42 protein-coding genes, 2 tRNA genes and 1 pseudogene are annotated in these 49,430 nt (G+C 31.9%); 18 read left to right on the top strand and 27 right to left on the bottom strand.

What is annotated here, in order from left to right; all coding sequences use genetic code 11:
• On the bottom strand, window positions 1–144 hold a 144-nt coding region (locus tag ACH2BP_RS03040), incomplete at its 3' end, for a transposase (protein WP_395056884.1).
• A 271-nt stretch (window positions 145–415) separates the two neighbouring features.
• Here ACH2BP_RS03040 and ACH2BP_RS03035 point away from each other — a divergent pair.
• Window positions 416–1,081 (top strand): hypothetical protein, encoded by a 666-nt coding sequence (locus tag ACH2BP_RS03035; protein WP_395056880.1) that lies wholly within the window; start codon window positions 416–418, stop codon window positions 1,079–1,081.
• Window positions 1,082–1,301: 220 nt separating this feature from the next.
• Here the strand turns inward: ACH2BP_RS03035 and ACH2BP_RS03030 are convergent, their stop codons facing one another.
• From ACH2BP_RS03030 to ACH2BP_RS03020, 3 genes are all read right to left on the bottom strand, one after another.
• Window positions 1,302–2,009, bottom strand: coding sequence for a tRNA1(Val) (adenine(37)-N6)-methyltransferase (locus tag ACH2BP_RS03030; protein ID WP_395056878.1), 708 nt, complete (start codon window positions 2,007–2,009; stop codon window positions 1,302–1,304).
• Between the two features lie 102 nt (window positions 2,010–2,111).
• Window positions 2,112–2,636 carry a ribosome maturation factor RimM gene (rimM, locus tag ACH2BP_RS03025; RefSeq protein WP_395056876.1) on the bottom strand — a complete coding sequence of 175 codons (525 nt, stop codon included), beginning with the start codon at window positions 2,634–2,636 and terminating at the stop codon, window positions 2,112–2,114.
• Window positions 2,637–2,653: 17 nt separating this feature from the next.
• Complete coding sequence (locus ACH2BP_RS03020) at window positions 2,654–3,217, bottom strand: 30S ribosomal protein S16 (RefSeq protein ID WP_395056874.1); 564 nt, start codon at window positions 3,215–3,217, stop codon at window positions 2,654–2,656.
• 189 nt (window positions 3,218–3,406) lie between these two features.
• Between ACH2BP_RS03020 and ACH2BP_RS03015 the strand changes: the two genes are divergently transcribed.
• The 9 genes from ACH2BP_RS03015 (at window position 3,407) to ACH2BP_RS02975 (ending at window position 14,165) form a co-directional block, all read left to right on the top strand.
• Complete coding sequence (locus ACH2BP_RS03015; RefSeq protein WP_395056872.1) at window positions 3,407–4,081, top strand: DUF6252 family protein; 675 nt, start codon at window positions 3,407–3,409, stop codon at window positions 4,079–4,081.
• 119 nt (window positions 4,082–4,200) lie between these two features.
• A complete protein-coding gene (locus ACH2BP_RS03010; RefSeq protein WP_395056870.1) occupies window positions 4,201–4,602 on the top strand; it encodes an RNA recognition motif domain-containing protein in 402 nt (133 codons plus the stop codon).
• A 320-nt stretch (window positions 4,603–4,922) separates the two neighbouring features.
• Complete coding sequence (gene dnaE / locus ACH2BP_RS03005; protein ID WP_395056868.1) at window positions 4,923–9,449, top strand: DNA polymerase III subunit alpha; 4,527 nt, start codon at window positions 4,923–4,925, stop codon at window positions 9,447–9,449.
• Between the two features lie 50 nt (window positions 9,450–9,499).
• Window positions 9,500–10,198: a hypothetical protein gene (locus tag ACH2BP_RS03000; protein WP_395056866.1), complete on the top strand. Its 699-nt coding sequence runs from the start codon at window positions 9,500–9,502 to the stop codon at window positions 10,196–10,198.
• Window positions 10,199–10,385: 187 nt separating this feature from the next.
• Entirely contained in the window at window positions 10,386–11,846 is a 1,461-nt protein-coding gene (locus ACH2BP_RS02995) for an FAD-dependent oxidoreductase (RefSeq protein ID WP_395056864.1), read from the top strand.
• Window positions 11,847–12,203: 357 nt separating this feature from the next.
• Complete coding sequence (gene trxA, locus ACH2BP_RS02990) at window positions 12,204–12,521, top strand: thioredoxin (RefSeq protein ID WP_395056862.1); 318 nt, start codon at window positions 12,204–12,206, stop codon at window positions 12,519–12,521.
• A gap of 89 nt (window positions 12,522–12,610) precedes the next feature.
• Window positions 12,611–13,537 carry a DUF58 domain-containing protein gene (locus ACH2BP_RS02985; RefSeq protein WP_395056860.1) on the top strand — a complete coding sequence of 309 codons (927 nt, stop codon included), beginning with the start codon at window positions 12,611–12,613 and terminating at the stop codon, window positions 13,535–13,537.
• Between the two features lie 86 nt (window positions 13,538–13,623).
• Window positions 13,624–13,697, top strand: a tRNA-Asp gene (locus ACH2BP_RS02980).
• 219 nt (window positions 13,698–13,916) lie between these two features.
• Entirely contained in the window at window positions 13,917–14,165 is a 249-nt protein-coding gene (locus ACH2BP_RS02975; RefSeq protein WP_395056858.1) for a GIY-YIG nuclease family protein, read from the top strand.
• 122 nt (window positions 14,166–14,287) lie between these two features.
• Here the strand turns inward: ACH2BP_RS02975 and ACH2BP_RS02970 are convergent, their stop codons facing one another.
• Window positions 14,288–14,794: a DUF456 domain-containing protein gene (locus ACH2BP_RS02970; RefSeq protein WP_395056856.1), complete on the bottom strand. Its 507-nt coding sequence runs from the start codon at window positions 14,792–14,794 to the stop codon at window positions 14,288–14,290.
• A 69-nt stretch (window positions 14,795–14,863) separates the two neighbouring features.
• Between ACH2BP_RS02970 and ACH2BP_RS02965 the strand changes: the two genes are divergently transcribed.
• On the top strand, window positions 14,864–15,337 hold the full coding sequence (locus ACH2BP_RS02965) for a hypothetical protein (RefSeq protein ID WP_395056854.1): 474 nt from the start codon (window positions 14,864–14,866) through the stop codon (window positions 15,335–15,337).
• A gap of 108 nt (window positions 15,338–15,445) precedes the next feature.
• Here the strand turns inward: ACH2BP_RS02965 and ACH2BP_RS02960 are convergent, their stop codons facing one another.
• Both ACH2BP_RS02960 and ACH2BP_RS02955 read right to left on the bottom strand, forming a co-directional pair.
• Complete coding sequence (locus ACH2BP_RS02960) at window positions 15,446–16,555, bottom strand: glycosyltransferase (RefSeq protein WP_395056852.1); 1,110 nt, start codon at window positions 16,553–16,555, stop codon at window positions 15,446–15,448.
• Window positions 16,543–17,487, bottom strand: coding sequence for a hypothetical protein (locus ACH2BP_RS02955; protein ID WP_395056882.1), 945 nt, complete (start codon window positions 17,485–17,487; stop codon window positions 16,543–16,545). Before ACH2BP_RS02955 ends, ACH2BP_RS02960 begins: the two co-directional genes overlap by 13 nt.
• A 69-nt stretch (window positions 17,488–17,556) precedes the next feature.
• Here ACH2BP_RS02955 and ruvC point away from each other — a divergent pair, with 69 nt between their 5' ends.
• From ruvC to ACH2BP_RS02930, 5 genes are read left to right on the top strand one after another with little or no spacing between them, the layout of a single operon-like run.
• The gene (ruvC, locus tag ACH2BP_RS02950) at window positions 17,557–18,111 is read left to right on the top strand and encodes a crossover junction endodeoxyribonuclease RuvC (protein WP_395056850.1); all 555 of its coding nucleotides are present in this window, start codon (window positions 17,557–17,559) and stop codon (window positions 18,109–18,111) included.
• Window positions 18,112–18,113: 2 nt separating this feature from the next.
• The gene (gene hemW, locus ACH2BP_RS02945; RefSeq protein ID WP_395056848.1) at window positions 18,114–19,295 is read left to right on the top strand and encodes a radical SAM family heme chaperone HemW; all 1,182 of its coding nucleotides are present in this window, start codon (window positions 18,114–18,116) and stop codon (window positions 19,293–19,295) included.
• Window positions 19,296–19,343: 48 nt separating this feature from the next.
• Complete coding sequence (locus tag ACH2BP_RS02940; RefSeq protein WP_395056846.1) at window positions 19,344–20,111, top strand: cyclase family protein; 768 nt, start codon at window positions 19,344–19,346, stop codon at window positions 20,109–20,111.
• Window positions 20,112–20,165: 54 nt separating this feature from the next.
• Window positions 20,166–20,567, top strand: coding sequence for a GNAT family N-acetyltransferase (locus ACH2BP_RS02935; RefSeq protein ID WP_395056844.1), 402 nt, complete (start codon window positions 20,166–20,168; stop codon window positions 20,565–20,567).
• A 4-nt stretch (window positions 20,568–20,571) separates the two neighbouring features.
• Window positions 20,572–20,943 (top strand): MmcQ/YjbR family DNA-binding protein, encoded by a 372-nt coding sequence (locus ACH2BP_RS02930; RefSeq protein ID WP_395056842.1) that lies wholly within the window; start codon window positions 20,572–20,574, stop codon window positions 20,941–20,943.
• 308 nt (window positions 20,944–21,251) lie between these two features.
• Here the strand turns inward: ACH2BP_RS02930 and ACH2BP_RS02925 are convergent, their stop codons facing one another.
• From ACH2BP_RS02925 to ACH2BP_RS02860, 14 genes are all read right to left on the bottom strand, one after another.
• Window positions 21,252–22,331, bottom strand: coding sequence for an MraY family glycosyltransferase (locus ACH2BP_RS02925; protein ID WP_395056840.1), 1,080 nt, complete (start codon window positions 22,329–22,331; stop codon window positions 21,252–21,254).
• Window positions 22,332–22,336: 5 nt separating this feature from the next.
• Window positions 22,337–23,548: a DUF1972 domain-containing protein gene (locus ACH2BP_RS02920; protein ID WP_395056838.1), complete on the bottom strand. Its 1,212-nt coding sequence runs from the start codon at window positions 23,546–23,548 to the stop codon at window positions 22,337–22,339.
• 113 nt (window positions 23,549–23,661) lie between these two features.
• Window positions 23,662–24,732, bottom strand: a complete 1,071-nt coding sequence (locus ACH2BP_RS02915; RefSeq protein ID WP_395056836.1) for a glycosyltransferase family 4 protein — start codon at window positions 24,730–24,732, stop codon at window positions 23,662–23,664.
• Window positions 24,733–24,734: 2 nt separating this feature from the next.
• Window positions 24,735–25,961 carry a glycosyltransferase family 4 protein gene (locus ACH2BP_RS02910; RefSeq protein ID WP_395056834.1) on the bottom strand — a complete coding sequence of 409 codons (1,227 nt, stop codon included), beginning with the start codon at window positions 25,959–25,961 and terminating at the stop codon, window positions 24,735–24,737.
• Window positions 25,951–26,649: an acyltransferase gene (locus ACH2BP_RS02905; RefSeq protein WP_395056832.1), complete on the bottom strand. Its 699-nt coding sequence runs from the start codon at window positions 26,647–26,649 to the stop codon at window positions 25,951–25,953. The genes ACH2BP_RS02910 and ACH2BP_RS02905 overlap by 11 nt, the downstream gene beginning before the upstream one ends.
• A 1-nt stretch (window position 26,650) precedes the next feature.
• A complete protein-coding gene (locus ACH2BP_RS02900) occupies window positions 26,651–29,029 on the bottom strand; it encodes a hypothetical protein (protein ID WP_395056830.1) in 2,379 nt (792 codons plus the stop codon).
• Window positions 29,030–29,164: 135 nt separating this feature from the next.
• Window positions 29,165–30,457, bottom strand: a complete 1,293-nt coding sequence (locus ACH2BP_RS02895) for an O-antigen ligase family protein (RefSeq protein WP_395056828.1) — start codon at window positions 30,455–30,457, stop codon at window positions 29,165–29,167.
• The gene (locus ACH2BP_RS02890) at window positions 30,454–31,572 is read right to left on the bottom strand and encodes a glycosyltransferase family 4 protein (RefSeq protein WP_395056826.1); all 1,119 of its coding nucleotides are present in this window, start codon (window positions 31,570–31,572) and stop codon (window positions 30,454–30,456) included. Before ACH2BP_RS02890 ends, ACH2BP_RS02895 begins: the two co-directional genes overlap by 4 nt.
• Window positions 31,563–32,795: a lipopolysaccharide biosynthesis protein gene (locus ACH2BP_RS02885; RefSeq protein WP_395056824.1), complete on the bottom strand. Its 1,233-nt coding sequence runs from the start codon at window positions 32,793–32,795 to the stop codon at window positions 31,563–31,565. Before ACH2BP_RS02885 ends, ACH2BP_RS02890 begins: the two co-directional genes overlap by 10 nt.
• A 12-nt stretch (window positions 32,796–32,807) precedes the next feature.
• The gene (locus ACH2BP_RS02880) at window positions 32,808–34,946 is read right to left on the bottom strand and encodes a Wzz/FepE/Etk N-terminal domain-containing protein (RefSeq protein WP_395056822.1); all 2,139 of its coding nucleotides are present in this window, start codon (window positions 34,944–34,946) and stop codon (window positions 32,808–32,810) included.
• 14 nt (window positions 34,947–34,960) lie between these two features.
• Window positions 34,961–35,686, bottom strand: coding sequence for a polysaccharide biosynthesis/export family protein (locus tag ACH2BP_RS02875; RefSeq protein ID WP_395056820.1), 726 nt, complete (start codon window positions 35,684–35,686; stop codon window positions 34,961–34,963).
• A 30-nt stretch (window positions 35,687–35,716) separates the two neighbouring features.
• Window positions 35,717–36,151, bottom strand: coding sequence for a response regulator (locus ACH2BP_RS02870; protein WP_395056818.1), 435 nt, complete (start codon window positions 36,149–36,151; stop codon window positions 35,717–35,719).
• Window positions 36,152–36,290: 139 nt separating this feature from the next.
• On the bottom strand, window positions 36,291–39,788 hold the full coding sequence (locus ACH2BP_RS02865) for a PAS domain S-box protein (protein WP_395056816.1): 3,498 nt from the start codon (window positions 39,786–39,788) through the stop codon (window positions 36,291–36,293).
• Between the two features lie 29 nt (window positions 39,789–39,817).
• Entirely contained in the window at window positions 39,818–41,167 is a 1,350-nt protein-coding gene (locus ACH2BP_RS02860) for a sigma-54-dependent transcriptional regulator (RefSeq protein ID WP_395056814.1), read from the bottom strand.
• A 267-nt stretch (window positions 41,168–41,434) separates the two neighbouring features.
• Here ACH2BP_RS02860 and ACH2BP_RS02855 point away from each other — a divergent pair, with 267 nt between their 5' ends.
• Window positions 41,435–42,160: a PH domain-containing protein gene (locus ACH2BP_RS02855; protein ID WP_395056812.1), complete on the top strand. Its 726-nt coding sequence runs from the start codon at window positions 41,435–41,437 to the stop codon at window positions 42,158–42,160.
• Window positions 42,161–42,219: 59 nt separating this feature from the next.
• On the opposite strand, the gene ACH2BP_RS02850 is transcribed toward ACH2BP_RS02855, so the two are convergent.
• The 4 genes from ACH2BP_RS02850 to ACH2BP_RS02835 all read right to left on the bottom strand — a co-directional run bounded on the left by ACH2BP_RS02850 (window position 42,220) and on the right by ACH2BP_RS02835 (window position 47,058).
• A complete protein-coding gene (locus tag ACH2BP_RS02850; protein WP_395056810.1) occupies window positions 42,220–43,320 on the bottom strand; it encodes a DUF4407 domain-containing protein in 1,101 nt (366 codons plus the stop codon).
• Window positions 43,321–43,467: 147 nt separating this feature from the next.
• Window positions 43,468–45,036: a flavin monoamine oxidase family protein gene (locus ACH2BP_RS02845; protein WP_395056808.1), complete on the bottom strand. Its 1,569-nt coding sequence runs from the start codon at window positions 45,034–45,036 to the stop codon at window positions 43,468–43,470.
• 69 nt (window positions 45,037–45,105) lie between these two features.
• The gene (locus ACH2BP_RS02840; RefSeq protein WP_395056806.1) at window positions 45,106–45,657 is read right to left on the bottom strand and encodes a class I SAM-dependent methyltransferase; all 552 of its coding nucleotides are present in this window, start codon (window positions 45,655–45,657) and stop codon (window positions 45,106–45,108) included.
• A 12-nt stretch (window positions 45,658–45,669) separates the two neighbouring features.
• Complete coding sequence (locus ACH2BP_RS02835; RefSeq protein WP_395056804.1) at window positions 45,670–47,058, bottom strand: dipeptidase; 1,389 nt, start codon at window positions 47,056–47,058, stop codon at window positions 45,670–45,672.
• 177 nt (window positions 47,059–47,235) lie between these two features.
• Between ACH2BP_RS02835 and ACH2BP_RS02830 the strand changes: the two genes are divergently transcribed.
• Window positions 47,236–47,317: transfer RNA gene (locus ACH2BP_RS02830), tRNA-Leu, on the top strand.
• A gap of 103 nt (window positions 47,318–47,420) precedes the next feature.
• Here ACH2BP_RS02830 and ACH2BP_RS02825 read toward each other — a convergent pair.
• Window positions 47,421–48,035 carry a transposase gene (locus tag ACH2BP_RS02825; protein WP_395056802.1) on the bottom strand — a complete coding sequence of 205 codons (615 nt, stop codon included), beginning with the start codon at window positions 48,033–48,035 and terminating at the stop codon, window positions 47,421–47,423.
• A gap of 156 nt (window positions 48,036–48,191) precedes the next feature.
• A pseudogene (locus tag ACH2BP_RS02820) lies at window positions 48,192–49,430 on the bottom strand (hypothetical protein); the annotation flags it as partial.

Below are 49,430 nucleotides of genomic sequence, written 5' to 3'. Positions count from 1 at the left end.
TCTATAAAACCCAACCCACTTACGAATGTTAGATTCATTTAGACCTTTCTCAAGACTAACATAGTTACAAGAATAATGCTTCTCTAATACTAATTTTACACATTCGAGTTTAAATGTATAATCATATTTGACTTTTCTTTCCATAAAAATACCCCCAAATAGTATCTAAACTTTTGGGGGCAGTCTACAATGTGAGGGTTTTTATTTTGAGGGAAATGGAAATATAATTTCTATTCTTTTTTGGTTGCTTGAGTTTACTTATAACGTGTTTTAATATTTGCTAAATGCTTATTTATCTAGCATTTTTTTAACTTTATTTTTAGTTATTAATAATTAATTTAATAAAAATATTAAATTTTTAATATTTTATATAATTAATATTTAGTAGCTTTGTTGTGTCCTAAATAAAAGTACTATGAAAAAAACATTATTAATTTTATTGTCTTTTATAGCATGCGGAGTATTTGCTCAGGTTGGTATTGGGACTACAAGCCCAACCGCTCAATTAGATATTAATGGAACATTCAGGGTAAGGTCATCTGCTTTAACTAACAATATTACTGCGGCTAAAGATTCAATCTTAGTAGTCGATAATATTGGAAATGTAAGTAGAGTTTCTTCTAAAACGGTATTGGAAAGTAATTTGAAAACTTGTGTAAAAGGGAGCTTCGCTAGTTCAGGTGATGTGACTCTGACTTTATTAGCGGGTACTAGTAAGATTGGGTTTGATTTTGTAGAATTCGACTTAAATAATGAGTTTAATACTGTGACATCTGATTTTACTGCTAAACAAAATGGGATTTATCAAGTTTCTGTTCAAATCAAAGCTACTTCAGCTATTGCGATCGCTACAAATTTTGGAGTTGCTATTTTGAAAAATGGAACGGTAATTAATAGGACTTCGTTTGCTAATGTCGGAGTAGCATTGGTAAATGTTACCCCTCCTATTAGAACAGTATCAACACTAGTGAGTTTAAATACTGGCGATACTATTAGTTTTAATGTATTAAGTACTTTGTTGAGTTTGAACCTGCTTGGAACAAGGGAGGATTGTAATTTCACAATCAATCAAATTAGATAATAATTGCTCTTGTTTTTAATGAATTTAATTTTAGTTTGAAGTTTACCTATCAAATTTACATCATAACATAATGCTAAAATAAATTAAACTGGCTAAGCTTATTGGTTGTTCAGCAGAAACCAAACCATAATAGGCTTTTATTTACAAAAATAGTTCAGAATTGTTTGTGATATTCAATCATTCAATTGATGATTTTTTTGTTGAGAATAATGAGAGTAACTTACATTTTCAAATAAAAATCCTTTGTCAAGGCAATATAATCTTCAGTGTAAATATGTCGAGCAGTTTCGATAATTAATTCATCGATAAGAAAATCACCTTGTTTGGTTCGGCTAAAAGCCAATAAACTACGTTTTATTTCAGATGTTGGCGTTCCTTTTACAAGAGTTGTTTTTACAGGATACAACTCAAAAGCATTAGCTAAAGCAATAAATTTTCCTTCTTCTTTATATGGAATTATAACAGAAAAAATCCCGTTTTCAGATAGTAATAAATCAGCAGCTTCGATTATTTCCTCAAAAGGCATAGCGTCTGAGAAACGAGCCAAATCCCTTTGCTCACTATCAGTTTTGTAATCTTCGGTGTAAAATGGCGGATTGCAAACGATTAAATCATACTCATCTTCGGGCTCTTCAATAAATTCGTCTAAACCTGCGTGGTAACAAAACAAACGGTCGCTCCAAGGTGAGCTTTCAAAATTATCAGTGGCTTGTTCGTAAGCGTCCTCATCAATTTCTAAAGCATCTATTTGTTGGGCAGATGTCCTTTGTGCCAACATTAATGCAATAATTCCAGTACCAGCACCAATATGTAAAATAGAGTTTGGATTATGGTTTATAGGAGTCCAAGCGCCAAGTAAAACTCCGTCAGTTCCGACTTTCATTGCTGTTTTATCTTGTTGTACAGAAAATTGTTTGAATGAAAACATGAGATTAATGATTAACGATTTTCGAATGTTGATTGCAGATTTTTCGAATTAACGATAATCAAATCTAATAAGTCTAACAATCTAAGAGGTCTAAAAATCTGACTAAAGATACATTTCTACCAAACCTTCTGGTAAATCCATGATGACTTTTTTGTTTTCTCTATCTATTTTTACAATAAAATGATCAATCATTGGTATTAGCATTTCTACTTCTCCGTTTAGAACTTCAAAAAGAGGTTGAGCAGTAGTGTCGTTTATAGAAACAATTTTTCCAAAAACGCCAACACGCTTGTCTTCAATTTCAAAACCAATTACTTCGTGAAAATAGAATTTGTTACCTGTAAGTTTTGGCAACATTTTTAGCGGAAGATATACTTCGCAATTCATAATAGCATCGGCTTCTTCTTCGTTGTCTACGTCTTCAAAACGAACACGAAGAAAATCAGCTTTGTGTAGGTTGCTACTTTCAATAAAAAACGGAACCAGATTTTTGTTTACTTCAACAAAAACTGATTCCAAATCTTCATACATTTCAGGTTCGTCCGTATCTAAATAGATAAGAACTTCCCCTTTGAAACTAAATTTTTTTGCAATTTTACCTAAGTAGAAACAATCTTCTTTACGCATCTTGCAAAAATTAAATATTAAGCTTCTTTTTCTTCGCTAGCTTCTTCAGCAGCTGGAGCTTCTTCAGTAGCAGCTTCAACAGCATCTTCAGTAGCAACTTCTTCTTCAACTACAGCTTCTGGAGCTTTGGCAGCTTCAGTTTGTGCAGCAATACGTTTTTCGTTTGCAACTGTTTCAGCTTTAAACGCTTTAGCTTTAGCATCAGATTGTGCTTTAGTTAAACCATCTTTTTTAGCGTCCACTTTTCCAGATTTAGCTTCAATCCAAGCAGCTAATTTTGCATCAGCTTGATCTTGTGTTAATGCTCCTTTACGAACTCCTCCATCAAGGTGGTGTTTTAGTAAAGCTCCTTTGTAAGAAAGAATTGCTCTAGCAGTATCAGTTGGTTGAGCCCCATTGTGCAACCATTGTACGGCAGCATCAAGGTTCAAATCTACTGTTGCAGGATTTGTGTTTGGGTTGTAAGTACCAATTTTTTCTAGGTATTTACCATCTCTTTTTGAGCGTGCATCTGCAGCTACTACCCAGTAAAAAGGTTTTCCTTTTTTACCGTGTCTTTGTAATCTAATTTTTACTGACATAATCTTATGATTAATTTTGAGGTACTCGACCTCGATTATTTAAGGGTGCAAATATACATATTTTTCTGATACATAAAGTTAAAGTGTTCATTTTTTGTTTTTTACTTTAAATATTCATGCTGTTTGTTAGTTTTTTAATTGTAATCGGTTATTTTTGTAGCTATTAATTAAGGTTTTAAACTAAATAAAATGAAAAAATTCCTATTTCTATTTCTTTCTGCTATTGTATTTACATCATGTGAAAAAAGTGTCGAATTTAATAACCCAGCTTTTCAAGGGCTAATTGATAATTCGGTATGGAAAGCAACCAGTTCTTCGGCTACAAAAAGTGCGTCGGGAGCAATAACAATAAAAGGGATTGCCACTGGAAATGTAGAATTAAATATAAATTCCACCGCATTAGGAACACGTGTTTTGGGAACTACTAATACATCAAACTTTGCTTCTTATGTATTGAATGCTTTCAATTATACTACAGGAATAACTTCATCATCAGTAAATAAAATAGCGCTTTCAGCAGGAGGAACGGGCTATACGACTTCAAGTCTTGTTCTTACATCAGGTGGCTTGGGTTCTGGATTAAAAGTAGATATAGTTGCAAATACAAACGGAGTAGTTACAAGTGTTTTAGTAAATGCGCCAGGGAATAATTACAGAGCAGGTGATATAGTAACCATTGCTACCGGAAATGCAAATGCAAAATTTATCGTGCAAAATGTAACCAATAGTAATGGAGAAATAACAATTACTCAATATGATGGAGCAACAATTTCTGGTAATTTTAAGTTTACAGCATATGACGCAGTAAACAAAAAAACAGCGGGTTGTCAAAATGGTATTTTTTATAAGATTCCAGTAAATTAATTTTAAATATTGATGCTTCTAAAGTATTGAAAAAGAGGTTATTTTAAAATAAAACAGTAACATCGTGTAATTTAGAATATTAATAACTTACCTTTGTCCTAATATAATAAATATAATATATGAACATTTTTGTTGGAAGTCTTCCTTGGAGTATAGAGGAAGCAGATTTAAGAGAGTCTTTCGAGGCTTACGGTGCTGTAGAATCAGTAAAAATTATTACTGATAAATTTACAGGAAGAAGTAAAGGATTTGGTTTTGTTGAGATGCCAAATGACGAAGAAGGTCAAAAAGCTATTGATGAGTTAAATGGTGCAACTGTTGACGGACGTGCTATTGTAGTAAACAAATCAGAGCCAAAACCAGAAGGTGAAAGAAAAAGCTTCAATAACAGTCGCCCAAGCGGTGGTGGTTATGGTGGTGGAAACAGCCGTGGTGGTGATTCTCGTGGAGGTTACAGTGGTGGTGGAAACAGCCGTGGTGGTGGTTCTAACGACCGTGGTGGAAACAGAGGCGGATACTAATCTAACTTATTTTCAAAATATATTAAACCATCTCAATCGAGATGGTTTTTTGTTTTTGATAACTGAAATTTTAAAACAACAAATTAAAATAATCAAGATTTTGGCGTTACCACAAGGGTCGGGCTTTTCGTTGCAATCTTTTTTGAGACAAAAAAAGCCTCAAAAAAGGATTTTCACTACAATCCCTAACGCAAACCGTAGTAAATATAAATCAGCCTTTGTTAATAACTAAAATTGACAAACAACCACATAAAATGTATTTTTGTAATTGTCTAAAATGCTTACGGCTTATTGCCTAAAGCCTAAAGCTTTAAGAAAATATGTATTTAATCTTCGATACCGAAACCACAGGATTACCACGCAGTTGGTCAGCGCCAATAACAGATACTGACAACTGGCCACGTTGTATCCAAATCGCATGGCAATTGCATGACGAAATGGGAAATCTTATCGAGCATCAAGATTATTTGGTAAAACCTGAAGGATTTAATATTCCTTATGATGCAGAGCGTATTCACGGGATTTCTACCGAATTGGTTACAGAACAAGGAATTCCTTTGCAGGAAGTTTTAGAAAAATTTAATATTGCATTATCAAAAACTAAATTTATAGTTGGTCAAAACGTAGGATTCGATGTCAATATTATGGGTTGCGAATTTCATCGTGCCAATATTGGTTCAGATATGGTCAAAATGCCAGTTCTGGACACTTGTACCGAAGTTACCGCATCACTATTAAAATTACCTGGAGGACGTGGTGGAAGATTCAAATTACCAACATTAACAGAACTTCATCAATATTTGTTTAAAGTCCCATTTTCGGAAGCACACAATGCTACTGCCGATGTTGAAGCAACGACTCGTTGTTTTTTAGAATTAATAAAAAGAGAAGTTTTTACCAAAGAAGAACTTGATGTTGAAGCCAATTATTTTCACGAATTTCAGAGTAAAAATCAAGGAGAAATTCAGCTTATAGGTCTAAAACACATAAATCTTAAAGTAGCTTCTGCCGAAATAGCCAAACGTTTTCAACAAGCTGAAAAAGCGGAGGCGAAAACGCCAGTTTCAACCGAAATTACTCAGGATTTAGCAAATGCAAAGTTTGCGCATTTGCACAATCACACTCAGTTTTCGGTTTTGCAATCTACCATTTCAGTGGCTAAACTTGTTGCTGCTGCTGCAAAAAACAAAATGTCGGCCGTAGCCATGACCGATCATGCCAACTTAATGGGGGCTTTTCATTTTGTTCGTGATGTATTGAATCAAAATAAAATAGCTTCCGCCAAAAATGCGACTGCAATAGAAAACGGAGAAGAAGCAACTGAGGTTGAAATGAAACCCATAGTAGGTTGCGAATTTTTTGTTTGTGACAATCACAAAGACAAAACCAAAAAAGACAACGGTTATCAAGTTGTTTTCTTAGCAAAAAATAAAAAAGGCTATCATAATTTAGCTAAAATGTCTTCTATAGCTTATACGGAAGGCTTTTATTATGTGCCCAGAATCGATAGAAATATTATCGAACAATATAAGGAAGATATTATAGTTTTATCAGGGAATTTGTATGGAGAAATCCCAAGTAAAGTTCTAAATCTTGGAGAAAACCAAGCAGAAGACGCTCTGTTGTGGTGGAAATCACAATTTGGAGATGATTTTTATCTCGAATTAATGCGTCACAATCAAGAAGACGAAAACCGTGTCAATCAAACCTTAATCTCCTTTGCAAAAAAGCATGCAGTAAAACTCATTGCGACTAACAATACTTTTTATATTTCTAAAGATGATGCTAATGCGCATGATATTTTATTATGTGTCAAAGAAGGTGAAAAACAAGCTACACCAATAGGTCGCGGTCGCGGATATCGTTTCGGTTTGCCCAATCAGGAATATTATTTCAAATCGGGAGAAGAAATGAAACAATTATTTTCCGATTTGCCCGAAGCCATTGTCAATATTCAAGAAATTGTAGATAAAATAGAAATTTACTCCTTATATCGAGATGTCTTATTGCCAAAATTTGAAATTCCATCTGAGTTTTTAGTTTCAGAAGACGAGACAGATGGTGGCGTTCGAGGGGAAAATGCCTATTTGCATCATCTTACTTATGAAGGTGCCAAAAGAAGATATCCAGAAATTACACCAGAAATACAAGAGCGAATTGATTTCGAATTATTAACCATACAAAATTCTGGTTATCCGGGTTATTTCTTAATCGTGCAAGATTTTATTGCCGAAGCTAGAAAAATGGACGTTTCTGTTGGTCCAGGCCGTGGTTCTGCAGCGGGCTCAGTTGTGGCTTATTGCTTGGGAATTACCAATATCGATCCGCTTTTGTATAATTTGCTTTTCGAAAGATTTCTAAATCCTGATCGTGTGTCACTTCCCGATATCGATATCGATTTTGATGACGAAGGACGTAGTAAAGTCATGGATTATGTGATTGAAAAATATGGTAAAAAACAAGTAGCACAAATTATTACTTACGGAACTATGGCTGCCAAATCAGCTATTCGTGATACCGCCAGAGTATTAGATTTACCTCTTTTTGAAGCCGATAAAATTGCCAAATTATTACCTGGAATGCTACCTGGAAAATGGAATCTGGCTCGTTTTATGAACGATACCGAAGCCGAAATCCGAAAAGTTTTGCGTCCAGAGGATTTCGACCGAATGAAAGAATTAATATTACTTTCTAAAGAAGAAGATTTGGGTGGAGAAACCATTCAACAAGCACAAATTCTCGAAGGTAACATTCGTAACACAGGGATTCATGCTTGTGGTGTGATTATTACTCCAAGCGATATTACTAATTTTGTTCCTGTAACCACTGCAAAAGATTCCGATTTATATGTAACACAATTTGACAACTCCGTTGCAGAAAGTGCAGGATTGTTAAAAATGGATTTCTTGGGACTAAAAACCCTGACCTTAATAAAAGATACGGTAAAACTCGTAAAATATAGAACTGGAAAAGTACTTGATCCAGACACGTTTCCTATTGATGATGTAAAGACCTATGAGCTTTTTCAACGTGGCGAAACGGTTGGAATTTTTCAGTATGAAAGTGCTGGAATGCAAAAATACATGAAGGAACTAAAGCCTACAGTTTTTAACGATTTAATTGCCATGAACGCCTTATATCGTCCAGGACCAATTGCTTATATCCCAAGTTTTATTAAACGAAAAAACGGTGAGGAACCTATAGAATATGACCTAGAAGCTTGCGAAGAACTGCTAAAAGACACTTACGGAATCACCGTTTACCAAGAACAAGTAATGCTTTTGTCACAAAGACTTGCCGATTTTTCTAAAGGTGATGCCGATGTTTTGCGTAAAGCGATGGGAAAAAAACAACGTGATGTCCTAGACAAAATGAAACCTAAATTCGTGAGTCAGGCTGTTGCCAAAGGTCATGCCGAAGACAAACTAGAAAAAATCTGGAAAGACTGGGAAGCCTTTGCAGAATACGCTTTTAACAAATCGCATTCTACATGTTACGCTTGGATTGCGTATCAAACGGCTTACTTAAAAGCCAATTATCCAGCGGAATATATGGCGGCAGTTTTGTCTAATAACATGAGCGATATCAAGCAAGTTTCTTTCTTTATGGAAGAGTGCAAACGCATGGGATTAGCCGTTTTGGGTCCAGATGTAAATGAATCGTTTTATAAATTTACGGTAAATGATGATTATGCCGTTCGTTTCGGAATAGGTGCTGTAAAAGGTGTCGGAATGGGCGCTGTAAACACCATTGTAGAAAATAGAAAAGATGGAAACTACAAATCTATTTTCGATTTAGCCAAACGTGTCGATCAACGTGCTGCAAACAAAAAAGCCATCGAAAACTTGATTCTAGCTGGTGGTTTCGATTGTTTTGAAAATACACATAGAGCGCAATATTTTCATACTGATGGTGATGGAATTACATTTTATGAAAAAGCCATACGATTTGGGGCCAAGTTTCAAGAAAACGAAAATTCATCGCAAGTAAGTTTGTTTGGCGATACGAGTGATGTGCAAATTTCGGAACCTGTAATTCCGCCTTGTGAAGAGTGGAATACGATGGAAAAACTAGCCAAAGAAAAAGAAGTTGTTGGGATTTATATTTCAGGTCATCCGCTAGATGATTATCGATTCGAGATGAAATATTTTTGTAACAACAAACTCGAATCTCTAAAAAGTTTAGAACAATTTGTGGGCAAAAATCTTTCTTTTGGAGGAATCGTTACCAATGTGCAACATAGAACCGCCAAGAACGGAAAAGGTTGGGCAACATTTGTTTTAGAAGGTTATGATGAGACTAATGAGTTCAGGATTTTTAATGAAGAATACCTAAAATTCAGACATTTTCTGGTTCAAAATCAGTTTGTGTATATTAGAGTTAATATAAAAGATGGTTGGGTAAACCGTGAAACGGGAAAAAAATCAGATCCGCAAATTAACTTTTTGCAAGTAGAATCGATACAAGATGTTTTGCGAATTTTTGCGAAAAAACTAGTCATTCATTTAGATATAAAAGAGTTGCATGAAGAATTAGTCTCTAAATTGATTGCAGTTTTTGCTGCGAACAAAGGCGACAATACGGTTTCTTTTGATATTTTGGAATTAGAAAAAACAAAAAAACAAATTGAAGTTGCGCCTGTCGAAGCTGATGATATAGAAATTGTTTTAGACGAAAATGGCGATATTATAGAAGATGAAAATCCAGAAACAGTAGCTCCTACTGAAGTCGAAGAAACCAAAATAATTAATAAAATTTCGATGAATAGCCGCAAGTTGAAAATTAACATCTCAACCGAATTGCTTAATGAATTGGAAAAATTACAAGTAAATTTTAAGTTGAATTAATTCTGTTCAGAATAAATAATTAGGTAAATACTAAAATGGGCATTCATATTATGGAGAAACTTCAGAAAATAACATTTGTCTTAATTATTCTTCTTTTTGCGAGTTGTAAAAAGAATGAGAATGATATTGAATTTAACAGAAATGTATTGGCAGAAATTTTGCCAAGTATAATAGACTCAACTTGTATTGATGCAAGAATATTTTCAAATCCTCCGCCTAGATATGGGAAACCAATATTCAATAAAGATGGTCATTATGTTAAAACTGATTCAACGAAAGCAACTCCTGAAGAAGTTAAAAATTTAAAAGAATGGAAACAACAAGTTTCTGATGTCGAAAAAGACACTTTTAAAGTAATTATTGCTTTTGACCCAAAAATTTTGCCATATGAAAAAGAGTATGAAAAAATAATAGACAAAAATTTTCCGAAAGTTACTTTACAAAAAATAAAAACAGACAAAGTAAAAGAATACATTCTTAATTTTAAGAACATTAAATTGAATCGTAAATTCAAATTAAAAAACATAAATGAATTTGATAAAAAAAATATTTTTGAAAGAAAATACGAATTTAACTTTTCAGGAATATTAAGAGTCTCAGGAATAAAATTTGACAAAAAACGAGAAAACGGAATTCTTGATGTTGGATTTACTTGTGGAAGATTATGTGGTTATGGAAATAAAGTCTTTATAAAGAAAGTAAGGAATAAGTGGAAAATAATTAAAATGAAAGAAACTTGGATTTCTTAGAAATACATCTGCCAACAGACGTTTAAATCGATTTTCGGATTTAGGTGAATTACCGTTTTATTTTATATTTTCGTTTAGCAGAAAACACTCTGCTTCAGAGCCCGAAAACCGCTTGATACGTGGAAATGTTAGCAGTAATGCTTCCAATATTGTGAAAAAGGATGCCATCTTATGAAAAAATGAGGAAGTGAAAAAAACAGAAAATAAAGAAGCAAGCTGGACTATTTGTCAAGAATGTCAAGGACGCGGAAAAAAAAGTCGTGGGCTCAGCAAGAAAACACTACGCCAGTACCAAATAGCATTCGAACAATTTGAAAAAACAAAAAGCGAAGGAACAGCTCCCGTTCGTCCCAAAGGTCACTTATACTCCTGCAAAAACTGTTCTGGTTCTGGGTTGGTTGGTTCTGCTAACGCTCCTGTCGCAGATAAAGAAAACTTCCCACACGTTGCTATTATTGGTGCAGGTATAGGAGGAGTGGCTTTGGCAGTGGCTTGTTTGCATCGCGGAATCCCTTTTACTCTTTATGAGCGCGATACCGATTTTGCTGCTCGATCTCAGGGTTATGGACTCACTTTACAACAGGCTAGTAAAGCAATCGAGGGATTTGGTATTTTCTCGTTAGATGAAGGAGTGATTTCAACAAAACACGTAGTTCATACTACAGAAGGAAATGTCATTGGGGAATGGGGAATCAGAAAGTGGATGCCTTCAGAAGTAAAAACGTCTCCGAAACGTTTCAATATACATATCGCACGACAATCTTTGCGTCTAGCCTTGCTTGAACAACTCTGTGGACATGATGCGGTACAATGGGGACATCAATTAATAGATTTTAAAGAAAGTATAAATAAAGAAGTAGATATTACCTTTGAAGTAAACGGTGAAATTAAAAAGGCAAAAGCAGATCTTGTAGTTGGCGCCGATGGTATTCGTAGTTCGGTGCGAAATTTACTGATTGGTGAAGATATTACCCCTTTACGTTACCTAGATTGTATTGTTATATTAGGTATTTGTCCTTTGAGTGCTCTTGAAGGTGTTAATAGTTCTTTACTCGACTCTGCAACTGTATTTCAAACCGCCAATGGCAATGAGCGAATTTACATCATGCCATATACAAAAGACTCAGTGATGTGGCAACTTAGTTTTCCAATGTCAGAAAAAGAGGCTAAAGCTTTAAGTGCGCAAGGACGCCAAGCTCTTAAGGAAGAAGCGTGTCAAAGAACAAAGTGGCACAGTCCAATTCCTCAAATTGTAGCAGCAACCTTAGAGGCTCAAATTTCTGGATATCCTGTGTATGACCGAGAATTACTCACATCAGAATTGTTAGATAAAAGTGGTCCTGTAACTGTGATTGGTGATGCCGCTCACCCAATGAGTCCATTTAAAGGGCAGGGTGCGAATCAAGCGCTGTTAGATGCACTCACGCTGGCTCGGAGCATCTCAAAAGAATGTAATTCATTCTCTCAATGGAGAAAAAATGGAGTAAGAGAAAGTGTGTTAACTGAGTTTGAAGCAGAAATGTTAGAGCGTTGCGCTATCAAAGTGAAAGATTCAGCTGAAGCTGCGCAGTTCTTACATTCCGAAATTGTGCTCCAAGAAGGGGATGAGCCGAGAGGAGGGAGTTTACGGGGTATTCGTGCGGTTTAGATAAATTTTAAATTTTGTTTTGTACTTGCAATATTTTTAACTTCAATATTCAAAACTCGTTATTGAATATTCCAACTTATTTAATTTTGAACTTTAGACCTGACAGGTTTTTGAAACCTTTGAGGTCTTGGAATATTGAATAAAGAATTTAGGACATTGTTTTTACGATAATGCCCTAGCCCAGACAGTAGCGGCATCCTTTTGCTTTTTTCTTTAGAAAGCAAAAGATATAGCGAATGGCTGGATTAGCTTCAGATAAAAAATACCAATAGGTTTATAGTTAAAACTGATTTTTAAAAGGCAAACAATCCAAAATAAAATTCTACTTTTGTCTAACAATTAATAAAGAAAGAAAAAATGGCATTAACAATAACCGATGCAACTTTTGAGGAAGTTGTATTAAAATCATCACAACCAGTATTAGTAGATTTTTGGGCAGCTTGGTGCGGTCCTTGTAGAATGGTTGGTCCAGTTATCGAAGAAATCGCAGTTGAATTTGAAGGAAAAGCAGTAGTTGGTAAAGTAGATGTTGACGCAAACCAAGAATTTGCTGCAAAATATGGCGTTAGAAATATCCCTACAGTTTTAGTTTTCCAAAATGGAGAAGTTGTAGGTAGACAAGTAGGTGTTGCGCCTAAGCAAACTTATGCTGATAGTTTGACAGCTTTGTTGTAAGAAACAAATGCAATTGCAAAAAAATAAAAATCTAGGTCTAACGAAAGTTAGGCCTTTTTTGTTGAGTGAATTCTTATTATATTTGAGGTATGAATATAGATAGTCAAATAGCAAAAATATCGAGTTTTCAGCATTTAGAATTGCTCGCCAATCAGATTGTAGAAGGATTTATTTCTGGAATGCACAAAAGTCCGTTTCATGGTTTTTCGGCAGAGTTTGCAGAGCATAAAGTCTATAATTCTGGCGAAAGCACCAAACATATCGATTGGAAATTATTTGCAAAAACGGATAGACTTTATACTAAAAAGTACGAAGAAGAAACCAATTTGCGTTGCCATCTAATTATAGACAATTCATCATCGATGCACTATCCTAAGCTTAAAGAAAATCAATTTTTTTATGAAAATAAGATTGGGTTTTCGGTTTTGGCATCGGCAGTTTTAATGAAATTACTCAAAAAACAACGCGATGCTGTTGGATTAAGCATCTTTTCTGATACTTACGAATATTACGCTCCCGAGAAAGGAAGTGAGCGCCACCATCGCATGTTGCTAAATAGGCTAGAAAACGCGTTGCAAACGCCAAAAGAGACCAAACAGACGGATACGATTACTTTCTTGCATCAAATTGCCGAAAAAATGCACCGTCGTTCTATGATTGTCCTTTTTACCGATATGTTTCAACCAGAAGAAGACGAACGCTTGTTTAAAGCCTTACAACATCTAAAACATAACAAACACAAAGTGGTTTTGTTTCACGTTATTGATAAAAAAACAGAGTTAAATCTTGATTATGACAACGCACCACGCAAGTTTATCGACCTAGAAACGGGTGATGAGGTAAACCTTTTTGCCGAAAACATAAAATATGACTATGAAAAATCGGTAAATGATTACTTCGAAAAAGTAGCAAACACCTGTTCTTTGTACAAAATAAAGTATGTTCCTGTTTCTGTTGATGAAAATTTTGAAAAAATAATGACAACGTATCTAGTTGAAAAACAAAAATTTGGCTAATAAGTGAAAAAAAATTTCAAAAAAATTTAAAAAAACATTTGTGTAAGTTAAAAAACATTGTATCTTTGCAACCGCAATTAAGCAGAGGTTTGGTAGTTCAGTTGGTTAGAATACGTGCCTGTCACGCACGGGGTCGCGGGTTCGAGTCCCGTCCAGACCGCTAATTGGGAAAGGTTTCTAGAAATAGAAACCTTTTTTGCCCAATAAAGGTTTCTAAAATTAGTTGTGTTGTTTAAGCTATGGCTTTGTAACCCATAGCAAGTTTAGTAATTTCGTCCTTAAAGAGGAGATGAAAAACAGGTTTAGTAGTTAGACCAATGAAAAGCTTTTCACTTTATAGTGAATGGCTTTTTTGTTTTTATATTAGCATATGTTTTACGTGTATATTTTATATTCAAAGTTTCTAGATGTTTATTACAAAGGATTTACAACCAATCTTGAGAATAGATTAGAATATCATATTTCAGGAAAAAGTACATACACTTCAAAAACGGATGATTGGAAAATAGTGTATTCAAATACTTTTGAAACAAAAAAAGAAGCTTTGATAGAAGAAAAGAGATTGAAAAAATTGAATCGACTATCAATCGAGAAATTAATTTATATTCATATCGAAAAACGGGTTTAGTAGTCTCGTCTTTTGGGACGAGATGAAAAGCTTTTCACTTTATAGTGAATGGCTTTTTTGTTTTTATAACAGTTTATACTTCTGCAAATACTTTTTGTTTACTTCTTATTTTGAATGTTTTTTTATCCAAATAATTTATCTGCATTTTGCCATGTCACATATATAAATGTTCCTAAAAACAACATACAAACCATAAACTTCATAAAAGTAGAAGCCAGAAAGCCAAGCAATGAACCTGTAGCAGCTTTTAATGCTCTTTTTTTGTCCTGAGAATTATAAATAATTTCACCCAAAAAAGCACCCAAAAAAGCACCAACAACAAATCCAAATGGAATAGGAATAAATAGTAAACCTAAAATGAGTCCAATATTTGTTCCCCAAATGCCATAGGAACTGCCACCAAACTTTTTCGTCCCTTTCGACGGGATTATATAGTCTAAAATCGAAATGACAATGGTTAATGCCAATGTAAATCCAAGTGTCCAGTAATTGTTCGGTACGGCATCAGTCAGATACAAAAGTAACAATCCAACCCAACTAACGCTTGGTCCAGGTAAAACAGGTAAAAAGCTACCAAAAACGCCTGTAATAACACAAATAAAACCTGTAAGGAATAAAAAAGTATCCATAAATTAAATTTCACTATTTTTGAGAAATAAAATTACACAATAAACCCTAACGATTTACACCGTTTGTAGATGAAAAAAATAATAATATTGCTTTTTTTGGTTTCCATTTTTCAAGGTTGTCAGTATTTTGAGAAAAATGTGCCAGCCAAAGAAGATTTGCTTCAGCAGGAATTAAAAAAAATAAATTGGGACGAGGTCGATGATTTTCCAAGTACCGTTCAATGCGATTCTATCAATGATAAAATCTCTAGAAAACAATGTTTTTTCGATTTTGTAACTAACAACATTCAAGAAAAATTAATTCAGGATTCTATCAAAATTTTATTCCCAAAAATAGATACCATTCCAATGAAAATAACTATATTTTCTGATGCTAAAATGCAATTCGAACCTAATCTTACAAAATACAATATGGTTTATGATGCAATAAAATTAGATAGCATTTTACAAGTAAAATTGTTATATTTTCCTGCTGTCGAACCGGCTATAAAACGAGGAATAAAAGTAAAATCGCAGTTCGTATTGCCAATAATTTTAAAATAAATCTCAGAAGCTTTTCCTGCTGTACACTATATCTTTTCTCCCGCAAAAAAGCGGGAAAAAAGGATGCCGTTTCCATCAGGGCTAGGGCATTACGATTTTTAGGAATGTTTATTTTTTAAAAATTCGTCCTTTCCAACTGTAACTTCCAAAAAAAGAATAAATCCCAACTGTAACACAAAACAGAGGATATAGCAAACTACCAAATAAAAGGAAATTTAAACGTGTTTTAAAAAAAGAACTGGTTTTATAAAGAAGAACGAAATCAATAAGAAATTTAGAGAATAAGAGTAAAATAAAATAATTTGGGTTCATCATTTCAAAAACTAAAAGCCAAAAACCCAGAATCCAAAAAAGATTCATCATTAAAACAGAAATCCCAAGTTGTTTGCTATAAAAACTATTATAATTTCCTGTTTTACTTGCCCAACGAACCCTTTGATTAAACAAATCTCTCCAATTTTTTTCTGTTTTTGTTTGCACAATTACTGACTCAGATTTTAGGAAATACACCTTATTTTTATCTTTTTGAATTGCTTTTTGCAACAAAAAAACATCGTCGCCACTTGCGATTTTATCGTTTCCATCAAAACCATTTAGTTCGTAGAAAAATGTTTTTTGGTAACAAAAATTAGCACCATTGCACATGAAAGCTTGGTTGTTACCAAAACTGCCTATCGTTGTGCCTTGCAAACTCAAAAAATCCAATTGCTGAAAAGCATCTAAAAAACCACTGTTCATTTTATAACAAATACCAGCTGCAATCATTTTAGGGTTGTTTTTTTGGATAAATACATCAAAAGTTGTGAGCCAGTTGGCTTGCACCAAACAATCAGCATCAGTCGTAATAATCCAGTCACTTTTAGCAATTGCAATAGCGGTATTTATAGCATCTTTTTTTGGAGAATTAGAAACTCTATTATTATCTATTAGAGCTATCTGAAATCTGAAATCTAAAATCTGAAATCTAAAATCTGATGCGTCATCAACTAAAATCACTTCAAACAAATCATTCGGATAATTTATTTTTTCAATTGAAGACAAAAGTTTTGGCAAATTGTCTGCTTCATTTCTAAACGGAACAATAATAGAAAATTTTGTTTTGGGTTGTAAACTTTCACTTTCAAAAGGTTGTACTTTCGAAAATCCATAAATTAACCAAATGATATTCAGTAAATACCAAATGCCAATACAAGCAAAAATATAAATTACGATTTCCATTGTGATTTAAAATTTAAAACAAAGTAACTTCCAATAGTCACAGGAATTACCACATTCAAGAACCACATTAGTGTGCTAATAAAAACAACAATCCATTCATTTACACCAAGCAATCCGAAGAAAAAAACGGCCACACTTCCTTTTACAGCAAAATCAAGAAACTGAAAAGTTGGCAAAGAAGAAGCTAGAAAATAAACACTAGAAATAGTTGCCATCAGAATTAAATAAGGCAAATCGACACCAAAAATTAAAAATAAAAAATAGTATTGATGCGAAAAAACCAAATAGCGACCAAAAGCCAATAAAATATTTTTTTGATGAATTCGTTTTGGGATTTCGTTTGTTTTATGAATTAATTTTTCGACAGAATATCCTTTTATATTTATCTTTTTCGAAAAAAAGACAATCCCAAATAACAAAATACAAATCCCAAAAAGAATAGCAACTGTTCTTGAAGTAATTACGTTAAATTGTGAATTGAAATACAACAATCCAAAAACCCCAAAAACAATTGTCAAAATCATTTGAATTCCGTTGCAAATTAAATTCAAGAAAATAATTTTTTTAGTTTTTATCTTTTCAAAAAATAGTGCTTTTCCAGCATATTCTCCTATTCCGTTTGGCGTAAATAAACCAGCGGTAAGTGCTCCAAGAACTTGTTTAGAGGCTTCGCCAATAGAAATTTGTTTAATAAACAAGACTAAATTTTGCCATTTCAAAATCTCCAGAAAACGATTTAAAAAAGACAAAAATAGAATTAGCAAAACACTCCAAATAGTTATTTTAGAATTAAATAAATCTACAAATTTTTGCCATTCTAGCTTTTCATTATGAGCTAATTGGTCATAAATAAAATAAAAAGAACCACCTACAATCAAAAGTTTGACTACAAGAACAAGGAATTGTTTAGCTTTGTGAGAAATTAAAAACATCATTGCAAATAACGGAAAAATTCTTTGTGAATCTCTGTGTTTTCTCTGTGAATCTCTGTGTAATAACAAATGGCAAACGAACGTATCATATTAGGAATCGATCCAGGAACAACCATTATGGGTTTCGGTCTCATAAAAGTCATCAATAAAAAGATGGAGTTTCTGCAACTCAACGAATTAATTCTAAGCAAATACGACAACCATTATCAGAAACTAAAAGTGATTTTTGAACGTACGATTGAACTTATTGATACGCACAATCCTGATGAAATTGCGATTGAAGCACCGTTTTTTGGTAAAAATGTACAATCGATGCTCAAGCTAGGAAGAGCGCAAAGTGTTGCTATGGCAGCAGGACTTTCGAGAGATATTCCCATTACCGAATACGAGCCAAAAAAAATAAAAATGGCAATTACTGGAAACGGAAATGCAAGCAAAGAGCAAGTAGCAAAAATGCTACAACAATTATTAGGACTAAAAGAATTACCAAAAAACCTCGATAGTACCGATGGTTTAGCAGCCGCAGTTTGTCATTTTTTTAATTCTGGAAAAGTAGTTGGTACGACAAATTATACTGGTTGGGACGCATTTGTAAAACAGAATGAAGAACGCGTAAAAAAATAATTTTGGCAGGAATTTACATACATATTCCTTTTTGCAAGCAAGCGTGTCACTACTGCGATTTTCATTTTTCGACTTCGTTGAAGAAGAAAGACGAGATGGTTTTGGCTATTGCCAAAGAAATTGCGATGCGTAAAAATGAGTTTGAAGATGAGGTTATAGAAACTATTTATTTTGGTGGAGGAACACCAAGTATTCTAGAAGTTTCAGATTTAAAGTTTTTGATTGATGAAGTTTATAAAAACTATAAAGTTTCCGAAAACCCTGAAATTACAATCGAAGCCAATCCTGATGATTTATCTGAAGAACGAATTATTGAATTATCAAAAACACCTATAAACAGATTAAGCATAGGAATTCAGTCTTTTTTTGAAGAAGATTTGCAATTGATGAATCGCGCTCACAATTCGGCAGAAGCCAAAAAATGTTTGGAAATAGCTACGCAGTATTTTGATAATATTTCGGTCGATTTAATATACGGAACGCCAGACCCGAGCCAGAATGGCGAACAGGCGCAGCAAATGAGCAACGAACGTTGGTTGCAAAACATTCAAACTGTCTTAGATTTGAATATTCCACACATTTCGAGTTACGCCTTAACAGTCGAACCTAAAACAGCTTTGCACAAATTTATCAAAGACGGAATTATTTCGCAACCTGATGATGCGGTGGCTCACGAGCAATTTTTAATACTGGTTGATACGTTGGAAAAAAACAAATTCATACATTATGAGTTGTCTAATTTCGGGAAAGAAAATTATTTTTCCAGAAATAATTCGGCATATTGGTTAGGTAAAAAATATATAGGAATAGGTCCTTCAGCCCACAGTTATGATGGGAAAAACCGCAGCTGGAATGTGTCTAATAATGGGAGTTATTTGAAATCACTTTCCGAAAATACATTGCCATCAGAAACCGAAACTTTATCAGAAACCGACAGATACAACGAATATGTAATGACTGGTTTACGTACTATTTGGGGTGTTTCTTTAGATAAAATTGAAGCCGAATTTGGAGAAAGATATCATAAATATCTCATCCAAAATGCACAAAAATACTTAGATAATGGAAAGCTTATTTTGGAAAATAATGTTTTACGAACAACCAGAAAAGGAAAATTCTTTTGCGACGGAATTGCGTCCGATTTATTTTACTTAAATTTGGAAAAGAATTCGAATGCAGATTAAAAATCCGTAAAATCCGCGCTAGAATATCCTTAAAATCCGCGTTCAATTATGCTAGCACTCATCAATAATCAAGAAATAAACTTATCAAAACCAATCGATATTTCCATTCCGTTAACTAATACGGAGGAAAATCCTATCGCTTGGTATCTCGAAAAACCAGAAATAGAACCTGTAAAAGTAGGTGATTGGATAGGAAAAGTTTCGGAAGGGAAATCATCGACAAATTTTAATAATATCTTTTTCAATCCGCACGGACACGGAACGCACACCGAATGTTTAGGGCATATTACGAGAGATTTTTATAGCATTAACCAATGTTTAAAAAAGTTTTTTTTTACTGCCGAATTGATATCGGTCGAACCAAAAAATAGCAATGGTGATTTAGTTATTTCCAAAGAACAAATCGAAAATGGGTTAAATGGCAAAACGCCCGAAGCCATTGTCATTAGAACCTTACCCAATATAGAAGGAAAAAAACACAAAAAATATTCAAACTCTAATCCGCCATATTTGGCTGAAGACGCAGCGATATTTATTCGGGAAAGTGGAATACAACATTTGCTAATCGATTTGCCAAGTGTAGATAGGGAAGAAGATGAAGGAAAATTATTGGCACACAAAGCTTTTTGGAATGTGAAAGATATCAGTAATCTAAATGAAGACGCAAGGCTAGATTGCACAATTACCGAACTAATTTTTGTTGACAATATGATACTTGACGGAAGTTATATACTAAATCTGCAAATTGCTTCGTTTGAGAATGATGCAACCCCAAGTAAACCCGTTTTATATACTATTTTGAATGTTGAATTATAAATTTTGAATGATTTTAATTTAAAATTCAACATTTATATTTTAAAATAATTTTTTATGATAACCGTTTCTACCGATAAAAACAAACTCAATCTTCCGTTCATTCAATATTTTTTGAAAGATGTGTATTGGGCGGCAGGAAGAACAATCGAAGAAGTTCAAAAAACAATAGATAGTTCTTTTTGTTTTGGAATTTATCTAGATGATGAACAAATAGGTTTCTGTCGAGTAATTACCGATTATGTTGTTTTTGCTTATGTTATGGATGTTTTTATAACCGAAGCACATCGAGGAAAAGGTTATTCGTCGATTCTTATCGAAAACATGATGAATGAACCAAAATTGGAAGAAGTCAAAATTTGGCGATTAGCAACTTCCGATGCGCATTTTTTGTATAAAAAATTTGGATTCAATGCTTTGGCAACGCCAGAAAAAATGATGGAGAAAATTATAAAATAGAAACATGAACATTCAACAATTATACGAGTTTTGTCAAACCAAAAAAGGTGTTACTGAACATTTCCCTTTCGATGAAGATACTTTAGTGTTTAAAGTTGGTGGAAAAATGTTTTGCTTAGCTTCATTAAAAGGATTTGAAAACGGAAATCCTTCGTTGAATTTGAAATGCGATCCCGAAAAAGCACTCGAACTTCGTTCGGAGTATGAAGCGATTAGGCCAGGTTATCACATGAGCAAAGTACACTGGAACACTATTGATTTGAATAAAGACGTTTCTGATGAAACATTATTCGAATTAATAAACCATTCTTATGATTTGGTTTTTGCTAGTTTGCCTAAAAGAATGCAGAGCGAAATACATTTTATTAAGTTCTAAAAAGAAATTAGGAGCAATTTGATTATACACTTACCATTTAATTCATCGAATCAAGGAAGTAAATTTAGGTTTCTAATTCTCTATAACTTCTGTATTTGAGAATTGTTGTTTCATCATGATCGTTTTTAGGGGCGTTAACTTATAAATATAATTAACATCTTAAAACTGTATACACTAAGTATATTATTTGTTTTTTAATCTAGAAAACACAAAATACGTAATGCATATTTGTAAAGTGTTGTATCTAAATGCACTTTATATTTTATAGTAAGCAAATATTATGAAATTGGAGGGTATTATTAGTGGGTTTATTGTTGTTCTAAATCGGAAATTTTTTTTCTCCAATCTTTGAGGTTACTAATCATCAGGAGTATTTTTACAATAGTCCAAAACAAAATCGTGATAGCTAAAATAATTAAAGTGGTCGAGAAAAAAGTTATGAGCCCAAATCCTAAAAAAAATATAGTCATGCAAAATAGAGTAACAAAAAGAGAGATTTTTTTGTGGGTTAGTCCTGCGGTTAGTAGCAAATGGTGCAAGTGAGATTTGTCTGCCATAAACGGTGAATTACCTTGTTTTATTCTTCCTAAATAGACTCTTATAGAATCTAGAACCGGAATAGAAAAAAAAGCAACCAGTAGTAGAAATCCGTATGCGTAAACATAATTATTGGTGTGGTTTACTTTTTCCATAAAATGGATTCCAAAAGTTACAAGAATAAATCCTAAAAATAACGAACCTGCATCTCCCATAAATATTTTATTCTTAGAGAGGTTAAATTTTAGAAATCCAATAATGGATCCCATAAAAATAATGCTAATTTTTCCTAAAAAGTAGTCGTTAAAATAAACGGAAGAGATAAAAAACATCGTAAATCCAAGAAGCGACAATCCGCCAACAAGTCCGTCTACACCATCCATTAGATTAAATGCATTTACAACGCCTGTTATAACGATGATAGTTAGCAAGTATTGTGCCCAAACAGCAATTTCGTAAATACCTAAAAAACCATAAAAAGTGGTGATTCTGGTTCCTGAAAAAGCAACTACAAAAGCTAATAGGAGTTGGATTCCCAGTTTGTATTTTGCTCTTATATCCGATTTGTCATCGATAACGCCTACTATTAGTAAAATACAGGCAGAAGCGAGTATGGGCAGATATTCTTTTAGAAGAGCAAAGAAGTTTCCTGAAACTATTAAAATGGCTAATGTTGTGGTTGTTATTGCTATTCCTCCTATGAGTGGCGTTGCAGTGGTATGCACTTTTCGGTAATTGGGTTTGTCTACCAGATTAATTTTTAGCGCCACTTTTTTTATAAAAGGAATACAAACTAAGGCTAACAATAGTGATAGTAAACCAAGGGTTCCAAATTCTGAGAGTGTTTTCATATTGATCATCTTTTTTCGTAAAACATCGTATTATTTTGCAAATGCTCTAAATTGTATTTTGTCAAAAATCGAGAGTCTAGTTCTTGAATTTCAGATAAAACACGTCTCTTTTTATCTATAGCTATCACTTCTTTTATTAATAAATGGTATTGATTTGCAATTTTCTCCCAAGTGTATCTTCTCAAGGCAATCGATTTCATTTCTTTACTTATTGTATTCATTTCTGCTTCGGTAATAGTTTGCAATTGCTGTATTAACTGTGCTGTATTAGAGAAATACAAGGCTTTATTTTCGGTAGTAGTTTTGTTATACGACACATTGAACGATATGATGGGTAGTCCAAGATACATCGCTTCTACAAGTGAGGGATTAGTTCCTCCTGCAGAATGTCCGTGAATGTAAATGGCAGCATTTCCTCGTATTAAATCTATTTCTCGTTGGTTGTAAACGGGGTCGAAAATAGTTATGTTAGGAATTTTGTTGAAGGTTTCTTTAAGTTTTTTGCCATAAGTGCTATTGTCCCAGTTGCCTACAATAACAAGATTTGAGTGGGGTAATTTTTTGAACGCTTCTAGTACAATATGCACATTGTTTTCGGGTTCTATTCGGCAAACTTTTACAGCATAATCAAGTTTTAGAAAAGGATATTTCATAAAATCTTCATATTTTGGTCGGACTTGTAAAGTATGATCGGCGCCATATTCTATCACTCTGCTCAATGTTTCGTAACGCAAGGCAGTATAATCCTGAATAGATTCATTGTCGGAGATATCAATATGGGAAAAACGAATAGCCATTTTTTCTGCCCAACATAAATAAAGTTTTGCAAATAGCGACCATTTGTCTCTTTTCCATTCAATACCATCAATAGAAATTATGATTTTTTTATTGGTGAAAAACTTTACAAAAGGCAAGATCCAAGCGCCAGCAACTCCTAAAATTAATAAAACATCGTTTTTTCGTAATGCTTTTATGATAGAAATGGTGTCGTAAGGTATACTTTGTATTCCATTTGCTTCCAGATTAATGTATTCTAATTTTGCACCTTTATAAGTAGTTATTTGTTCTTTCTTAGAATATTTCTTTTTAGAACAATATACGGTAAAGTCATATTTAACAGAAAGATGGGTTACTAGATGATCCGCTAGTGTTTCGAATCCCCCATATTTTGCAGGTAAACCTACAGTTCCTATAATGGCGATACTTTGCTTTTTCATGTTAATAGTATTTATAATTGAAATAGTATAGACTAAAATAAAGCCAAAATATTAAAATACTGAAAATCAATAAGTTACATTTTTATTATTTTCCAAAATATGGAAGTTGTATATTAATTGGAAAGAATTTTAATCGATTCATTTTCAAAGTATTCTTCATTAAAATGATTGCTTTTTTCAATTGACTCCAAACACATTTTTTGATATAAAGAATCATCGTTGAGGATGAGGTTTAATTTTTCTGAAATGGCATTGGTATTTTTGCTGTTTATCATATAGCCATTTACGCCTTCTTCTACTAATTCTACAACTCCTCCAACAGGAGGAACAATTACGGGAAGCCCATAGGCCATGCCTTCTAATATGGTTAGTCCGAAAGTTTCTACCCATAAATTCACATCAGATAAATTGAGTAGAACCGAAGCTTCTTTGTAAAAAGGATGTGTATTTTTTTGAACAGGATATAGGAATAAATTAGAAGGAATGGTTTCGTTTGAAAAATATGCATCAATTTCAGCTTGATTTGCATTTACAATCAGTTTGAATGTTAATTGAGGATTTATTCGGGCTAATGTTACGAATTCATGTACGCCTTTATAAGCTTTTAAAGAACAAATCATCAAAACTATTTTTGTTGTTTTTTGAATGCTTCTATTTTGAGTAGCTTCTTTTACAAAATTATTTTCGAGCACATTATAAAGCACATTTTTTTTCTTTTTCATAGGTTCTTGCTGTGCTAAAAAGTTTGAGACATACACTACTTCTGAAGCCGACCAACGTACAATTCCGAAAAGAAATTTTTTTAAAAGTAAAGGTTTTATAGACGTTTCATGAATGTGATAAACGACTTTGCAACCTCTAATTTTACCCACAATTCCAGCACCAAAAGGCAAAACAGTATTTACATACAAAATGTCTGTTTTTTTCAAGAAAAAAAGCAGTTTGAAGCCCAAAGCCATTTGACTAAAAGTTAAAAAAAACAATCTAATGAATGGGTTTTTGGCAAATTGATACCAATAAAAATGTTCCTGAATTCCTACAATATCTGATAAGAATCCTTCTCTTTTTCCAGAAGTGTACAAATGGGTATCCAAATCATTTTTGACCCAACCTTTTAGTAATTGCATCAAAACTTTCGGGCTTCCGCTATAATCGTTTAATAAATGTACTGCTATAACTCTCATAATTAAAGTTGGTCGTAAATATTTTTTAATTTTTCGCCACGACTATTCCACGTGAATTTTTCCTCATATTGTTTTCTAGCGGCAACGCTCATTTTGAGTAATAATTCCTTGTCATAGTATAGCGCTTGAATTGCTTTTTCTAATTTGCAAATGGTTTTAGTATAATCTGAATGAGGGATTGCAAAACCACAATCGGCATTGATAAACTCTCCTGGACCTTCATTGTCTAAACAGATTACAGGTAATCCAAAAGACAATGCTTCAGCAACCACCATTCCAGCACCTTCGTGTGAAGGAAAAAGAAAAACAGATGATGTTTCGTAGATTTTCATGAGTTCTAATCTATCAATCCATTCTATAATTTCGACGCAATCATCGGCTTGATTTTCTGCTATAATTTTTTGATAAAAAGATTTTTCAGGCCCTGTGCCTATTAATTTTAACTGACAATTTATTCTTTCGTTAAAAGGAACGGTGTTGATAAATTTTATAAAAGAGTTTAATGTCAAATCAAAGCCTTTTAGTGGAACAAATCTTCCTACGCTTATGAGTGTAAACGGTTCTTTAGAGACTATTTTTTTAGCATTAAAATCTTCTGAAGCAATCGATGGACTAATAGAAAAGTCGTTTGTTTTTATATTCAAAACGGCAGGCACTCCACTATTCATACACCAAATATGACTTGCTTTTTGAACCGTTTTTTTTAATGAAAAAGAACCGTTCCAGAACATTTTTTTTATTAACCAAGTAGCTCTGTCTTTGATAAAATAATGGATTGCATATTTTTTTAAATATTGGTTAGGAATAACTGGATGATGTCCTACAGGTCCCCAAACCATTGGTTTTTCTAGTTTGTATAAAAAACTTGGTGTCCAGTCATTATGAAAATTTACGTTATGGGTAATATCAAATTGAAGTTTTTGTTTTTTGATGAAAGAAATAATACCTCGTTGCCACATATAGTAATACAACATGGCACCACGACTTCCTTTTTTCCAGAAACGCATCCAATATGGTAAATCAAAATATAAAAAAGTAATGTTTTGATATACAGTATCAGGGTTTTCATTCATAAATTTTTCGATTGCTGGTTTGTTGTTTTCTCTAGTAATGGCAATCACTTTGTTGTAACGTGCTATTTGATAGGTAAAATTCCAACCCATAGCATCTTCTGATCCTTTGTATGGGTTTACAGCATAACAAGTTGCTAAAATGGTTTTAGGATTCATGTGTTCTGGTTTTTAATAATTTAGCTGGAACCCCACCAATGATCGAATTCTCAGGAAATGATTTAGTAACCACACTTCCAGCTGCAATGATGCTTCCCGCTCCAATTGCAACACCATCTAACACCGTAACTTTGCTTCCTATCCAGCAGTTCTTTCCTATTTTTATTCCTTTTCTTGAAACGCCTTGATGGCGAATTGGAATTGTCAGGTCTTGATAATTATGATTTTCTGGATGACAGCTTAAATATTGTCCTACAATACAATCGTCGCCTATTTCTAAACTTCCTGCGCCACCCAAGTAGGCAAATTCTCCAATTCCTACATTGTTGCCAATTTTTATTTGGTCTCCAATATCGTTTAAAGAAGTAGAAACAATAATTCTACTAAATGCTCCAAAAGAAACGTTGTCTCCAAATTGAATTCCGTTTTTACTCAAAGCAGACACATGAACATGATTCCCCAATCGTAGAAATTTCCCATAATGGATTTTTGAAATATTAAAAAATTCAACTCCTTTGCCCAGCATCATGCCTTTTGGGCTTTTTAGGAATAAAATCACTTTCAATCCGCGAATTAGACTCCAAGATTGTACCCAGATAAATTGAAGTAATGCACTAATGTTTAAAGCATCATCAAATTTGAAATTTGGATTTCGAAGCTGTATTATTTTTTGAATGATTGATTTCAATTTATGATAGAATTATAGTTTTTACGATGTGATTTAAGGTAACGTCTAGTTCTTCGTTATTGATAGATTCATATACAGAAGAATTACTTTTCACGCTTAGTGAATCGAAAAGTGCGCTATATTCTTTAGTTAATTCTTCGATAGTTTCTTTAGTTAATTCTTTTTTTCTGTCTAGAATTACATTTGTATCAGCAAAAAGGAAGAAATTGAATTTAGGTTTTAACAATAAGTAATATCCTAATTTTGAAATAATTTTAGGTAAAACAATATTACTACGTTTACTGTCATTAATAAAATCAAAGTAATAACGATCATAAATAACGACATAGCCTCTTGACGTATATTTGAAATAAATAACAAATTGCCCAAATAAATAATCAGAATAATAATAGGTAAATCGGAGAATAGAAGATGCAAAACTTTTATTTTTTCCTTGTCTAGGAAGACTTGAAGTAGCATCTTGATGAGCTTTTTCTTTTCCTTTTGTCCATACACTTAATATAGGTAAAATAGAAGGACGATGACGTAATATAATGACTGGTTTTCTTAGTTGTTTTTCAATTCTGAAAGCTATTTTTTCAATAACTGTAGATTTTCCTGCTCCATCTACACCACTAAAAGTGACTATGAAACCTTTATTATGTTGATGGTTTTTGATAGCATCAAGACAGTAATTGAGAGTGTTTTTTATATAATTTATACCTTTGTTTTGTTTATTACTTTTAATATAATTCAATAAAAGTTGTTTGCTTTTTTTAGAATTATCAAAATAATCCTTAATAATGAAGTCGATAGTTTTTTTAGAATTATTAAAGGCTTCTTGATAAATTAAATATTTTTTGGGAATTTTTGCGACATTTAAAATATAAAACAGTGCAATATATCTTGACGTGCAAATGCTTGAAACATTTTTTATTCCATAATTATTTGTAAAACCAGTTTCAATTAATTTTTTAGCATCTAAAATTTCTAAGTTACGACGTTTTAATTGCCAAATTAAATCGATTGAGAGTATATTGGCATCGTTTGTAAGAATTTGAATCGAATTCATAAACGATTTTTTAGAAAAAGTAACTTTAGAAACCAAATCATGTTTTTGAATAGTTTTAAGAATACTATCATTCATTTTTTTATCGATAACTAAGTCTATATCAGAATTTAGACTTAATATTTCTGGAAATCCATTTTGAAATTTTAAAGCAGCATATTCTTGATTCTGAATGGAATCAAATAGATCCATGATAATTAATTCCCTCGAAGAATATTCATTTGTTAGAAAAACATTAAACCCTTCATTCCACACTTGAAACAACCAATCAATTTGAATATGCCAATTTTTTTGCTCGGAATATATTTTTAAATACTGCATACAATTAATAAGTAAATAATATTTTAGATAGTTATTTAGCTCTTCTAAATCGTAATTAAAAAATAAACATGCAAAGGAATTATTGTCAATTTTTCTAATATCAGCATAGATTTTTCCCCAAGATTCATGGTTAACCAATATCCCGTTTTGAACTATAAAATGGAAATAATCAAAAGCTTTTGGTCTGTCAAATTGTGCTAATTCCCAATCATAAATAGCTAATTTCTCCTTTTTTTGATACATATTCCAAGGTGTGAAATCACCATGAGAAAGAGAAAGTTCTATTAATTCGTTATCCGAAATAGTATCTAAAACAGTATTGATTTTTCTAATTAAATTTTTAGGAATTCTTGGGTCATTTATTGATCTAAAATCCTTTTTTAGGGAGTTAAATAAATCCCAATCTCCCACTTTGATAGTTTGTTTCTCGACAGTGTGAATTTCTAATAATGCAGCTATGTGATTAGGTGTAATGTTCTTAATTCTTTCTCCATTTATAGATACATCATTTAACTGAATTATGTTATTTGATATTACAGTCGCATTGGGTATTTCGAAAGATGAAATAATAGGTTTTATTTTTTCTAAAACTTCATGTTCCTTGCGAATTAATTGGCTTGCCTTTGGGGTTATGGCAATTTTGTAGAAAGAATTATTGGAATACAAAACCGCTTTTTTATTAGGGCCAATAGTTCCAGTAAATAGCGCCCAATTAGTATTGCAATCAAATACAGGATTATCTAAAACAGAAAAATAATAACTCCTTTTTTTGAATACTAATTTTTGCAATCTTAAAGCAAAGACAAGTTTGATTAGTGTTGCAAAGACAAATGCTTTTTTACTACTAATATTATAGAATTTTAAGAAAAGCGGATGATTGGATTTTGCATTCCAAACCCATCTTGGAGTTCCATCAGCATTGTTTATTGTTAGTAAAGTTACAACAACATCGTTTTTATTTACTTTTTTTATAGAAATGGAATAGCCTGTTTTTGTAAAAATATTTTCCATGTTGAGCGTATTTATTTATTTAACTAACGTGATAATTGTGCCAAAATCGCAATAGTAATAAAATCAACACTTCACAAAGAAATACATGTTTATATTTTTCCAAAATTTGGAAAAATACTTTTTTTTGGAATGATTTTAACTAAAAAATTCAGGCCTTCTTTTCTTTAAATGAAGTTTTTGAGTAGGAGTAAGGTGGGTACTATTTTTAAAAGAAATAGAAAATATAATCATTTGATAAAATAGAATTCCGTAATTACTTTCTCCAAAAATACCAAACTCTGTAAAAGAATTGATTAAAATAGGAATGAGAATCCCAATGAGCATCAGTTTCGTCTCTTTTTCTTCGGTAAAAAACGCTTTAACAGTAAAAAATATTTGAAATAGAGCAATCGTTAGTCCAATAAGTCCTAAGTTCATAAGTACTTGCATAAAAGTATTGTGTGTCATTTTGCCTGGATATGTATGTACGCTCTGAAAATATTCTTTGTAATCTATTCGCATATAACCAAAACCTAAAAGTGGTTCCCGAGGCAATCCTTCGTTGATTAATGCTTGCCAAAAAGGCAATCTTCCGGTAAGCGTTAGAATTTCTTCCATTCTTTTTTGATCACCACCTTTTAAGATGATTTCATTAATTGCAAAAGGCATTACTAACAAAACGCCTCCCATGATAGCCAATTTTAATCCCTGTTTTTTGGTTTGATTTATATGAAAAAATATGATAAGAAATGCGCCTATTAACGAAGAACGAGAACCTGTCATAAATAAGGCATAAAAAATAACAAGTATTTTTATAATGGTCCAAGTTTTGTTTTTAAATCGGTACAAATCGAATATTAGACAGGCAACCCCAACGCCAGCAAGCATTCCGAGTTCGTTTGGGTTCATTAAAGTTCCGCCAAGCCTGGCTTCTTCTCCGCCATTTGTTAATCTAAAAAAGACATCTGGACTGACCCAAAGACCAACAACAAAGACTAATTGTAAAACAAAAACAGTATTGCCTAACAAATGATACAATCGGATAGAATGACCTTCATAAAAAGTATCTAAAACCTTTAGACTTTTGATAAAAAAATAAGAAAACACAAAACTTTGAAATGTCATAAACCATTGCAAAGCACTAAAACCAGGATTTGTACTCCACATAAATGATAGTAATCCTAGAAACAAATAACCAATGTAAAACAAAGGAGAAAACGTGTTTTTATACCCCATTGTGTTTACGGCTCCATGATTAATTATTTTTTTGTAAATCAAAATTGACGATATCATCACCCCCATCCTACCTACTATTTTAATACCACGAGTAATATTTACATTTTCGCTCCAAGTAAAAAAGCAAGCAACCATCAACAGAAGAATGACAAACAAATAATTGTCTATTTTTTTAAGAAATGTATCATTATGATCTGTTTTTACAAAATTCATGATGTACTATATAATTTAGTATTAAACTCTTGAATGATTTTTGTCCAATTGAAATTTTCTTTCACCATTTTGATGGCGTTGTGACGAACTAAGGTAAAGTCTTCTTGTTTCTTCCAAATGGCAGCTAATTTTTCCATAGATTCTTCTAATTTATGGTGGCATTGTTCAAGAATCATTTCTCCTGCTTGGTACTGTTCTATTAAGTCGCCTATGTTTGTTGCATCGGTTACAATGCATGGTTTTCCGTAACTAGCCGCTTCAATTACCGAAGTGGGTAAGCCTTCATTTCTGGATGGATGAATAAAAATGTCCATTTGTTGCATTAAATCATCTTTTTCTTTTCCAAATTTTCCTCCAAAAAGAACGACATTGTTTTGCATGTTTTGTGCTACAAGCATAGCATGGAGTTTGGCTTTTTCTTGGCTATCTCCAATAATCCAAAGCTGCGCATTTGGATTTTGTTTTATAAATTTACCAAATGCTTTTATCAAAGTATCTAGTCCTTTGGTATAAATATCTAATCGACCAATAAAACCGAAAACGATATCTTTATTTGCTGAATTTCTAAAAGAGATTTCCTGATTATTTTCAAAACCATAAGGAACTAAAATTGTTTTTTCGTTTTTGTATAAATTTTGCAGTCCAATAATTTCACTTTTTCCAATACAATGAATTTTTGTAGCTTTACTTAAAAATTTTTTCTCGAATAATTGAAAATAGATCCTTTTTACCCAAAAATTTCTTTCCATAACAATTACATTATAAGCACCATGAGGCGTAAAGATATAAGCGATTTTATTTTTGTGGAGTAATTTTCCAATGGCATAAAATGTTGGAATCCAACCTCCATGGATATGAAAAATAGCTTTGCCTTTTTTCTCCAGCAGGGCTTTTTTTAATTCTTTAGAAAAAGCAAAAGGATTTCTTTTTTTTAAAAATAATTTGGTATCAAAATTACGATTGCCATAGTTGTTTTCAGTATCATTAGCAATGCCCCAAACGGAAATTTTTTTACCAAATTCTACTTGTTTAGTTGCTAATTGATATACTACTTTGTTTACACCATTCATCCTGTCTGGATTTGCTTTGCCTAATATTATGTGTATTATTTCCATAAGTAAAAATGATTTTTTTTGAGTTGGGTTTGCCAATACAGCATCATAATAATTTGATTGCAAATTAATCCAGAAACAGCACCATAAAGTCCCGCATATTTTAATAAAAAATGAAATGTAAGTACGGAAAATAGAAACGAAAACAAATAGCCAAAGAAAAAGACTTTGTTCAATACCATTATTCTTATAGCAATTCTAATTGGATAGCTCAAAAAAATAAAGAAGTATAAAACAGCTATTATTTTTACAACATATCCGTAAGTTTGATATTTTTCTCCACCAGTTAAAATTATTATTTCGGTTGAAAAAAAGAATAATACAGAAAGAATTACGCTAAATAAAAGAGCACCATAAAGACTAATTTCTAGTAAATAAGACTTTGCTTTTGATGCATTTTCATGATACAAAGCTGCTACTTTAGGTAAGAAAAAATTTTCTACAGATTGTAAAATGATATTTATTATTCCAAAAAGCGATTGTACTAATCTTAAGGCACCTAGTGCTTCTATGCCAAGATATATGCCCGAAACTAATACAAAGAAATTACTAGAACTCCATTGTAAAACGGCAACACTCAGCAACCATTTCCCTTGAGAAAAATGATCTTTTAAAAAAATCTTCCAAGAAAGAGGCTTCTCGTAATTATTTATAATAAATAGTAATCCGGGGATAGCAGAAACAAAATTGGCTAATCCAATGATCCAAAGTGCTAGATTCAAATTAACTTGAATAGTATAAAAATGAAATCCTAATAAGATTATTGTTAAGAACAATAAATCAATAATCAATACACTGCCAATATTGGCTATAGATAAAAAGAGTTTCCTGAAAAAATCTTGAAAAATATAACCTGTAATAAAACAAATTATAGGATTTGAATTTCCATTAAAGATATTTTCTGCAGGTAAAAAAAAGGAAAGAAGCTTCACTACAAACATAAAAAAAAACAATAAAGCCACTAACCCAAGAAATATAAATAAATAATATTCTCTTTTTTTTGAATTTTTTGAAATCGAAACTTGAAATGGTTGGATTAACAACGCATTTACAATACTCATTATTAAGTAGGTAATAAGAAGAATGGTAGAAAACAAGCCAAAGCTTTTTATTTCAAGTTGTTGTGCTAAAAAAAAAGTCAAGAAAAAATTGGTACCACTGTAAATAGCTTGGTCAAATAAAACCAAAACAGCTTGCGGAGCGACTCTTTTTTTGAGGTAAATCATCTTATGTTTTATTTATTTGTTCCAGATTTTTTTGGCTTCAAACAATAGACTTGGATTATAACCTACTTTGTTAAGTACAAACCAAACATTAGGCAATGCATATTCGTCTTTTAATAACTCGATTTTTATGATGTTTTTTTCGGCTGTTTTTCGACTATCCAGCACAATTAGATTCTGTGAAGCAAAACTCATAAAGACCAACCCTAATTTATCTTCGTTAATACTTTGATTGTGAATAACACAAATGTCATAATCTTTAATTTTTGTTTCAATTTCATTTAAGAAAATTGATTTGGTATACCGTAAAAATTCACTGCTAGCATAACTTTGATAGTCTTTTTTATCAACCAAACCGTCTAATTCATTCGTAATGTCTAATACTAAAACTTTTCTGCCTTGCGTGATAAAAGCTTCGATAAGATTTTTAGAATGAAAAAGATGATCGCTAGATTTGTCATAAGAACTGATAACTACAATGTTTTGTTTTTCGAGTAGTCCTTTCAATTCCATTTGTAATGCTTCTTTGAGAAAATTGTTTTTTATGCTATCCTTGTTTTTGAGAAAGGGTGTAGTGAATGCAATAGGGATAGTGCTGTTTTTTTCGATGGTAAAAGTGTCATTAACCTTAGCTTTTGCATAGTGTATAATATAAATTAATAGTATTGACCCAAGTAATCCTAAAAACGCGGAAACTATAATTATGATACTTCTTATTGGAGAAACAGGTGTTTTTGAAATTTCTGCTGGAGAAATTATTTTATGAAAAGCAATCTTGGCCGATTTAGCAATTTCGGCTTCAATTCTTTTCTCATTTAAAAAGTTATGATTTTTTTCGTACATACTAAATTCTCTATTCAGGATGTTCATTTTCTTTTCTTTTTCCGGTAAACCAATGAATACTTTTTGAGCTTCGGTGATGTCTCCCGATAGATCGTTGTATTTTACTTGAAGGTTTTTTTCGGTATTTTTGATACTTTCAATTTGGTAATCTGTAAGGTCTTTTAGTTTGGCATCAATAATTTTAACTTTTTCGTGTTGTGGGGTATAAGTTAATAACAAATCTTTTTTATCTGCTTGTAATTTCTTCATATTTTTAACCATTTCTGTAGAAAGCAGATCGGTAAATGCTTCAAAATTAGCAGCCAAATCCATATAATCATTTTTTCCAGATGCGATGTATTTATTTAAATCTTTAATCGCATCCAGATTCATTTTGATATTCGTTTGTTGAATTTTAAGTTGTGCAATTTTGCGCAAATCTGTTTCTGTTTCTTGAGGAATGTTGATAATATTTTTATCGTCTCTATAATTTTGAATGTTGTTTTCTGATTTCGCCAGTTTTTTATCGGAACCATTTATTTCTTTATTCAAAAAAGAAACGGTTGTGTTTGCTGCATTATATTTATTTTCAATATAATCTTTAATGTATATTTCAGTCAGTTTGTTTACAAACAATGCCGCTTTTTCAGGAACATTACTTTTCAGGTTAATTCGAATAACTGGAACATCTTTATCAACGGGGACAATGTCTAAATTTTTATTTATTTTGCTTAATAATTTTCGTTTGCTTAGAAATTCAAATTCGTAATTATCTATAATTTTCACTTCTTTTTTAGATTTTATAAATGCTTCATCAAGTGTGATTAAAAGTTTACCATTTTTTATTTCTAAAGGCTTTCCAAAAGTCCCTTTTATGTTATTCTCTTCATTTGGGTAAGAAAGTAAATAATTTTGGTTTGAAATTACCTGTAAAGAATACCGTTTGTCTAATCCTTTTTCTGAGCTAAAAGTACCTTCGATATGGATAGGCGAATTGTTAAATAATTCTACGGATAACATATCACCTTTTCTGTATATTTCTAAATCAAAAGGCAGTTCTAAAATGGCTTTTTCTAAAAGCATAGATGATTTTAGGACTTCAATTTCAGTCGATATTTTAATTGCTGAAGCAAAAACATCTAGATCTTTAAAAAGATTTGCTCCAGGAACCCCTTCATGAACATCGGCTAGTTTAAGCATCGCGGTACTTTCGTACATGGGAGTAACGTAATTCAAATATTTTTTTGCTGCCAAAACAGAAATAATCATTATGACAACGATGATGGGTAATCCTCTAAAAAGTGGCTTGAGTAATCTGAGATTTTCGTTCATGATACTAAGAAGAATTAAAACAATCCCATTATAATCGCAGCGGCGCTTATAGTAGTTGTTAGAGGAATAATAGTGGCAATACGTTTGTCAAATTCTTTGTTCTTTTTAGAAGGAACAATCACAATGTCTCCAGGATGCAATTGAATATTTGTATTTAAAATATCTACAGAATTTGTTAGATCAAGATTGGTGACTTTTACGTTTTCGCCTTCTTGACGAAGTATTTTAATAGCTTTCAAATTAGCATAAAAATCAAATCCGCCAGTTTTACTAATCATCTCGAGTAAATTATTGTAGTCTTTGTCTACCTGAATTGTATTAGGGTTTCTTACTTCACCTAGAATTGTAATTTCTTTATTTAACACCTTTACATCGACAACTGGATTAACCAACCATAGTTTTAATTCTTGTTTTATTTCTTGTTTTAATTCTGGAATAGTTTTATTCAGCACATTTTTAGTGCCAATTTTTGGTATTTCGATATTACCATTCGTATCTACTAGAAGCCATTTTCCGTACACTTCGTTAGAGTCATAAATGCCATAAACAGAACCGACACTTAAATTATCTTCACCCCAAACAGAGATTGAAATTTTGTCGTCTTTTCGTATTTTGTATTGATAATTTGCATCGTACTGAAAGTATTTTTTGTCATTAGTTTCTTTTTTTGAAACTAATAAATTTTGTGTCTTACAAGAGATTAGGACTATAATTGACAGTAATGCTATTATGTTTTTCATGTTTAAATAGTTTTTGAGCCTTTTTGAATTTTATATGAATGAAAGCAATCTTTGAATAAAACTTGGATTTGCTTTTTTTAGTTCTTCTTTTACTTGAATTATCTTATTAAGAATTGGGCTGATCTTTTCACAAACATCAGCATCTTTAATAATGTAATCAAAAGCACCATACTTTAGCGCATCAACAGCAGTTTTAATGTTTTCTTGAGCAGAAATCATGACTACATAAATATTAGGATTGTATCTTTTTATTTTTTTTAACACTTCAAACCCCGTGATATCATCCATGTTATGGTCGAGAAAAATAATATCTGGATTAAGGTCTAAATTACTCAGACAATCGTTTCCGTTATGGAAATAAGTAATATCAGTATAATTCATATTTGTTAGATGTTGTTCGTACAGATTAGCACAAAAAATATCATCATCTACTATAAAAAATTTGAATTGATTTTGATTTTCCATGTTTTTTTAAATTTATATCCAATTACTCTTTTGCTAAAGTCAAGCCAAAAAAATAACCCACTGTAAGTCAGTGAGTTAAATTTTTTAATTGTTTTATTTTTTCCATATATTGGAAAAAAATTCCATGAATTTTAAAAAATTATTTATTTAATTCATTTTCTTGTAATTGAATAATAACTTTCTCTAATGTCGTTTTGATGTTACCAAATAAATGAAGTATTTGGCTTTTATCTGAAGTTTTTTTTGCTATTTTTTCTAAAAGTTTTACATCTTCAATTATTGAAACAACTCCAATACCTTCAATGCTAGGTTTTATTTTATGAATTAATTTACTTACTTCTACAAAATCGTTAATTTTTAACGCTTGATTCATTTTATTAATGGTGTCTGCAGTTTGCGTTGTAAAAATGGTAATCATTTTTATTACAAAATCATGATTTCCACGACTTAAATTGTTTAAAGAGTTGAGGTTATATAAATTTTCGTCAATTGAAGGATTTGTGTTTGATATATCTGGATTTTTAAGTACCTGTTTTGCTATTGTTTCTATTAAAATGGTTTCATCAAAAGGTTTTGTAATATAATCATCCATTCCTGCTTCTTTGCATTTTTCTATTTCGGTTTTAAAAGCATTTGCAGTAAGTGCAATGATTGGTGTTAAGAGTTTATATTCATGTCTGATAATCTTAGTAGCTTCAATCCCATCCAATTCTGGCATTTGAATGTCCATTAAAATGATGTCGAAATTTTGTTTCTTAAGTAATTCTAGAGCTTCGATACCATTTTCGGCTTCAGTAACTTTACAGTTAAAATATTGTAAAGAATTTTGCACCATCATTCTGTTTATATCATTGTCTTCCACTAATAATATATGAATTCCATCAAGATTAGATTGTGGTTTTTTTAAATTTTTGGTTTCTATATTTTCGGCATTACCAATACTGAGGTTTAGAATAACATGCACTGAAGTTCCTATGTTTTTTTTACTCTCTACTTCAATTTGACCATTCATTAAATTTACTAATTCTTTTGTAATGGACATGCCAAGTCCAGTGCCTCCGTGTTTTCTGGTTATTTTCTTGTCCTCTTGTGAGAACTTTTTAAATAAAGACTCAACATAATTTTCATCCATTCCGATTCCAGTATCGACAACTGAAATTTTTATGTCTTGTGAAAATTTATAATTTTTAAGTAATTCACAACGAATTAAAACGGATCCTTCTTGAGTAAATTTTAATGAATTGCCAATTAAATTAAATAGAATCTGTTCTATTCTTAATGAGTCTCCTTTTAAAACAGGTGCGATTTCAGAGCTAAAATTCATTTCTATTTTCAGATCTCTGTTATCCTCTTTTGGCTGTAAAACGGTTATAACATTAGAGATAGATTTTTGTAATATAAAATCTTCTTTTTCTAGTGACATCTCACCAGCTTCTATTTTTGAGATGTCTAAAATGTTATTTATAATGGCGAGTAAATGTTTAGAGGCAATTGAAATATTTTCTGTATATTTTTTTTGTAAAACAGTTAGCTCTTGCTTGCTTAATTCTCTAAGAAAACCTATAATTGCATTGAGTGGAGTTCTTATTTCATGACTCATATTGGCTAAAAAGACTTCTTTAGCTTTTGATGCTTCTTCGGCCTTTATCTTTTCTTTTTCTAGTTCAATTTCTAATTTTTTTTGTTCTGTAATGTCAAGAATTATCCCTATCGAACCTACTAATTTTCTTTGGTCATCAAAATTAGGAGCACCACTTACTGCCCACCATTTTAACTCGCCACGTTTGTTTTTTATTGAAATTTGGTAATTATCTGAAATTCCTCGAGCTCTTAATTTATTTTTTGATTTTAGAACATCAAAATTTTCGCCAAAAACAAACATTTCTAATGGATTTGTGTCTAATAATTCTGTAATTTCATAACCAGAAATGGTTTCAAAACTTTGATTAGCAAATACTATTTTCTCATTATTATCTACCTCTAATAGTCCTAGATTCATATTAGAAATAATATTTCGAAATTTTTCTTCTTGAAATTTTAATTTTTCTTCTGTTTTTTTTCTTTCGGAAATGTCTTGAATAAATGAGCAAAAGAAAATTTCTTCATTTTGTTTTATGGGTATAATCGAAATTTCTACAGGAAATTCCTTCCCTTCTTTATTTAAAGCAGTAAGCTCTATTTGCTTGTTTAAAACAGGGCCTTCTCTGGATAAGAGATAGTGTTTCATGCCTTCAGAGTGGCCTTTTTTATGCTCTTTTGGAATGATTGTATCTGCCAATGTTTTGCCAATTACTTCTTCTTTTTTCCAACCAAAGATAGTTTCAGCCTGATCATTCCAAAAAGTGATTTCCTCTTTTTTATTAATTGTAATAATAGCATTAAGTGAAGCGTTCATAATCAATCGATTGCGCTCTTCACTTTGTGTTAGCAACCTTTCAGCTTTTTTTTGTTCGGTTATATCACGGGCAATTGCGTAGAGTTTTCCGTTGACAGGATTGGGGGTTGTGTTCCAATCAAACCATAAATAATCCCCATCTTTTTTACGATACCTGTTCTCAAAATTTATAGTTTTAGCACCGTTTTGCAGTTTCTCAATTTCTTTTAGGGTTAGATTAATATCATCAGGATGTATGAAACTTAGAAATTGACTTTCGAGCAATTCTTTTTCAGTATAACCCAATATCTTTTCAAAATTTGCATTAATGACTTCGAAATAACCCTGCACATTTGCAATGCATGAAAAGTTAGCTGTGTTGTAAAAAAAATGTTTGTATTCCGTTAGTAATTCTTCTGCTTTCTTTCGTTCGGTTATATCACGGGCAATTGCGTAAAGTTCTCCGGTAATTTCATCAGGATTAGCAACCCAGTTCATTGACAGGTAATTGCCATTTTTTGTTATAAACCGATTTTCGAAGCTTATCGTTTTTTCTCCTGTTGCTAGTTTTTTAATTTCATTAGATGTGATAGTAACATCATCAGGATGAATGAAATCATAAAACGGTTTTGCAAGCAATTCTTCTATTGTCCAACCTAAAGATAATGTAAATGCAGGGTTGATTTTTTTGAAATATCCATCAGTAGCAGCCACGAATATCAGATCAATTGAAAGGTCGAACATTTTTTCTAATTTATCCTTTTCAGCATTTTTTTTTCTCGATACAATTTGTGAAACTACTTCATTTGCTAAGAGTGTCAATGCCCGCCTTTGTTCGGCAGTTAATTTTCTAGTTTCTCTATCAATTACACAAAGAGTACCAAGCGCATAGCCATCGGGATCAATTAATGGATAACCTGCATAGAATCGGATACTGGGTTGGTCTGTTACTAAAGGGTTGCTTATAAAACGTTCATCCTTTGTTGCATCTTCAATTTCAAAAAGGGATTCACCATTAATTGCATATTGGCAAAACGAAATATCTCTAGGTGTTTCCGTTGTATCCAAACCAATTTTAGATTTAAACCACTGCCTTTCATTGTCAATTAAAGTAATTAGTGCAATGGGAACTCCGCATATAATTGACGCTAATTGTGTGAGACGATCGAATTCGTCTTCTGGTAAAGTATCAAGAATATTGTATCGAGCCAAAGCATCTAAACGAGATACTTCATTTTGTGGTATCGGGAGATATTTATTCATTATATTTAAAAGAAGTTGAATTCATACGTTTATTTGTCGTTTTCAGAAGATTGGATTAAGTTATAAATGGTTGATTTTCCAATGTCCAGTTTTTTTGCTGTTTTTAAAACATCATTATCGTTTTTCTTTAAATGATGGAGAATGATTTCAGCAGTATATTCTTTTAAAGTCTTTATTTCTGAAAGGAAAAAACTAGTGTCATTTATAGACGTAAATGTTAAATCATTTGCTAGAATTTCTTTCCCGTCACTCATCACACAAGCTAAATCGATCACGGATTTTAATTCTCTAATATTTCCAGGAAAAGGATATTTGTTAAGTTTCTCTTTGGCTTCTTTTGACAATGAAATCGTCTTTATTTTATTTTCTTTTGTGAACAAATCAATAAAATATTTGGCTAAAAGTAACGTGTCATTCCCACGTTCCCGTAATGGTGGTAGTTCTATTGGTAAACCAATAATTCGGTAGTACAAATCCTCTCTAAAAGCACCTTTTTTCACTTCTTGAGCAAGGTCTTTATGAGTAGCGATAATCAATCTGGCGTTAAATTTAATAATTTCATTACCACCTAGTCTAATAACTTCTCTTTCTTGTAAAACTCGTAGTAATTTACTTTGTAGATTCAAATCTAATTCAGCTATTTCATCAAGAAAAATAGTACCTCCATCTGCTTGTTCGAATTTGCCTATTTTTCTGCTATCAGCGCCGGTAAAAGCACCTTTTTCGTGACCAAAAAATTCGCTTTCTATTAATTCTTTTGGGATAGCAGCCATATTTACGGCCACAAAAGGTTTGTTTCTTCTATCAGAATTATAATGAATGGCTTTTGCAACGACTTCTTTACCAGTTCCAGTTTCACCATTAATGGAAACATTAATATTTGTATTTAAGGCTTTATTAATTTTAAGAAACACATTTTTAATGGCGTCATTTTGCCCTATGATTGTTTTTTCAAAACTAAATTTTTGTTCTAGCTTTTCTTTTAACTCTTCAACTTCTTGAACTAAATTGAGATTTTCCCTGATTTTTATGATTGAATTCCAAAGTAAATCTTTTGTGTGATTATTTTTTACAATATAATCTTTAGCCCCTGATTTCAAAAAATCTACAGCAATTTCAATTTCTTCTTGACCACTTATAATAATTATAGGGATAGCATTATTGGTTTTTTGAATTTTTTTTAGAAGTTTATCCCCTGACATGTCAGGTAAGCCAAAGTCTAAGCATATAATGTCTGGTTTTTTGTGTAAATTTTCAAGACATTCTTTTCCAGTCTGAAAAAGGAATATTTCATAGTCAGAATTTAAACTCAAATAATATTTAAGTGACTGACCAAAAAAGGGGTCATCTTCTATTAAAAAAATTTTAACATGAGTCATCCTTTTTATTTTTTTGTATTATTTCTTTTTTTAAGATTAACTAACATTAAGATGTGATTTGTAAAATTCGCGTTTATATAAGTAATTTTGATATGGTTTTTCCGTAGTTTTTGTTAAAATAATTCTGTGCTTTAAATGAAATTGGCGATTTTTTTTGTTTTATGACATTATGCTTTACTAAATTTTATAACTGAAATTCAAAAATTAGGCATTACTTTTGTACAGGAATTTAAAAATCAGTAACAAAGTTGTTTAGCACAAAAAAAAATGAAAGAACAAATAAAAAGTTTTTTAAACGAAGATCAAGATCCTAAAGCCATAGAGAAAATTACAGCTAAACTAGAAGCTTTAGTAATGAAAAATGAAGAGATTGGATACATTGGGGTTCAAAAAAAACCTGCAATCACTGTTTTTCCGGATAGTATTGTACTAACAAACAAAAGAATTATCATGTGCAAGCCCAAAAATTTAGGATTATCTATGGATATTATTGACTATGATTGGGAAGATATTGCGGGTGCTTTTGTAAAAGAAAATATTTTAGGTTCTGAATTTTCTTTTTCGACTAAAACGGAATTGGTTATTAGCATCGATTATATTCCTAAAAACCAAGCTCGAAAATTGCACACTTTTGCAAAAGAACAAATGGATTTACTAAAAAACCCTGTCGTTATTGCGCCAATTCTTGAAGAAGTTGCCGAAGAAGAATCTATTCCTGTTTTAGATACAATTCCGTATGAAGAAGAAATTATTGAGGAAATTGAAACGGAAGAAGTAACTAATTTCGCGGAAATTATGCCAGTGATACCAACGTTTTCTGAGTCAGTTTCCAATTCAGTAAACACGACATCTGCATCTGAAAAAAAACTAGCTGATTTGTCGCAAGACGAATTATTTGAAAAGCTACAGAACTATAAAAAACTCCTTGACAATGGATTAATCATGCAAGGAGAATACGATACTTATAAAAAAGAGATTTTAAGTTATATGTAAAAATAAATTAACCTATAAAAAAAATGCCGAAAATTAGTTTTCGGCATTTTTTTATGAAATCACATTACGCTTTTTTGTTTTTCTACATAACTATCGGATTGTAATTTTAGTAGTTCGATAGCTCCTTTTTTCTTGTATTCGTAAAGGTCTTTTTCTTCTTTTATATCGGCATAAATTTTATCATAAATCGAAGCATCAGTTTGTTTTTGAAGATTTCGTTGGTGATTATTTTGTTCGATATGTGTTTTTAGCGCCGTTTCATTATCTTCTAATTTATAATCATATTCTCCTTTTGGAGATAACATTTTAGCAATAATTGGCGAAGTTTCAATTGCTAAAAATAATAGCATAATAAAAAATGAAGGAAGCGATGGTAGTTTTCCTAACGCATTTATTCGAGCCATCAATCCGTCAAAACTATCAATAATAGGTTGATTTTCAGTTACTTTTTTGTCTAAATCAGCTTGAAGGGTTTTGGCTTTTTTTTCTTTTTCGGCAATTTTTGCTAAGTTGGTTTTTTGTAAAGTATTTAATTCTTTTTTTGCTAAATCATGCTTGGCAATTTTTTCTTTAAAAACTGGGCCTTTCCCTAATTTCTTTGTGCCAGCAGTTCCTTCCGCTTCTGTAATATAAGTTTCGTAATAAGTATTTACTTCTTTTTCTTTTTTAGAAAGTTGAGATTTTAAACTATCTATTTCGGCTTTGTTTTTATCCAAATCAGATTTAAAATAATCTGAAACCTGCTTTTTATTATACATTGCCAATTGATTTTTCTCTTTGAGTAAAACGGTATTGATTTCTTTTTCGAAAATTTTAATTTCTAATGGTTTCGAAATTACGATGGCGATAATCATCGCCAAAATGATTCTTGGCGTTGCTTGCAGAAATTCGTTCCACAACCGGTCACGTTTTCTAATAGTAGAAACAATAAATCGGTCGAGATTAAAAATAAGTAAAGCCCATACAATTCCGAAAGAAACGGAAGGATAAATGCTGTCGAAAACAGTAAAAAGCGCATAACTGCTGGCAGTAAATGCCATAATTGCGGTAAAGAAAACCGTGGCTCCAATACCAACATACTTGGTTTGTTCGCCTTCAGAACAAGAGGAAAGTAAATCCTCATCTGCGCCGGAACACAGAATAAAAAAACGTTTTAACATGATTGATTGTGATTTGATTGATGATGTACAAATTTAACGCCAAAAATCTAAATTCAGTATAAAACGTTGATTTATTTTAAGTTAAATAAAATATAATTTTGAAATTGCGAATAAATAATCAAATATAGTCTCTGAATTTTTTATGTTTTATTTCATATCAATTGTCATTTTTTCGCCTGTAATGAGTTCCAATGCCCAATCGGAAGAATTAATTGCTCCTTCTATAAACCCCGTATAGTCAGAATAAGCTTCTCCAATAATATGTACATTTTTATTTTTCGAATCGTTTAATGAAAATGCTTTAAATAGCTCTTGTATTTCCCAAGACTTTACACCTGGTCGCCAACAATGATTGCCCGCTCCATAAGGTGCGCAAGACCAATCACGAATGCCGTAAGAAACAATCGAAGCTTCAATGTCAATATTGATTTCGTCTAAAGTCATATTAGAATACTTAAACAACGCTTCTCTTGTTAAATGTAAACCTGAAGAAGTCATGGCTTCATTTCCTTGTAACGAACGATAAACATCTTTGGACATAAAGTTGGCAAATTGCTGTTTGATTTCATCATTATTATTAACCTCGGCTAAATGATGCAGGCTGCTGTCCTGAATGTAATAGTTCCAAAATTCGGTTGCTGGTTTGTCAGTGTACAATAAAATCATACCGTAGCCATCAAAATCATCTGTTTTTGAACGTCGGAAATAATGAATTTCTCGAGTAGGCATTCTATTGGCTCTGGCTTGTGGCGATTGGTCATATTTCCACCAAGGTTGGTTCATAATAAAAAACACTTTAGTCATCGCAAAACCATTAACTGAATCTAATTGAGAGCTGATTGAATCGGGTAAAGAGGACGCCAATTGTTTTAATGGATATTGAGGCATTGCCAATAATAAATGATCGGCAAAAATGATTTTTTCATTTCCATCGTGAAGATAGAGTGCTTCAATTTGAGTACTTGTTTGGTTTTTGAATGAAATTAATTTAGCATTGTTAATCAATGTTACATTGGCTCTACTTTGAAGCCTAAGAATCATCTGATTTGTGATTTCATTCGAACCTTTTTTGATGGTTGATAAGATCTGTCCTTCAGTTTTGAAAGCACGCAACCACCAAATTACCCATTCAATAGCATTTAAGTTGTCAGGAATCATATGATAGAAAGTTCCAGTATCTCGAATTTTCATCAATGCTTGATGAGATAAAATTCCGTCTTCGCTCAAAGCATTCCAGAAACCCATTTTCCACATGAGTTTTTCATTAAGTTTTGATTCTTTTCGCATCATACGAAAATCATCTTCTGTCAAACTATCAATCCAATTTTGGCAACCATAATCTAGCGGACTGTTAAGTGATTTTCCCATCATAAGCAAAATCCCTCTTCGCAATAAATCCAAAGCATCAAGATTTTGTTCTTGCAATGGTAGGTCATACTGAGGAAAAGGAGACGGATTTGCTTTTGGTCCGTTGAATGGAATGAGTTCAATTTTTAAATCGTCAATTAATTTTCCGAATTTAGGTTGTAATTGCGTTTCAAAACGCATTGGTCCCCATTCGGCAACAAATTCATCTAAAATTGTAGTTTCTATACGGCCACCCCAATGGTTTGGAGCTGCTTCAATAATGGTTACATTGTGACCTCTTTGACTTAATTGTAGCGCGCTGTAAAGTCCAGAAATTCCGCCACCAGCAATCAAAATATTCTTTTTCATTTGTGTTGTTTTCAAAGCGTAAACTTAAAAAAATATAGTCAAATGAATACAGAAAATGACATTAGTTTTTTATTTACTGCAAACAAAAACAAAGGCTGGTGGTAAATTTAAAAAAGTAAAGCTAATTTTCACTTTAGAAAACAGAAGCTTTAATTTTGAAAGTGCGTTTAAAGAATATTGAAACTGAATAAATTTTCCTTTTTCTGATAAAACTTCAAACGAATTTTTTAAAATATTGTCTACAACTACATCTGGAATCATAGCAAAAGGTAAAGAAGAAATAATGTAATCCGCTTTTTTCTGATTGTGTAAAAGTAGATAATGGTCTATCTTTTCGGCACTATCATTTATAACAATCAATCGAGAATCATTAATTTTCATTAATTCATCATGAAATGTAGGATTGATTTCGAATGTTAATAATATAGCATTCGAATTCATGTTTTCTAATAATTTATGTGTAAAGACGCCTGTTCCTGGACCAAATTCGACAATGCAATTTGCAGTATCAAAATGAATTGGCTTTAGCATTTTTTTTGCAAGAAAAGAGGAACTTGGCGACAAAGCACCGATGGTTCCTCCTGATTTGAAAACTTCTGAAATAAACTTTTTTTTGCTCAAAGTGTTTTGTAATTATTTACTTAATTCTACAAAATACTTGTAAAATAATGGAATCGTTTCAATCCCTTTTAGGTAATTAAAAATTCCGAAATGTTCGTTTGGCGAATGAATCGCATCACTATCTAAACCAAATCCCATTAGTATTGTTTTGCTTTTTAGTTCTTTTTCGAACAAAGCTACAATAGGAATGCTTCCTCCAGAACGAACTGGAATTGCTGGAACTCCAAAAGTTTCAGTATAAGCCATATTTGCTGCTTTGTAACCAATGCTATCTATTGGTGTTACATAACCTTGACCGCCATGATGCGGTTTTACTTTGACAGTAACTCCTGATGGAGCAATGCTTTCAAAATGTTTGGTAAATAATTCTGTAATGTGCTCCCAATCTTGGTTAGGAACCAATCGCATAGATATTTTTGCAAAAGCTTGGCTGGCAATAACTGTTTTTGCTCCTTCTCCCGTATATCCACCCCAAATTCCGTTCACGTCTAATGTCGGGCGAATAGAGTTTCTTTCGTTGGTAACATATCCTTTTTCTCCGTAAATATCATTTAAGGCAAGTGCTTTCTTGTAATTATCTAAATTGAATGGTGCTTTTGCCATTTCGGCTCTTTCTTCAAGAGATAATTCTTCTACATTATCATAAAAACCAGGAATTGTAATGTGGTTGTTTTCATCATGAAGCGAAGCAATCATTTTTGCTAAAACATTGATAGGATTAGCTACTGCGCCACCATATAAACCAGAATGTAAATCTCTATTTGGACCTGTAACTTCTACTTCAACATAACTCAATCCACGTAAACCTGTTGTGATTGATGGCTGTTGATTAGAAATCATTCCTGTATCTGAAATTAGGATTACATCACATGCTAATTTTTCTTGGTTGCGTTCTACAAACCAAGAAAGTGATTTAGAACCTACTTCTTCTTCACCTTCAATCATAAATTTGACGTTGCAAGGCAAGTTATTATTGGCAATCATGTATTCGAAAGCCTTAACGTGCATGTACATTTGTCCTTTGTCGTCGCAAGATCCGCGAGCAAAAATCGCACCTTCTGGGTGAATTTCGGTTGTTTTAATTACTGGTTCAAAAGGAGGAGATGTCCATAATTCGATTGGATCGGCTGGTTGCACATCATAATGTCCGTAAACTAAAACGGTTGGTAAGTTTTTATCGATAATGTGTTCGCCAAAAACGATTGGGTAACCTGGTGTTTCGCAGATTTCGACAAAATTACAACCTGCTTTTTCGAGGCTTGTTTTTACTACTTCGGAAGTTCTGATAACATCTTTAGAATAAGCAGCATCGGCACTTACAGATGGAATTTTTAATAATTCGATTAATTCGTCTATGAAACGTTGTTTGTTTTCTTGTACGTATTGTTTTATAGTATTCATTCTTTAATTAATTGAAATTGGAGATTTAAAATTAAAATTCTAAAAATCAATGATTTAAATATTAGGTCTTGTGTTGGTAATTGATTTTTAGTATTATCTATCAAAAATACAATAAAAAAATTCATAATTCATAATTCAATATTCAAAATTATGTTTATATTTGCACTCACAAATTTCGCGGATATGGTGAAATTGGTAGACATGCCAGACTTAGGATCTGGTGCCGCAAGGCGTGTAGGTTCGAGTCCTATTATCCGCACAAAAAAAGCTTCTCAAATAGAGAAGCTTTTTTGTTTTGCAACCCTCGCAGGGTTCAAAACCCTGCGAGGGCTAAATTACAAAACCCTGAGAGGGTTAAAGGTCTAAATTTCAATTATCAAATCATTAATTTCATTCGTGTTTTGTTGCTGATTGTGATAGTAAATAAAATTTTCTTGATCACCAAATAATGCAACTACTTCATTTCTTTTTAGCATAGTTGGTTTGTTGGAAACTATTGTTTCATAAGACGACCAAGGATATAAATTCATTTGTTTAACAAAGCCGTGATGAACAGGATTATTATGGATATAAAAAATGAGTTGTTGAAAATACTTTTCTGAGGTAACTAATTTGCGTTCAAAGTTTTTTTCGAACAAACTTCCCGTTCTATGGTGTCGTTTGTTGATCGCTTGAGTATAGGAATTAAAAAAATGCGAAAACTGTCTCGATGCTTCAATAACCTTAGGTTTTTCGGTAGTGCTGTAAGTTAGTTCACTCTCTACAATTTCGGATTTATCTTTTATTCTTACTAAGATATGAAAATGATTTTTCAGCAAACACCAAGCGTACGTTTCGGCAATAGGTTCGATATATTTCGCGTACAAACGTAGAAAATGGTAATAGTTTTCGGTTTCTAAAAACACATCTATTCCGTTATTTCCTCTATTGTATATGTGGTAATAGCTTCCGTGAGTAAGAGGAACTTTTGCTTCCATTTTTTTATTTCTTAACTTTTCAACCCTCGCAGGGTTTTGAACCCTGCGAGGGATAATTTTTTCCAACCCTTCGAGGGTTTTTATTCTTCGACTTTTTAACTTTTTCAACCCTCGCAGGGTTTAAAACCCTGCGAGGGCTAATTTTCCCAACTGGTTCTAATTTTCTACAATTTTTATTTCATCTGGTGTTAACCCATACAACTCATAAACCATACTATCAATAGCTTTGTCGGTGGTGGTTATTTGGGTTTTTATTGCGTTTACTTTGGTGGCTTCGGTGGTAAAATACTCTTCCCACTCGGCTTCTTGCGAAAGCGATAGTTTTATTTTTTGTTTGCCCAGTTCTTTTATAAAATCGCCATACGATAACAAATACCAATCTTGTAGTTTTTTGGGTAAACTGGCTAACTCGAACTTGCGTTGTATCGTTCGTTGAAACTTTTGCGATTGTTCTTGTAAGTCTTTGTTTAATGACAACATTAAATCGGCTTTCTCTATGAATGGTTGTTGGTTAAAATCTTTTGGGATTGGAATTCTATTAGTTATCGAATTATCGAAATGCATTGTTCTTATTGCTCTTGCGAAAATAAAACGATAACAATACCAGTTGATTAATTTTGAATTAAACAAACTCCAAAATATTTTGGCATTATATTTATCATCAAAAGTAATTTGATTTACTGTATCTACAATTGCAAAATTATTTTGTTCTGGAACACAAGCCGTAATTTTAATATGGTCTGTTGGATTTTCAATATGAGCTACTAAATTTTGAACTAAAATTGAATTTTTATTTATAAAACATTTTGCATCATTTTCAATTTGTGAAATTTCAATTTTTCCTTTGATGCCAACGATACCATTTCTTTGAATTTCTGCACCACCAAGAACATCAATATTACCAATTTCGGATATTTTATTTTGAAAAATTCCTCCACGAGAATTTTTCGCAATGTCTTTGATGTAAAAATTTGATTTTTTTACTTTTAAACCAATATTTAATTCACTATTTGAAATATCATTTAGATAGAATCCAAATTCGCTGAAATTATCTTTATTAATATTACCAATTATTAATATGTCTTGACCTTTTAGCTTGCCTGTTTTGTATGTTGTTATTTTCTTGTTTTTAGTAAAAAAGAAAATAATTTGTTCTAACAAAACTTCTTTCCATACTTTTTTACAATCAATAATTTCAGAAATATCATCAAAAACATATTCACGAATTGCTTCATAATTAGATGAAAATGTAAATGATTTTGGAATGATAAAACCAAATTCACCTTTATTCTTCAGTAAGGTATCATAACATAATTTTGTAAATGAAATAACTGTTTCTGAACCTCCTTTTATGTATTTTTTATTTAAATAATTTTGGGTTTCAGAATCTAATTT

Origin of the sequence: Flavobacterium sp. (assembly GCF_043756175.1) — a bacterium.
In the GTDB taxonomy this organism is placed as follows: domain Bacteria; phylum Bacteroidota; class Bacteroidia; order Flavobacteriales; family Flavobacteriaceae; genus Flavobacterium.
The sequence above is the reverse complement of the archived record's forward strand: the minus strand, read 5'-3'. Positions and strand labels throughout refer to the sequence as shown.

What these genes read in the sequence shown, in the direction of transcription:
- ACH2BP_RS02970 (WP_395056856.1), bottom strand. Translation starts at nt 14,794, where the DNA reads ATGGATACTTTTTTATTCCTTACAGGTTTTATTTGTGTTATTACAGGC.
- ACH2BP_RS03010 (WP_395056870.1), top strand. Translation starts at nt 4,201, where the DNA reads ATGAACATTTTTGTTGGAAGTCTTCCTTGGAGTATAGAGGAAGCAGAT.
- ACH2BP_RS02865 (WP_395056816.1), bottom strand. Translation starts at nt 39,788, where the DNA reads ATGAATAAATATCTCCCGATACCACAAAATGAAGTATCTCGTTTAGAT.
- ACH2BP_RS02985 (WP_395056860.1), top strand. Translation starts at nt 12,611, where the DNA reads ATGAATATAGATAGTCAAATAGCAAAAATATCGAGTTTTCAGCATTTA.
- ACH2BP_RS02850 (WP_395056810.1), bottom strand. Translation starts at nt 43,320, where the DNA reads ATGTTAAAACGTTTTTTTATTCTGTGTTCCGGCGCAGATGAGGATTTA.
- trxA (WP_395056862.1), top strand. Translation starts at nt 12,204, where the DNA reads ATGGCATTAACAATAACCGATGCAACTTTTGAGGAAGTTGTATTAAAA.
- ACH2BP_RS02835 (WP_395056804.1), bottom strand. Translation starts at nt 47,058, where the DNA reads ATGAATACTATAAAACAATACGTACAAGAAAACAAACAACGTTTCATA.
- ACH2BP_RS03020 (WP_395056874.1), bottom strand. Translation starts at nt 3,217, where the DNA reads ATGTCAGTAAAAATTAGATTACAAAGACACGGTAAAAAAGGAAAACCT.
- ACH2BP_RS02890 (WP_395056826.1), bottom strand. Translation starts at nt 31,572, where the DNA reads ATGGAAATAATACACATAATATTAGGCAAAGCAAATCCAGACAGGATG.
- ACH2BP_RS02900 (WP_395056830.1), bottom strand. Translation starts at nt 29,029, where the DNA reads ATGGAAAATATTTTTACAAAAACAGGCTATTCCATTTCTATAAAAAAA.
- ACH2BP_RS02910 (WP_395056834.1), bottom strand. Translation starts at nt 25,961, where the DNA reads ATGAATCCTAAAACCATTTTAGCAACTTGTTATGCTGTAAACCCATAC.
- ruvC (WP_395056850.1), top strand. Translation starts at nt 17,557, where the DNA reads ATGGCAAACGAACGTATCATATTAGGAATCGATCCAGGAACAACCATT.
- ACH2BP_RS03015 (WP_395056872.1), top strand. Translation starts at nt 3,407, where the DNA reads ATGAAAAAATTCCTATTTCTATTTCTTTCTGCTATTGTATTTACATCA.
- ACH2BP_RS02855 (WP_395056812.1), top strand. Translation starts at nt 41,435, where the DNA reads ATGAAAGAACAAATAAAAAGTTTTTTAAACGAAGATCAAGATCCTAAA.
- ACH2BP_RS03000 (WP_395056866.1), top strand. Translation starts at nt 9,500, where the DNA reads ATGGAGAAACTTCAGAAAATAACATTTGTCTTAATTATTCTTCTTTTT.
- ACH2BP_RS02845 (WP_395056808.1), bottom strand. Translation starts at nt 45,036, where the DNA reads ATGAAAAAGAATATTTTGATTGCTGGTGGCGGAATTTCTGGACTTTAC.
- ACH2BP_RS02880 (WP_395056822.1), bottom strand. Translation starts at nt 34,946, where the DNA reads ATGAACGAAAATCTCAGATTACTCAAGCCACTTTTTAGAGGATTACCC.
- ACH2BP_RS02940 (WP_395056846.1), top strand. Translation starts at nt 19,344, where the DNA reads ATGCTAGCACTCATCAATAATCAAGAAATAAACTTATCAAAACCAATC.
- ACH2BP_RS02925 (WP_395056840.1), bottom strand. Translation starts at nt 22,331, where the DNA reads ATGAAAACACTCTCAGAATTTGGAACCCTTGGTTTACTATCACTATTG.
- ACH2BP_RS03035 (WP_395056880.1), top strand. Translation starts at nt 416, where the DNA reads ATGAAAAAAACATTATTAATTTTATTGTCTTTTATAGCATGCGGAGTA.
- dnaE (WP_395056868.1), top strand. Translation starts at nt 4,923, where the DNA reads ATGTATTTAATCTTCGATACCGAAACCACAGGATTACCACGCAGTTGG.
- ACH2BP_RS02825 (WP_395056802.1), bottom strand. Translation starts at nt 48,035, where the DNA reads ATGGAAGCAAAAGTTCCTCTTACTCACGGAAGCTATTACCACATATAC.
- ACH2BP_RS02895 (WP_395056828.1), bottom strand. Translation starts at nt 30,457, where the DNA reads ATGAATTTTGTAAAAACAGATCATAATGATACATTTCTTAAAAAAATA.
- ACH2BP_RS03030 (WP_395056878.1), bottom strand. Translation starts at nt 2,009, where the DNA reads ATGTTTTCATTCAAACAATTTTCTGTACAACAAGATAAAACAGCAATG.
- ACH2BP_RS02955 (WP_395056882.1), bottom strand. Translation starts at nt 17,487, where the DNA reads ATGTTTTTAATTTCTCACAAAGCTAAACAATTCCTTGTTCTTGTAGTC.
- ACH2BP_RS02875 (WP_395056820.1), bottom strand. Translation starts at nt 35,686, where the DNA reads ATGAAAAACATAATAGCATTACTGTCAATTATAGTCCTAATCTCTTGT.
- ACH2BP_RS02915 (WP_395056836.1), bottom strand. Translation starts at nt 24,732, where the DNA reads ATGAGAGTTATAGCAGTACATTTATTAAACGATTATAGCGGAAGCCCG.
- ACH2BP_RS02960 (WP_395056852.1), bottom strand. Translation starts at nt 16,555, where the DNA reads ATGGAAATCGTAATTTATATTTTTGCTTGTATTGGCATTTGGTATTTA.
- ACH2BP_RS02965 (WP_395056854.1), top strand. Translation starts at nt 14,864, where the DNA reads ATGAAAAAAATAATAATATTGCTTTTTTTGGTTTCCATTTTTCAAGGT.
- rimM (WP_395056876.1), bottom strand. Translation starts at nt 2,636, where the DNA reads ATGCGTAAAGAAGATTGTTTCTACTTAGGTAAAATTGCAAAAAAATTT.
- ACH2BP_RS02935 (WP_395056844.1), top strand. Translation starts at nt 20,166, where the DNA reads ATGATAACCGTTTCTACCGATAAAAACAAACTCAATCTTCCGTTCATT.
- ACH2BP_RS02885 (WP_395056824.1), bottom strand. Translation starts at nt 32,795, where the DNA reads ATGATTTACCTCAAAAAAAGAGTCGCTCCGCAAGCTGTTTTGGTTTTA.
- ACH2BP_RS02870 (WP_395056818.1), bottom strand. Translation starts at nt 36,151, where the DNA reads ATGGAAAATCAAAATCAATTCAAATTTTTTATAGTAGATGATGATATT.
- ACH2BP_RS02930 (WP_395056842.1), top strand. Translation starts at nt 20,572, where the DNA reads ATGAACATTCAACAATTATACGAGTTTTGTCAAACCAAAAAAGGTGTT.
- ACH2BP_RS02860 (WP_395056814.1), bottom strand. Translation starts at nt 41,167, where the DNA reads ATGACTCATGTTAAAATTTTTTTAATAGAAGATGACCCCTTTTTTGGT.
- ACH2BP_RS02920 (WP_395056838.1), bottom strand. Translation starts at nt 23,548, where the DNA reads ATGAAAAAGCAAAGTATCGCCATTATAGGAACTGTAGGTTTACCTGCA.